General features: G+C 70.9%; 43 protein-coding genes. 18 read left to right on the top strand and 25 right to left on the bottom strand.

Annotated features, from left to right (window positions below):
* Positions 1-317: 317 nt before the first annotated feature.
* The gene (locus KILIM_RS14770) at positions 318-1,250 is read left to right on the top strand and encodes a hypothetical protein (protein WP_006593523.1); all 933 of its coding nucleotides are present in this window, start codon (positions 318-320) and stop codon (positions 1,248-1,250) included.
* Positions 1,251-1,267: 17 nt separating this feature from the next.
* Here KILIM_RS14770 and KILIM_RS14775 read toward each other — a convergent pair whose 3' ends face one another.
* The 5 genes from KILIM_RS14775 to pdhA all read right to left on the bottom strand — a co-directional run bounded on the left by KILIM_RS14775 (position 1,268) and on the right by pdhA (position 6,153).
* Entirely contained in the window at positions 1,268-1,714 is a 447-nt protein-coding gene (locus KILIM_RS14775) for a TA system VapC family ribonuclease toxin (protein WP_040563522.1), read from the bottom strand.
* On the bottom strand, positions 1,711-1,932 hold the full coding sequence (locus KILIM_RS14780) for a ribbon-helix-helix protein, CopG family (protein WP_006593525.1): 222 nt from the start codon (positions 1,930-1,932) through the stop codon (positions 1,711-1,713). Before KILIM_RS14780 ends, KILIM_RS14775 begins: the two co-directional genes overlap by 4 nt.
* A gap of 122 nt (positions 1,933-2,054) precedes the next feature.
* Positions 2,055-3,908, bottom strand: coding sequence for a dihydrolipoyl dehydrogenase family protein (locus tag KILIM_RS14785; RefSeq protein ID WP_040563523.1), 1,854 nt, complete (start codon positions 3,906-3,908; stop codon positions 2,055-2,057).
* 38 nt (positions 3,909-3,946) lie between these two features.
* Positions 3,947-4,927 (bottom strand): alpha-ketoacid dehydrogenase subunit beta, encoded by a 981-nt coding sequence (locus KILIM_RS14790; protein ID WP_006593527.1) that lies wholly within the window; start codon positions 4,925-4,927, stop codon positions 3,947-3,949.
* Complete coding sequence (pdhA, locus tag KILIM_RS14795; protein ID WP_006593528.1) at positions 4,924-6,153, bottom strand: pyruvate dehydrogenase (acetyl-transferring) E1 component subunit alpha; 1,230 nt, start codon at positions 6,151-6,153, stop codon at positions 4,924-4,926. The genes KILIM_RS14790 and pdhA overlap by 4 nt, the downstream gene beginning before the upstream one ends.
* A 303-nt stretch (positions 6,154-6,456) precedes the next feature.
* Here pdhA and KILIM_RS14800 point away from each other — a divergent pair, with 303 nt between their 5' ends.
* Positions 6,457-6,981 carry a hypothetical protein gene (locus tag KILIM_RS14800; RefSeq protein WP_006593529.1) on the top strand — a complete coding sequence of 175 codons (525 nt, stop codon included), beginning with the start codon at positions 6,457-6,459 and terminating at the stop codon, positions 6,979-6,981.
* Here KILIM_RS14800 and hisC read toward each other — a convergent pair.
* Entirely contained in the window at positions 6,957-8,072 is a 1,116-nt protein-coding gene (gene hisC / locus KILIM_RS14805) for a histidinol-phosphate transaminase (protein ID WP_040563524.1), read from the bottom strand. The genes KILIM_RS14800 and hisC overlap by 25 nt on opposite strands.
* An 80-nt stretch (positions 8,073-8,152) precedes the next feature.
* On the opposite strand from hisC, the gene KILIM_RS14810 reads away from it, so the two are divergent.
* Positions 8,153-8,554, top strand: a complete 402-nt coding sequence (locus KILIM_RS14810) for a phage holin family protein (RefSeq protein WP_006593531.1) — start codon at positions 8,153-8,155, stop codon at positions 8,552-8,554.
* 27 nt (positions 8,555-8,581) lie between these two features.
* Here KILIM_RS14810 and pheA read toward each other — a convergent pair whose 3' ends face one another.
* From pheA to KILIM_RS14835, 5 genes are all read right to left on the bottom strand, one after another.
* A complete protein-coding gene (gene pheA / locus KILIM_RS14815; protein WP_006593532.1) occupies positions 8,582-9,532 on the bottom strand; it encodes a prephenate dehydratase in 951 nt (316 codons plus the stop codon).
* Positions 9,529-10,461, bottom strand: coding sequence for a DUF5926 family protein (locus KILIM_RS14820; protein WP_006593533.1), 933 nt, complete (start codon positions 10,459-10,461; stop codon positions 9,529-9,531). The genes pheA and KILIM_RS14820 overlap by 4 nt, the downstream gene beginning before the upstream one ends.
* A 107-nt stretch (positions 10,462-10,568) precedes the next feature.
* Positions 10,569-11,138, bottom strand: coding sequence for an ATP-binding protein (locus KILIM_RS14825; RefSeq protein WP_006593534.1), 570 nt, complete (start codon positions 11,136-11,138; stop codon positions 10,569-10,571).
* A gap of 170 nt (positions 11,139-11,308) precedes the next feature.
* Positions 11,309-11,905 carry a class I SAM-dependent DNA methyltransferase gene (locus tag KILIM_RS14830; RefSeq protein WP_006593535.1) on the bottom strand — a complete coding sequence of 199 codons (597 nt, stop codon included), beginning with the start codon at positions 11,903-11,905 and terminating at the stop codon, positions 11,309-11,311.
* A 181-nt stretch (positions 11,906-12,086) separates the two neighbouring features.
* Positions 12,087-15,731, bottom strand: coding sequence for a proline dehydrogenase family protein (locus KILIM_RS14835; protein WP_083876191.1), 3,645 nt, complete (start codon positions 15,729-15,731; stop codon positions 12,087-12,089).
* 154 nt (positions 15,732-15,885) lie between these two features.
* Between KILIM_RS14835 and KILIM_RS14840 the strand changes: the two genes are divergently transcribed.
* Both KILIM_RS14840 and KILIM_RS14845 read left to right on the top strand, forming a co-directional pair.
* A complete protein-coding gene (locus KILIM_RS14840) occupies positions 15,886-16,626 on the top strand; it encodes an AraC family transcriptional regulator (protein ID WP_255247668.1) in 741 nt (246 codons plus the stop codon).
* A gap of 157 nt (positions 16,627-16,783) precedes the next feature.
* Complete coding sequence (locus tag KILIM_RS14845) at positions 16,784-17,206, top strand: zinc finger domain-containing protein (RefSeq protein WP_006593538.1); 423 nt, start codon at positions 16,784-16,786, stop codon at positions 17,204-17,206.
* A 10-nt stretch (positions 17,207-17,216) separates the two neighbouring features.
* Here the strand turns inward: KILIM_RS14845 and KILIM_RS14850 are convergent, their stop codons facing one another.
* The 3 genes from KILIM_RS14850 to putP form a co-directional block, all read right to left on the bottom strand.
* Entirely contained in the window at positions 17,217-19,682 is a 2,466-nt protein-coding gene (locus KILIM_RS14850) for a glycoside hydrolase family 31 protein (RefSeq protein WP_006593539.1), read from the bottom strand.
* A gap of 97 nt (positions 19,683-19,779) precedes the next feature.
* Positions 19,780-20,031, bottom strand: coding sequence for a helix-turn-helix domain-containing protein (locus tag KILIM_RS14855; protein ID WP_006593540.1), 252 nt, complete (start codon positions 20,029-20,031; stop codon positions 19,780-19,782).
* A 134-nt stretch (positions 20,032-20,165) separates the two neighbouring features.
* Complete coding sequence (gene putP, locus KILIM_RS14860; RefSeq protein ID WP_006593541.1) at positions 20,166-21,677, bottom strand: sodium/proline symporter PutP; 1,512 nt, start codon at positions 21,675-21,677, stop codon at positions 20,166-20,168.
* 130 nt (positions 21,678-21,807) lie between these two features.
* Here putP and KILIM_RS14865 point away from each other — a divergent pair, with 130 nt between their 5' ends.
* Positions 21,808-22,686 carry a DedA family protein gene (locus KILIM_RS14865; protein ID WP_040563525.1) on the top strand — a complete coding sequence of 293 codons (879 nt, stop codon included), beginning with the start codon at positions 21,808-21,810 and terminating at the stop codon, positions 22,684-22,686.
* Between the two features lie 104 nt (positions 22,687-22,790).
* On the opposite strand, the gene KILIM_RS14870 is transcribed toward KILIM_RS14865, so the two are convergent.
* Positions 22,791-23,954 (bottom strand): alpha/beta hydrolase, encoded by a 1,164-nt coding sequence (locus KILIM_RS14870; protein ID WP_006593543.1) that lies wholly within the window; start codon positions 23,952-23,954, stop codon positions 22,791-22,793.
* A gap of 256 nt (positions 23,955-24,210) precedes the next feature.
* Between KILIM_RS14870 and KILIM_RS14875 the strand changes: the two genes are divergently transcribed.
* Together KILIM_RS14875 and KILIM_RS14880 are read left to right on the top strand one after the other, a co-directional pair.
* The gene (locus KILIM_RS14875; protein WP_006593544.1) at positions 24,211-25,467 is read left to right on the top strand and encodes a DUF4921 family protein; all 1,257 of its coding nucleotides are present in this window, start codon (positions 24,211-24,213) and stop codon (positions 25,465-25,467) included.
* Between the two features lie 58 nt (positions 25,468-25,525).
* Positions 25,526-26,830: an aspartate aminotransferase family protein gene (locus KILIM_RS14880; protein WP_006593545.1), complete on the top strand. Its 1,305-nt coding sequence runs from the start codon at positions 25,526-25,528 to the stop codon at positions 26,828-26,830.
* A gap of 114 nt (positions 26,831-26,944) precedes the next feature.
* Here the strand turns inward: KILIM_RS14880 and KILIM_RS14885 are convergent, their stop codons facing one another.
* Entirely contained in the window at positions 26,945-28,423 is a 1,479-nt protein-coding gene (locus KILIM_RS14885) for an amidase (RefSeq protein WP_006593546.1), read from the bottom strand.
* A 90-nt stretch (positions 28,424-28,513) separates the two neighbouring features.
* Between KILIM_RS14885 and KILIM_RS14890 the strand changes: the two genes are divergently transcribed.
* Positions 28,514-29,164, top strand: coding sequence for a DUF421 domain-containing protein (locus KILIM_RS14890; protein ID WP_006593547.1), 651 nt, complete (start codon positions 28,514-28,516; stop codon positions 29,162-29,164).
* Between the two features lie 32 nt (positions 29,165-29,196).
* Here KILIM_RS14890 and KILIM_RS14895 read toward each other — a convergent pair whose 3' ends face one another.
* From KILIM_RS14895 to fgd, 6 genes are all read right to left on the bottom strand, one after another.
* Entirely contained in the window at positions 29,197-29,793 is a 597-nt protein-coding gene (locus tag KILIM_RS14895; RefSeq protein ID WP_006593548.1) for a PadR family transcriptional regulator, read from the bottom strand.
* Positions 29,794-29,806: 13 nt separating this feature from the next.
* A complete protein-coding gene (locus KILIM_RS14900) occupies positions 29,807-32,869 on the bottom strand; it encodes an FtsX-like permease family protein (protein WP_006593549.1) in 3,063 nt (1,020 codons plus the stop codon).
* Entirely contained in the window at positions 32,866-33,486 is a 621-nt protein-coding gene (locus KILIM_RS14905; protein WP_006593550.1) for an ABC transporter ATP-binding protein, read from the bottom strand. The genes KILIM_RS14900 and KILIM_RS14905 overlap by 4 nt, the downstream gene beginning before the upstream one ends.
* Positions 33,487-33,580: 94 nt before the next feature.
* Positions 33,581-34,117 carry an FtsX-like permease family protein gene (locus KILIM_RS14910; protein ID WP_157551739.1) on the bottom strand — a complete coding sequence of 179 codons (537 nt, stop codon included), beginning with the start codon at positions 34,115-34,117 and terminating at the stop codon, positions 33,581-33,583.
* 79 nt (positions 34,118-34,196) lie between these two features.
* The gene (locus KILIM_RS14915; protein WP_006593552.1) at positions 34,197-34,805 is read right to left on the bottom strand and encodes a hypothetical protein; all 609 of its coding nucleotides are present in this window, start codon (positions 34,803-34,805) and stop codon (positions 34,197-34,199) included.
* A gap of 67 nt (positions 34,806-34,872) precedes the next feature.
* Positions 34,873-35,892, bottom strand: coding sequence for a glucose-6-phosphate dehydrogenase (coenzyme-F420) (fgd, locus tag KILIM_RS14920; protein ID WP_006593553.1), 1,020 nt, complete (start codon positions 35,890-35,892; stop codon positions 34,873-34,875).
* A 136-nt stretch (positions 35,893-36,028) separates the two neighbouring features.
* On the opposite strand from fgd, the gene KILIM_RS14925 reads away from it, so the two are divergent.
* A complete protein-coding gene (locus tag KILIM_RS14925; protein WP_006593554.1) occupies positions 36,029-37,411 on the top strand; it encodes an MFS transporter in 1,383 nt (460 codons plus the stop codon).
* 183 nt (positions 37,412-37,594) lie between these two features.
* A complete protein-coding gene (locus KILIM_RS14930) occupies positions 37,595-38,149 on the top strand; it encodes a GNAT family N-acetyltransferase (RefSeq protein ID WP_006593555.1) in 555 nt (184 codons plus the stop codon).
* 181 nt (positions 38,150-38,330) lie between these two features.
* Here the strand turns inward: KILIM_RS14930 and KILIM_RS14935 are convergent, their stop codons facing one another.
* Positions 38,331-38,768 carry a DUF4870 domain-containing protein gene (locus KILIM_RS14935; protein WP_006593556.1) on the bottom strand — a complete coding sequence of 146 codons (438 nt, stop codon included), beginning with the start codon at positions 38,766-38,768 and terminating at the stop codon, positions 38,331-38,333.
* 271 nt (positions 38,769-39,039) lie between these two features.
* Between KILIM_RS14935 and KILIM_RS14940 the strand changes: the two genes are divergently transcribed.
* Positions 39,040-40,476 (top strand): MFS transporter, encoded by a 1,437-nt coding sequence (locus KILIM_RS14940; protein ID WP_051988810.1) that lies wholly within the window; start codon positions 39,040-39,042, stop codon positions 40,474-40,476.
* Here KILIM_RS14940 and KILIM_RS14945 read toward each other — a convergent pair.
* Complete coding sequence (locus tag KILIM_RS14945; protein WP_006593558.1) at positions 40,427-40,843, bottom strand: hypothetical protein; 417 nt, start codon at positions 40,841-40,843, stop codon at positions 40,427-40,429. The two genes, KILIM_RS14940 and KILIM_RS14945, sit on opposite strands and share 50 nt — an antisense overlap.
* Before the next feature lie 314 nt (positions 40,844-41,157).
* Between KILIM_RS14945 and KILIM_RS14950 the strand changes: the two genes are divergently transcribed.
* From KILIM_RS14950 to KILIM_RS25370, 6 genes are all read left to right on the top strand, one after another.
* On the top strand, positions 41,158-43,890 hold the full coding sequence (locus KILIM_RS14950; RefSeq protein ID WP_006593559.1) for a carboxylate--amine ligase/circularly permuted type 2 ATP-grasp protein: 2,733 nt from the start codon (positions 41,158-41,160) through the stop codon (positions 43,888-43,890).
* On the top strand, positions 43,890-45,785 hold the full coding sequence (locus tag KILIM_RS14955) for an N-acetylglutaminylglutamine amidotransferase (protein WP_006593560.1): 1,896 nt from the start codon (positions 43,890-43,892) through the stop codon (positions 45,783-45,785). Before KILIM_RS14950 ends, KILIM_RS14955 begins: the two co-directional genes overlap by 1 nt.
* Entirely contained in the window at positions 45,782-47,770 is a 1,989-nt protein-coding gene (locus KILIM_RS14960) for a S9 family peptidase (RefSeq protein ID WP_006593561.1), read from the top strand. The genes KILIM_RS14955 and KILIM_RS14960 overlap by 4 nt, the downstream gene beginning before the upstream one ends.
* Positions 47,771-48,007: 237 nt before the next feature.
* Positions 48,008-48,280, top strand: a complete 273-nt coding sequence (locus tag KILIM_RS14965) for a DUF2277 domain-containing protein (RefSeq protein ID WP_006593562.1) — start codon at positions 48,008-48,010, stop codon at positions 48,278-48,280.
* Positions 48,281-48,437: 157 nt separating this feature from the next.
* On the top strand, positions 48,438-48,830 hold the full coding sequence (locus KILIM_RS25365) for an AAA family ATPase (RefSeq protein WP_006593563.1): 393 nt from the start codon (positions 48,438-48,440) through the stop codon (positions 48,828-48,830).
* 79 nt (positions 48,831-48,909) lie between these two features.
* On the top strand, positions 48,910-49,167 hold the full coding sequence (locus KILIM_RS25370) for an AAA family ATPase (protein WP_006593564.1): 258 nt from the start codon (positions 48,910-48,912) through the stop codon (positions 49,165-49,167).
* A 106-nt stretch (positions 49,168-49,273) separates the two neighbouring features.
* On the opposite strand, the gene KILIM_RS14975 is transcribed toward KILIM_RS25370, so the two are convergent.
* Positions 49,274-50,866, bottom strand: a 1,593-nt coding sequence (locus KILIM_RS14975) for an amino acid permease (protein WP_006593565.1), incomplete at its 5' end; no start/stop codon positions are given.

Genomic DNA, 50,866 nt, shown 5'->3' on the forward strand with positions numbered 1-50,866 from the left:
CCAACCACGCCAGCCTGCCGCAGAGGGCCACGGCGGCGCACTGACCGAGTCAGCGATGCTGCCCGAACGCAAGGTGCTGGCCGGCGACCAACGCGCGCTCGTCACCTGACCTGCGACGATCCTTGCCCCCTGAGCCCGAGCTCGGCCAGCGGGCAGCTCGCCCGCGCCACACACAGCCGACTACGGCCGCGGGCAGACACTCATGGGCAGGGAGCTGGCGCACGAGTCATGCGGACATCCACGCAGGACACTTGGCGGCAACGACCCGGCAGACAACGACCCGGCAGACAACGAACAACCAGGCGGACAATGACCGGGTGGACAATGACCGGGTGGACGACGCGCAGGTAGACGTGGAGACGTTCCGGGCGCTGGCGCGGTCGTCACGGGTGCTGTGGCGGTCGGTGCAGTTGACGTGGCGGCCCTTCAGCGGCCATCCGCGCGAACGGGCGTGGGTCCGCCGGCCCGATGCCTACCGCGTGGAGACCCTTGACGGCCAACTCCTGAGGGCTGGACGCAACGAGCCGCCGGCCGTCGGAATCGGCGAATGGGTCGTCGTGGGATGGGAGCCGGACCGGCGCGCTGTGCCGCGACGCTCCTTCTCCGGAGCTGTACCCGCCGTGCTCTTCGGAGCCAGCGACGACGGACGGGAGATCGCGCCCAGCTCCGCCGCCGAGGCCCTGGCGGCCGTAGCACCAGCCCCCGCGCCTCGACTCCGCAACGACGGCCTCGTCGCCTGGCTGCCCTTCGACCCCGGGAACGACACCGTGCCCATGTACAGCAACTACCGGTGGGTCGCCATGCTCGACCCCATCGAACTCGCCGACGGCGACTGGTTCGCCGCAGCGCAGGCCCGCGGCGAATCGACCGACGACCACGACCCCAACGATCCAGACCCGCCCCCCGGCGCCATCACCGAAGTCCGCGCCGTCGAACACCACGGCCGACCAGCACTCGAGGCCGCCATCACACCCGACGTGTCGTACCTGCCCCGCTGCGGCTGCTGCCCCCTCCTCGACGGAGCCGTCGCCTTCGCCGCCGAATGGCACGACCGCGGCCCCTGGCCCGACGACACACCCGACGGCACGACGTTCGCCGTGCGCATCGACCGGCAAACCGGCATCTGCGTCAGCGTCGAAACCCTCGACGGCGACCCCGCCCACCACGACCGCGGCCGCCTCGACGTGCACATCGAGGCCGTCGACGACGACCTACCCGACGGGTTCTTCCCCGACCACCCACTCCGTTGAGGAGCCACCTGCGGGAATCAGGTGATGACCTCTACAAGGTGGCGATACGCCGGGTGCGCGCCCTCGATCCCCTCATCAAAGGTCGCGAGACGCCCGTCGTGGCTCGCGGCCAACGACAACAGATGGGCGTCCGTCACCTGGCGATAACCGCGCAGCGAGTCGACAATCCCGTCCTCGGCGACGAAACGCACGTCGTCAGCCCAGAACGTGTGGCCGCGAACTCTCGACATTCGCCGTAGCGCTTCTACCGCGCGACCCGGGGTTGTCACGAGCGGTAAGGCCCCGCGATTGCTGGATACCCGGACGAAGCCGCACTCCGTGACCGGCGTCGTCGCCCACCCACGAGAGGAATGCTGCGCGAACCAGCGGTGGGCCCGGGTGTGGAAGACGTGGCTCGGCCACCCGAGGGCCACCAACACATTGACGTCGAGCAGTGCAGCCCCACGGCGCGGCGATGCACTCACTCGTCGTCCAGAGCAGCCCGAACCTGCTCGGCCCCGAACATCGGGGCATCGGCCGGAACGTCGAAAACGGGAAAACCGTCGCGGTCAACAACCTCAACGGGCTTCAACCCGCGCCGCAGCAGGCGGGTCACGACCGCCCCGATCGACGTGCCATCGGCTGCCGCGATGGCACGCACCTCCTCCAGCACGTCGTCATCAATCGACAAAGTGGTGCGCATGACATCATGCTATCCGCAGGACAACCACCCTCGATAGACACACTTCGCGGCGAGATGCAGGGTTCAAACTCTGCATCTCGCCGCGTAGTCGTGCTTTCGGCAGTTGGGGGCCGGGCGGGCGGTCAGCCCCAAACGAGGCCCTTGGCGGGGTCGTTGAGGATGGCGGCGATGTCGGCCAGGAACCGCGAACCCAGGTCGCCGTCGATGAGGCGGTGGTCGAAGCTCAGGCCGAGCTGGGTGACCCAGCGGGGCTCGATCGACTCCACCCCGTCGCGCTCCACGACCCACGGCATCCGGCGGACCGCGCCGAACGCGAGGATCGCCGACTCCCCCGGGTTGATGATCGGGGTGCCCGTGTCGACGCCGAACACGCCGACGTTCGTGATCGTGATCGTGCCGCCCGACATGTCCGCCGGCTGCGTGCGACCCGCCCGGGCCGTCGCGACGAGCTCGCCCATCGCGTCGGCCAGTTCGCGCAGCGTCATCGCATCCGCGTCCTTGATGTTCGGCACGATCAGGCCCCGCGGGGTCGCCGCCGCGATGCCGAGGTTGACGTAGTTCTTCTGCACGATCGTCGCGCCGTCGCCCTCGGTCACCCAGCTCGCGTTGACGCCCGGGTTACGTCGCGACGCCAGCAGCAGCGCCTTGGCCACCAGCAGCAGCGGCGTCACCTTCACGTCGCGGAACTCGCGGTCCGACTTCAGCCGCTCCACCAGCTCCATCGTCGCGCTCACGTCGATCGTCACGAACTCCGTGACGTGCGGCGCGTTGAACGCCGACCCGCTCATCGCGGCCGCCGTCATCTTGCGGACGCCCTTGACCGGGATGCGCACCTCGCGCTCCGCCTGCGCCCGGCTCGGAGCCGGAGCCCCAGCCCCCGTACCAGTGGGTGCCGAGGCCTGCTCGGCGCCCTGCGCCGAACCGCCCGACAAGAACGCGTCGACATCCTCGCGGCTGATGATGCCGTCCGCGCCCGACCCCGGCACCTGCGCCAAGTCGACGCCACGGTCCTTCGCGTACTTACGCACTGGCGGCTTGGCCAACGGCCGCCCCGCCGACGACACCGGCACGCCACCCTCGGTCCGAGCCGGAGCGGGAGCAGCGGCCGGAGCGGGAGCAGCGGCCGGAGCGGGAGCAGCGGCCGGAGCGGGAGCAGCGGCCGGAGCGGGAGCAGCGGCCGGAGCAGGTGCGGCGGCCGGAGCAGGTGCGGCGGCCGGAGCAGGTGCGGCGGGAGCGGGAGGGGGTGCAGCAGGAGCGGCCGGTGCCCCGCCCTTGCGCCGGCGGCGAGTCGTCGATCCGCCGATCGCGCCGTAGCCCACGAGGTTCGGCGTACGACCCTCCGGCTCTTCGGCGGCGCCACCCCAACCGTCCGCGGTGCCACTCGAGCCTGCAGCGGGAGCGGCCCCCGCCACGACGATCGTGATGATCGGCGCCCCGACTGCGACCTCCTCGCCCTCGGCCACCAGCAACTCGCCGACCGTCCCCTCCCAGGGAATCGGCAACTCCACCAACGACTTACTCGTCTCGATCTCCACCACGACGTCGTTGACCTTCACGGCGTCGCCGGCCTTGACCTTCCAGGAGACGATCTCCGCCTCGGTCAGGCCCTCACCGGGGTCCGGCAGGTTGAACGTCTTGACCGAGCCGCCAGCAGAGCCGTCACCGGCCGCGGGTGCCGCTGCCGGCGCAGCCGCCGCCGGCGCTGCGGCAGGAGCGGGCGCGGCGGGCTCGCTCCCGGCGACCTGGATGGTGATGATGGGCGCCCCGACAGCCACCTCCTCACCCTCGGCAACCAGCAGCTCGCCGACCGTCCCCTCCCAGGGAATCGGCAACTCCACCAACGACTTGCTCGTCTCGATCTCTACGACGATGTCGTTGACCTTCACGGCGTCTCCGGGCTTGACCTTCCAGGAGACGATCTCCGCCTCCGTCAGGCCCTCGCCGGGGTCGGGCAGGTTGAACGTCTTCACAGCCATGTCCACTCCGTCTCTTCGCCAGTCCGTGGGCGGGCGGGTCAGTACGCGAGGGCGCGGTCGACGCCGTCGAGCACCCGGTCAAGGTCGGGGAGGAACTCTTCCTCGAGCTTGCTGGCCGGATAGGGAATCGAGTAGCCCGCGACGCGCAGCACCGGAGCCTCGAGGTGGTAGAAGCAGTCGTTCATCACCTGCGCCGCGATCTCGGCGCCGAAGCCCATGAAGCTCGACGCCTCGTGCACGACGACGAGCCGGCCCGTCTTGCGCACCGACGCGAACAGCGTCGCCGTGTCCAGCGGGTTGAGCCCGCGCAGGTCAATGACCTCCAGCGAGATGCCGTCGCCGGCCGCAGCCTCGGCGGCCTGAAGGCACGTCTTGACCATCGGGCCCCAGCAGGCGAGCGTCACGTGGCTGCCCTCTCGGGCCACGACCGCCTCGTACAGCGACCGCGGGGCGGAGGCGGCGCTCTCGTCGACCTCCATCCGCTCGTGGTAGCGCCGCTTGGGCTCGAAGAACATCACCGGGTCGTCGGTCTCGATGGCCTGCTGGATCATCCAGTAGGAGTCCTCGGCGTTGGAGCAGGAGACGATCTTCAGGCCCGCGCTGTGCAGGAAGTACGCCTCGTTCGACTCGCTGTGGTGCTCGACCGCGCCGATGCCGCCACCGCAGGGCACCCGGATGACCATCGGCAGCTTCGTGTGGCCCAGCGAGCGGGCGTACATCTTGGCGACCTGGCTGGTGATGTGATCGAAGGCGGGGTAGATGAACCCATCGAACTGGATCTCCACGACCGGCCGGTAGCCGCGCAGCGCCAGGCCGATCGCGGTGCCGACGATGCCGGACTCCGCGAGCGGGGCGTCGATGACGCGGTCCTCGCCGAAGTCCTTCTGCAGCCCCTCGGTGACGCGGAAGACGCCGCCGAGTCGGCCGACGTCCTCACCCATGACGAGCACCTTGGGGTCGTTCTCCATCGCGCGCCGCAGTCCGGCGGTGATGCCCTTGGCCAGCGTCAAGCGGGTCATCGGCCGGCCTCCTCGTCCTCGAAGCCGGCATGGTAGGCAAAGAACTCTTCGCGTTCGCGCTCCAGGCCGGGGTGCGCCTCGACGTAGACGTTGTCGAAGAGCTGCTCGCGCGGCGGGTTCGGCATCTCCTGGCACTCCTTGCGGATCCGTGCCGCGAGCGCGTCGGCCTCGCGGTCGACCTCGTCGAAGAACTCCTGCTTGGTCTGGTGCAGGCTCAGCAGGAACGTCTTGAGCCGCTCCAGCGGGTCCCGCTCGCGCCACAGGTCGACCTCCGCGGAGTCCCGGTACTTCGTCGGGTCGTCGGAGGTCGTGTGCGCGCCCATCCGGTACGTGTAGGCCTCGATGAGGAAGGGGCCCTGACCGCTGCGGGCCTGCTCCAGCGCGTGCTGCCCGACCGCGTAGCAGGCCAGCACGTCGTTGCCGTCGACCCGCACGCCTGGGAAACCGAAGCCGCGTGCCCGCTGGTACAGCGGGATGCGGGTCTGCCGCTCGTTCGGCTCGCTGATGGCCCACTGGTTGTTCTGACAGAAGAAGACGATCGGGCACTGGTTGACGGCCGCGAAGACGAACGACTCGTTGATGTCGCCCTGGCTCGTCGCGCCGTCACCGAAGAACGTGACGACCGCGCTGTCGCGCTCCGGGTCGCCGGTGCCGTAGTCGCCGTCGCGCTGGATGCCCATCGCGTAACCGACCGCGTGCAACGCCTGGTTACCGATGACGATCGTGTAGAGGTGGAAGTTCTTGTCGTTGGGGTCCCAGCCGCCGTTGTTGACGCCGCGGAACATGCCGAGCAGGTTGACCGGGTCGACGTCGCGGCACCAGGCCACACCGTGCTCGCGGTAGCTGGGGAAGGCATAGTCCTGAGGTCGCATCGCGCGGCCGATGCCGACCTGGGCGGCCTCCTGGCCGAGCAGACCCGGCCACAGGCCCAACTCACCTTGGCGCTGCAGCGCGGTGGCCTCGATATCGAAGCGGCGGATGAGGGCCATGTCGCGGTAGAGCCGCTGCCCGTCCTCCTCCGTCAGTGCGTCGACATACGGGTCGTAGGGCAGGTTGACCTCGTTGCGGATGCGTTGCCCGTCTTTGTCGATGAATCGGATCGTCTCCGGCCCCCCGTCGAGCCTGATCTTCGGCTCTCCGATGACGCTCTCGTGGTGTTCGACCCCGAAAGCGTCGGCGGCTTTGCGGGCCACGCCCTCTTGAGTCTCGACTTCGTTGTCGCTCACGAACTCTCCTTCGCTGGTCCGCACGCCACCGGGATCCGTCCGAGGCGGTGCGTCTGGTCGAACCCGACGCCCCAACCCTCCAGTGATGACCGGCGACGGGGCGCCATGACCCGTCCCCGGACGATGCCGTGGGGCCGCTCGGCATCGTTGCCGGCACAGCCCTGCCCACGCCGGCCGGGACGAACGATGGCCGGTGCAGGCGAGGCGGGTGGCGTTCAGACACGTTACCCCGGGAAGCGCGCCAAGGTCAGCCCTCGCACCCGGAGCCTTTGAGGTGGGCCCTGCAGTGACGATAGGAACGCCGTGAAGTCACGCGCCCGCAGCCACACCGATGCCCTGTCCAGCCCTTCGCGGCTCGTGGGGACGCTGGCGTTCAAGGTGATCGCACTCGTCGTTGCGGCCAGCGTCGCGATCCTGCTGTGGCAGTTCGCGCTGCGGATCGCGGGATACGCCATCGCCAACGGCGGCAAGCCGACGACGAGCGCAACAGTCGTCGAGTGCTCCCGCACGCTGGGCGTCAGCGGGGCCTGCGTCGTGGAGTTCACCGCCGCCGACGGCGGCCGAGAAAGCGCCGAACTGTCGACCCCAGGCCTGTTCTCCCTCTCCCCCGGCAACGAGGTGGAGGTCGTGGCGTTGGAGCCGGGCAAGGCCGGGATGGGCGGGTGGTCGCCGCTGTTCGACGCCGGCCTGCTCGTGCTGCTCGCCGTCGCGTTCACCACGTACGCGATCGGCTGGTGGCGCCGCGTGCTCGAGCACGACGCCCCCGGCTACAACGGCGGCGACCCCGACCCCTCCGATCCGTTCTACGAGGAGCCGGGCCGCCGCTGACCGGAGCGCTGGAAGTCTTCGCAGACCTTCAGCAGGGTGTCGTTGGCGTCGGGCTCACCGATGGAGCAGCGCACGCCGTCACCGGCGAACGGGCGGACCGAGACCCCGGCGGCGTCGGCGATCTGCGCGAACGCCGCGGCCTCCTCCCCCAGCGGCAGCCAGACGAAGTTGCCCTGCGTGACGGGCAGCGTCCAGCCCTGCTGCGCCAACGCCATGACGACCCGCTCCCGCTCGGAGCACAGCTCCTTGACGCGCACGAGCAGTTCGTCGCGGGCAGCCAGGCTGGCGAGGGCTGCGTGCTGAGCCAGGTCGGTGACAGCGAACGGCAACCCGGTCTTACCCAACTCGGCGGCCACCGGCGGGTGGGCGACCGCGTACCCGACCCGCAGCCCGGCCAGGCCGTACGCCTTGGAGAAGGTACGCAGCAGCACCAGGTTGGGGTAGCGCTGGTAGACGTGCAGGCTGTCGACCTTGTCGTCGGCGGTGTCGAACTCGATATAGGCCTCGTCGAAGACGACAAGCACGTCGCCGGGCACCTTGGCCATGAAGTCCTCGAACTCGGGCCCGGTGACGGCGGCACCGGTCGGGTTGTTCGGCGAGCAGACGAGCACGAGGCGGGTCTTGTCGTTGATCGAGGCGGCCATCTTCGGCAGGTCGTGGCGCCCGTCGGCCGTCAGCGGCACCTGCACACTGCGTCCCCCGGCCACCGCGACGGCGATCGGGTACATCTCGAAGCTGCGCCAGGCGTAGACGACCTCGGTCCCCTCCTCCACCACGGCCGTGAAGATCTGGTCGAGCACGCCGACGCTGCCGGGCCCGGGCACGATCTCGTCGGCGGTGACGCCCACCTGCTCGGCGATCCGCTCGCGCAGCGCGTGCATGCCCGCGTCGGGGTACCGGTTGACGGCCTGCGCGGCGTCGGTGATGGCCTGCACGACCGACGGCAGCGGCGGGTACGGATTCTCGTTGCTGCTCAGCTTGAATTGCCGCAGGCCCTCCACCGGCGTCGGCGGCTTACCCGGCTTGTACGCCGGCACCCTCGCCAGGGCGGCGCGGAACTCAACGGGACTGGACGTCGAGGATTGAGACATGGCCTCGACTCTACGCACTCGCAGCCGGGGCGCAGCCGGAGTCGGGCACACGGACAGGCACGCATGGAAGGATGCCGGGCATGGCCAATATCGCTCTGCGCATCGGTGTCAACGCGGTCGCCCTGTGGCTCACCGCGCTCGTCGTTCCCGGCATCCGCCTCGGCGAGTCCGCCACGAGCACCGGCAACCAGATCGTCACGATCCTGCTGGTCGCGGCCGTCTTCGGGGTCGTCAACGCGTTCATGAAGCCGGTCGTGACGTTCTTCTCGATTCCGTTCATCGTGCTGACGCTCGGCCTGTTCCTCATCGTCGTCAACGCCGCGATGCTCGTCATCACCGCCTGGCTCGCCGGCGTGCTCGGCCTCGACTTCTCCGTTGACAACTTCTTCTGGAGCGCGATCCTCGGCTCCCTGGTGCTCTCGTTCGTCTCCTGGGTGCTGGCCACGCTCGTGCCCGAGCGGCCCACCAACCAACTGCGCTGAACCGACGGCGCTGAACAAGCCGTCGGATCACTCCTCGAGGGCGGCCAGCCAGGCCTCCGCCTCCTCGTACGAGCGCCCCGAGTGCGCCGGCGAAACGGCCACGGGTGCGCCGTCGGCCCGCGGGTAACTGCCCAGGAAGCGGACCTGCGCGCACACCCGATGCAGCCCCTTGAGTGCCTCGGCCACCCGCGCGTCGTGCAGGTGACCGTCCAGGTCGAGGGAGAAGCAGTACTGGCCCAGGGACTCCCCGGTGGGCCGGGACTCCAGGCGCGACAGGTTGATGCCGCGGACGGCGAACTGCTCCAGGAGGCCGAGCAACCCACCGGGGTAGTCGATCTTCTGGAAGAGCACGACGCTCGTCTTGTCGGCGCCGGTCGCCGCCGGCATCCGGCCGGGGCGCGCGACGAGGACGAAGCGGGTCACCGCGTCCTTGTTGTCGCCGATGTCGTCGGCGAGCACCTCCAGCCCGTGGTCGCGAGCGACCATCTCGTGGCAGATCGCCGCCTGGTAGGCCGTGGCGTCGTGCCAGGCGTGCGCGCCACCGGCCAGGTCGACGGCGGAGGCAGCGGTCGAGGTCGCCGGCACGTACCGGCACGCCGAGTAGTTGGCGGCGATGAAGCCGCGCACCTGCGCCCACGCGTGCGGGTGCGTGCTGATCGCGCCGATGTCTTGGGCCCTCGTGCCCGGTCGCACCGCCAGCACGAACGTGATCGGCACGATCATCTCCGCGACGACCCGCAGCGGCTCGCCGTGCGCCAGGGAGTCGAGCGTGGCCGGCACCCCACCCTCCACGGAGTTCTCGATCGGCACGACGGCGGCGTCGATCTCGCCGGCGCGCAGCGCGGCCAGGGCCGTGTCGACGGAGGTGTACGGCAGCACCTGCGCCTGCTCCGCCTCCGGGCGTTGGCGCAGCGCGACCTCGCTGAAGGTGCCCCGGGGGCCCAAGAATCCGATGCGGTGCACGATGAGCCCCGTCACCGGAGGGTGAGTTGCCGGCTGAGCAGGCCCGCGCGGGCCCGGCGTTCCTGCGGGTTGAGCGGCTCGGTGACCCCCAGCGCCGCGGCGTACCGCTGGGCGAGGTCGGCCATCGGCTGCTCGTAGGCCTGCGCGTCGAACTCCGGGTCGGTGTCCCAGACCGGCGCCAGCACCCCGTCGGCGCGGAACGCCCCGAGAAAGCGGGTGTTCTGCCCCAGGCCGTCGGTGCCGGCCAGGGTGCCCGCGGCGTGCAGCCGCGCCAGTGCCGCCGTGGCCGCGTCCTCGTCGTCGGGCAACACCCAGCGGATGTGGGTGCGCTCGCCGACCCGGCACCAGTAGGCCGAGTCGGTGCTCGCGAGCTTGACGGTGGGGATGATGGCCTCGTTGGCCTCGCGCAGGGAGTCGCGGGCGTCGGCCTCCAGCGTGACGTCCGGGGCGATCCAGTAGTCGAAGCCCTCGTGCACCTGCGCGTCGAACGGGGTGTCGACGTCCAGCAGGTGCTGCAGGCGGGGGGTGTCCATGGTCGGCGTCGCGACGGTGGTGACCGGCTCGCCCGGGTTGCCGGCCAGCAGCGCCAGCACCACCAGGGCCAGGTCGCGGCTGACGTCGCCGCGGGTCGGCACGGACTGCAGCGCCACGAACCGCTCGCCGTCACCCCGGTGCAGGCCCAGCCAGCCGGCGGGCAGGGCGGTCGTGACGGTGAGGCGCTCCGGCAGCTCGGCGGGCACCTCAAGGCCGGCGCCCTGGGCCCAGTCCGCGAAGTCGGCCCGCAGGCGCACCGTGCCGGTCGCCGCCGGCACGATCTCGCGCATGGCCACCCAGTCCGTCTCGGAGGGCAGCCCCTCGAAGGGCCGCGCCACGTACGGCGCCGGCACCGCCTTCGGTGCGGACTGTTCAGCGTTCTTGCGCGCGCGGCGCGAGGCCTTACCCATGGCTCAGCAGCCTAAAGGTCCGCTCCGCGAGCCCCGAATCGACACTCACCAGGCCGTGCCGCAGGGCCCCAGATCCGGCACGAGGTCGGGCCCAGATCTTGCCTGGTTCAGCCGGCTCGACGGCGGGAGGGTCCGCCGAGGGCCGCCCACACGGTGCGCCCGTTGGACTCATCGAGCACACCCCACTCGTGGGCCATGCTGCGCACGATCCGCAGCCCGCGGCCGTGCACGGCCAGCGGAGAGGTCCGCAGCGGACGCGGCTCGGTCTCGCTGCCGCCGTCGCGCACCTCGACCTCTACCGCACCCCCCTTGACCTTCCAGCGCAGGCGCACACACCCGTCGGCCAAGGGCCGGGCGTGCCGGACCGCGTTGGCCACGAGCTCGGCCACGACCGATTCGGCCTCTTCGATGACCGTGGTGCTCACGCCCCGGTCGGTGAGGTCACGCACCAGCGTCGAGCGCGATTCGCGCACGGACACGAGGGTGTGGGTCAGGCGGATGCTGCGGGTCCCGTCGCCCGGGTCCGGCAGCCGCGCCGGGCGGGCATTGCGGGCGGCGGATGGCCGCGGGGCTGAACTGCCGTGCGGGGCGCGGTACTCAGTGGCCTCAACAGCGCCGTCCGTACAGGCGTCGGAGCCACCGTCAAGCGTCGCGGTCGATCCCCGATCGAAGGTCATTGTTTGCCTCTCGTCGTCCTTGACGTCCCCCGCTGAACTCCCTGGCCAGGAGCCCTTCAGGGTCTTTGACGTGAACCGGACAGTAGTCGAGAATATTCAACCTGTACACCCCTTGCCCACAGACTTTCCTCATGGACATCTGTGCAGGTCAGCGACATTTGGTCAAAAATTCAACGGCCTACGGTCGTCGGCACGTCGCGCGACCACATCGTGAGAGTGAATTCGACATCGCGATGGGCCAGAAGTCGTCCGAAACCCGCACGCAGCATCCGCATATCGAGTTCTCGGTGACAATCCAAGCCCGAGTCGAGGGCCTCCTCAGGGCGCGCACTCCAGTGCACGGCCAGCACGTCGCCCGCCGGTGCGCACGCGTCGACCAGCGCCTGAGCGCACTCCTGACGCTGCTGCGGCGCCAGGTAATACAGCACCTCCGAGAGCACCACCAGGTCGGCGTGCCCGACCACCGACGCCGGGACCGCGGGCAGGGCCGACACCTCCGCCTCCACTTGCGCAAACTCACGACAACGGGCGCTGGTCAACTGCACCGCCGCGGGGCTGACGTCAGTGGCGACCAGCCGGGCGCAGCGAGGCGCAAGCCGGGCCGCCAGGTCGCCGGTGCCGCACCCGGCGTCCCAGGCCAGCCCGTAGCGCTCCCGCCGCAGGCAGGCCAGCACGACCTCGATCTTGCGGCGCTCGTACCAGTCCGTCGCCACCCGCCACGGATCCGGGTCGCCGGAATACAGCCGTTCAAAATCGACGGTGGTCACCCTGGCATTGTCGCGCGCCCACCACCGCTGCGGACAGGCGCTGCGGACAGGCGCTGCGAACAGGCGCTGCGAACAGGCGCTGCGAACAGGCCTGGCGCACAGCAGCGGGGGCGCCGGCAGAACCGACGCCCCCGCTCCTATCGCTGCAACCCGCTCAATGACCCTGTCGCGCCCGGCCCGCTCAGTGCCGGGTGCTCATGTGCCCGAAACGGTGCCGGGTGCGGCTGATCGCCTGCTCGCGCACGACGGTCAGCAACTCGCGCCGACCCGTGGCCAGCACCTCCTGGGCCAGCAGGGTGATCCCGCCGCCGGCGGCCTCCTCCTCGAGGGCGGCCGCCAGGCGCGGGTTCGACCCGATCAGTCGCACGCGGCCGGTGACGTCGCCGCGCTCGACCCGCACGAGGAAGTCCTCGTCGGTCTCCGCGCGGTCCACGTACGCCGCGAGCGCCCGCAGCCCCGCCGACACCTCCTCGCCGCGCCCGTCCAGCGCCTTGAGCTCCGCACTGGTCGCGGGGTCGAGGCTGATCCGCACGGGCGCCCCGGCGGCCAGGCCGGCGAGCACGACCCGCAGGGTGTGCGCGATCCGCGCTTCCGGGGTGGTGCGCACCCACACGTGCGGGTGCGGGCGGTACCGAAAGACGTTGGTCTCCACCACGAGGTTGGAGTCGTCGTGCTCGCGGCCCAGCTCGGTCTGCCAGACGTGGGCGTCGCTGCCGGCGGCGGCGCGCAGCCACGAGCGCTCCTCGCGCTCGGCGACGAGCGGCAGCACCGCGCGCAGAAACTCGCGGGCCGCGCCGCTGGGCTCGCCCAGTCGGGTGGGCAGGCCCGCAGCCCTCCAGGTGCCGAGCTGCGCGACGTAGTTCGGTCCGCCGGCCTTGGCGCCCGGGCCGACCGCCGAGGCCTTCCAGCCGCCGAAGCTCTGCCGCTGCACGATCGCGCCGGTGATGTGCCGGTTGACGTAGGCGTTGCCGACCTCGACCTGATCGGTCCACGTGTCGATCTCGCCCTCGTCGAGGGAGTGCAGGCCGCCGGTCAGGCCGAAGGCCGTGGCGTTCTGCAATTCGATGGCCTGCTCCAGGGAGTCGGCGCGCATCAGGCCGAGCACCGGCCCGAAGACCTCGGTGAGGTGGAAGAACGAACCGGGGGCCACGCCATCCTTCAGGCCGGGCGACCACAGCCGGCCGCTGTCGTCCAGCTGCCGCGGCTCGACCAGCCACGTCTCGCCCGGCTCCAGCGTGGTCAACGCACGCAAGAGTTTGCCGTGCGGGGGCTCGATGACCGGGCCCATCGTCGCGCCGATGTCGCTGGGCCAGCCGACCCGCAGCGAGCTCACCGCGTCGACGAGCTGCCGGCGGAAGCGGTCGGAGCTGCCGACGGAACCCACGAGGATCGCCAGCGAGGCGGCCGAGCACTTCTGGCCCGCGTGCCCGAAGGCCGACTTCACCAGGTCCGCGACGGCGAGGTCGAGGTCGGCGGCGGGGGTGACGATGAGGGCGTTCTTGCCGGAGGTCTCGCCGTACACGCGCGCCCCACCGACCGCCGGGTCGCGCTGCGCGCGCCAGCCGCCGAAGAGGGTCGCAGTGTCGGTGGCGCCGGTGAGGATCACCGTGTCGACGTCCGCGTGGGAGACGAGCGCCTTGCCGGCTTCGTTCTCGGCGACCCGCACGACCTGCAGTACGTCGCGGGAGACACCCGCGGCGTCGAGGGCCTCGAAGACGGCCTCTGCGGCAATCTCCACGCACCCGGGAGTCGGCGGCGCCGGCTTGATGACGACGGCGCTGCCGGCGGCCAGGCCGGCCAGCACCCCGCCGATCGGGATGGCGATCGGGAAGTTCCACGGCGGCGTGACGAGCACGAGCCGGCCGGGGGTGAACGTCGCGCCGTCGCTGTGGAGGCTCGCACCGGCGCCCAGCTCGAGGGCGCGGTCGGCGTAGTAGGTCGCGAAGTCGATCGCCTCGGAGACCTCGGGGTCGGTCTGCTCGACCGTCTTGCCACCCTCGGCGGCGGCGACGGTGATCATCTCGCCGCGGCGGCGGGCCATGCCGCGGGCGGCCTCCCGCAGGATCTGCGCGCGGCGGGTGGCGGGCAGCGCTGCCCACTGTTCGCTGGCGGCGACGCCCCGGGCGACGACCTCCTCGACCTGCTCCACCTGGTCCAGGTCGGGGCTGGTCAGCGGGGCCGGGTCGGCGGCCAGGTGCTGCAGCGCCCACGCGCGGGTCGCCGGCAGCGAGGCGTCGGAGTCGGCCTCGTTCTCGAAGGAGTCGCCGATGGCGGGGCGCTCGTGGCTGCGCCGGGGGCCGGCGGCGGTGGTGTCGATCGCCGCGACCGACGCGCGGAAACGACCCTCCTGATCGCGCATGGCCGGGCTGGCCGGGTCGGCCACGCCGTCGGTGCCGGAGAAGATGGCGTGCAGGTAGTTCTCCGACTGGGCGTTCTCCTCCAGGCGGCGGATGAGGTAGGAGACGGCGACGTCGAAGTCCTTGGGCGCCACGACCGGGGTGTACAGCAGCACCGTGCCGACGTCGGCCTTGACCGCGCGGGCCTGCGCCGGGGCCATGCCCTGCAGCATCTCGATGTCGAGGGAGTCGGTGACGCCGCGGTCGGCGGCCAGCAGGTGGGCGGCGGCCACGTCGTAGAGGTTGTGGCTGGCGACGCCGAGGCGCACCGCCCCGGCCAGCTCCGGGCGCAGCGCGCGCTCGACGCAGCGCAGGTAGTTGGCGTCGACGTCGGCCTTGGTGGTGTACGGCGCCTGCTCCCAGCCGTGCACCGCGGCCTCGACCTTCTCCATCGCCAGGTTGGCGCCCTTGACGAGGCGGATCTTGATGCCGGCCCCACCGGCGGCGCGGCGCCGCTGCGCGAACTCGATGAGCTCCTCCATCGCCGGCAGCGCGTCGGGCAGGTAGGCCTGCAGCACGATGCCCGCCTCGAGGTCCTTGAACTCGTCCTCGGCCAGCAGCCGCTGGAACAGATCCATGGTCAGGTCGAGGTCGCGGTACTCCTCCATGTCGAGGTTGACGAAGGCGTGCGGCGACTTCGCCTTGGCGATGCGGTACAGCGGGCGCAGCCGGTCCAGGCACTTACGCACCGTGCCCTCGTGGTCCCACGTCGTGATCTGGGAGACCAGGGAGGAGATCTTGATGGAGACGTAGTCGACGTCCGGGCGGGCCAGCAGGTCGCCGACGCGCTGGGTGCGGGAGGCGGCCTCCTGCTCACCCAGGACCGCCTCGCCGAGCAGGTTGACGTTGAGGCGGAAGCCCTCCGCGCGGGCCTTGGCCAGGTGCTTGCCCAGCGCCGGGTCGTGGGAGTCGACAACGAGGTGGCCGATGATCTGCCGCAGTCGCTTGCGGGCCAGCGGCACGACGACCGGGGGCGCCAGCGGCGCGACGAAGGCGCCCAGCTGCAGCATCGAGCGGTCGACGAGGCCGAGGAAGCCGGCGGCGTTGCCGGTCGTCAGGTTGGCCAGCTCACGCGCCGCGACCCCGGAGTCCTCGGGGCGGGCTACGCGGTCGACGAAGCGGACCGCCAGGTCGAGCCCGGCGTCGTCGCGCACCAGCGCCGCGAGCTGACCGGTGGTGGCGCGCTCGGAGCGGGTCTGGCCCTCCTCCGTGGCCCGGGCCCAGGCGTCGGCCAGGCGCACCGAATCCTCCACGATGGGCGCGAACGCGGCCGAGCCGGTCTTGCCAGTGGTCTTGCTGGTGGTCTTGGTGGTGGAGCGGGCGGCTGCAGAGCCGGGTGCGACGTCGGCGGCTCCGACGGCAGGGGTGAAGGTGGGGGCGTCGGGCGTGGCGCCCTCGGCGAGGGCGGAAGAGTTGGGGCGCTCGGTCATTGGCACAGTATTCAGCGGATTCGGGCGCCCGGTCTTGTCGAATCGGCGCGTTCGCGGCGCGGAAGTCGACCAAGCAACCCACAGGCAGCCGCTAGCTGCGAAATACGCTGTTCGACAGGTCGTCTTCCGATGTTCGACCGGGGAGTGGGTGCGCGTGGACGATCCGTTCGAGGGGTTGACGCCCCCGGTGGCGGCCGCGCTACCGCAAGCGATGTTGGCGCTGGTCAACGAGCTGACGACGACGATGTTCTGCCTCAAGGACGCCCAGAGTCGGTATGTCGCCGTCAACGCGACCTTCGTGCAGCGCACCAACGTACGCTCGCAACGCCAGGTGCTGGGCCGCACGGCCACGGAGCTCTTCGTCCCCGAGCTCGCCGAGCGCTACGAGGAGCAGGACGGTCAGGTGTTGGCGACCGGCCGGCCGCTGCGCAACGAGTTGGAGTTGATCCGCCCGCCGGGCGGCGTCGCCCGCTGGTACCTCACGGCCAAGCACCCACTCGTCCACGAGGGCGCAACCGTGGGGCTGGTGTCGATCTCGCAGGACCTCGGCAACGACGACGTGCGCGACGTCGACATGGTGGCGCTCGGCCGGGTCCTGGAGTTCATCGAGGATCACCTCGACGGGCCGATCCGGGTGCCGCAGCTGGCTCAGGTCGCCGGTTGGGGCGCCGACGCCTTGGAGCGCCGGGTGCGCCGGGCGTTTCACCGCTCCCCCGGCCAACTGGTGCTGACCGCCCGCATCGACCGGGCCCGCACTCTCCTGACCCGCAGCGATGCCCCGCTGGCGCAGATCGCCCTCGACGTCGGCTTCTACGACCAGGCCGCGTTCTCGCGCACGTTCGCCCGGCTCACCGGGCAGACCCCCAGCCAGTTCCGCCGTGCCGGCCGAACTTGACGAAATCCTTACAGGATTGACCGAGATTTGACTGATCTCACACCGCCGCGCAACCGATGGGTGGATATGAAGGGGTGGTGGGGCGCGATGCTGCGCCCCGTCATCGGGGGTTCGGGGAGGCCGTTGGAGTGTGACCGATCAACCGGAAGGACGAGCCATGACTGCCACCGCTGAGGGAGGGCACGCCCGGATCGCCCTGGGACCGCACGACTTAGCCCGTCGGGTGCCGTGCACGATCTGTCGCGCTCAGACCGGCGATCCGTGCCGCGACCCCGACGACTCCGTGCGTAACGACCCGCACCACTCCCGCTGGATCCGCTACCAGCACCTCATGCGGCAGCGCCCGTTCACGGCGGTCGTGCGCGAGGACGTGGACTCCCTACGCGTCGGCGACGTGCTGCTGTGCGTCGCGACCGCCGAGCCGCGCACCCTGCGCGTGCTGGCCGACGGCATGGGCCCGCACGAGGGGCCCGAGTTCATCGACGCCCGCATCGTGGAGTTCCGCGCCTTCGTCGAGGAGTCCTCCCGCTTGACCCCCCGGCGGCCCACCCGACGCCCCCAGTTCGGCGCCTCCGCGTAGAGTCGCCGCGCTACTGCGCGAGGACGATCTCGGTAAGGGCGGCGCGGATCGGCTCGGGCAGGTTCAGGGCGCCGAGTTCGAGGAGGCCGGAGCGGGGGTCGTCGGGACGGGTCAGGGCGGCGTGGGCGCGGCGTTTGTCCTCGAACGCGATCTGCGCCTGATCGAGCAGGTCGAACACGCGCCCGGGCACGTCGTTGCCGGCGGGGTTCATGTCCCCGTCGAGGGTGACCAGTGCCCGCTGCCCCGGCTCCACCGGGCCGACGCTCACCGCGACCCCATCGCGGCCGGCCGGGCGCACGTGACCGCGCCGCATCCGGCCCCCGACCGCGACCGATGCCCCGGTGACGTTCGCCGCCCCCAACACCACGACCTCCCATTCGCGCACCGCGGGGATCGCCGCGAACGGGTCGACCGGCTCGCCCTCGGAGTCCACCTCGGATTCGGCGGACCGCTCGGCCTCGCACGGCCCGATGACGAGGCTGCGGCCGTCGAAGCGCAGCGGGGTGCGCACCCAGGCATCGTCGTCGCGGTCCTCGAGCAGGTCGAACTCGCCGACTCCGCCCTCGGGGGTGCCCGCGACGACGAGCACCTGCAGGTGCGTGGGGTTCTCGACGCTGACCGCCTCGTCGTCGCTGGCGCCGGCCAGCGGCAGGATCGTGCCGCGGCGGGCCAGCAGCGGCAGGTCGTCGAGGGTGCGGTGCATGCGGATGCGCCGCCCGCCGCGCGCCGCGGCATACGAGAGCCCCGTCGGCAGGTCGTACCAGCGCCCCTCCGGGAGCCACACGTCGACGGCGGCCATGCCCAGCTCGAGGTCGGTGGGGGCGGTGATCGGCGCGACGAGCAGCTGGGTGCCGAAAGCGAATTGGTTCGGCACCTCGTACGCGCCGTCGGCCCAGGGGTGCTCGTGGTATATCGGGCGCACGAGCGGCTGGCCGTGGGTGTGGGCGCGGCGGTTCATCGTGTGCAGATAGGGCACGAGGCGGTGCCGTAGCCGCAGGTAGTCGCCCATGACGCGGGCGGCCTCGCGGCCGAACCGCCACGGCTCCTTGCTGTTGAACGCATCGGAGGTCGAGTGCAGCCGCAGGATCGGGGAGAACACCCCCAGCTGCACCCAGCGGGTCGCCAGCTCGTCGTCCTTGACGCCGAACAGGTGCCCTCCGATGTCGTGGCTCCACCAGCCGTAACCGATATTGCTGGCCGTGGCCGTGAACCGCGGCTGGAACGCCAGCGAGGCCCAACTGACGACCGTGTCGCCGGAGAACCCGATCGGGTAGCGGTGCGAACCGGGTCCGGCGTAACGGCTGAACGTCATCGGCCGCCCGACGCGCGCCCCCTCCCGCGCGGAGTCGAGGTAGTGCACGTGGTTGAGCATCCACAGCGGGTCGAGCCCCGGTAGCGCGCTGAACGGGCCCTGCTGCCAGTCGAGCCACCAGAAGTCGACGCCCTCGGCCTCCATCGGGTGCAGCACGGCCTGCAGGTAGGCGTGCAGAAAGTCGGGGTCGGCGGCGTCGAACGCGATGGGCTCGCCGGTCGATGGGTCGCGGCCGAGGGCGAGCGCGGCGGCGGTATAGCGGTCCTCGTGGGCGCGGATGCCGTCGGCGGGGTGGATGTTGAGGGTCGTCCGCAGCCCGCGCTCGCGCAGGTGCCGCAGGAAGGCCCGCGGATCGGGAAACAGCTCGCGGTTCCAACTGAAGCCGGTCCAGCCGCTGCCGAGGGCGGGGTCGATGTCGACGCGGTGCCAGTCCATGTCGACGACCGCGACGCTGAACGGGAGGCGCTGGGCGGCAAAGGCGTCCATGAGGCCCTCGTACTCGTCGGCGCTGTACCGGTGGAAGCGGCTCCACCAGTTGCCGAGCGCGAACCGCGGCAGCACCGGAGTCGGACCGGTCAGGGCGTAGAAGTCGCGCAGGGCACCCGCGTAGTCGCGGCCGTGGGCGAAGACGTAGACATCGACGCGCCCGGGCTCGCGGGCCGCGACCCAGCCGTCGTCGGTGAGCAGCAGGGAGGCGGAGTCGTCGAGCACCGCGACCCCGTACCGGCTGAGGATGCCCGGCTCGAGGGCGCACTCGCCGTCGACCATGTCGAGGGTGCGCGCGGTGCCACCGAGGTTCCCCTCCGGGGGCTGCCCGTACCCCCAGGTGCTGTGGTAGTTGCTGACACCGCCCTTGACCTGCACCGACAGGCCGTGGGTGGCAAACGGCCCGCCGTCGTAGGTCAGCCGCAGCGCGGCGGTGTCGAGCACGAGCGCCTCGCGGCCGTCGGGCCGGGCGGTGCGGCGCACGTCGAAGGCGGCCGGCTCGGTGTCGCGAAAGAGCGCGACCTGCGAGGCGCGATCCTCGAACGCCCCGTCCGGGGAGTACTCCAGGCGGATCAGCGCGGGCGTCAGCACGGTGATCCGCGCGGGGCCGGCGTGCACGATGTTGTCCGCGTGGGCGCCGGGGCGAGTCGCCAGGCGCAGGTGATCGGGCAGGCTCACCCGTTCTGTTTAGCGCACCCGCCTCCCCGCCCGGTTTCGCGACACCCGTTGCGGCACTTGCTAATCCGGGGACAGTTCAGGCCTAGGATCTTGCCGCTCAGGAGACGGGGTCGTCATAGGAGGGGTCGCGGAACTCGGCGTTCAGGGTCACGTCGACCTCCCGGAGGGCGGCGAAGAGGCGCTCCATGAGCAGGCCGGGTTTGCCTTGCTCGAGCTCCCACAGCCACTTCTGGGTGACGCCGAGACGCGCGGCCAGCTCGCGCTGCGACCAGCCCTGGATCTCGCGGCCCTGCCGGATCGCGTCGCCCAGCTCCTCCGGTGAGCCGATCACTCCGCGAAACGTCGCCACCCGGGCCTCCCTGACGTCGATAACAACATCAGACGCAACTGACGTTGATTTCGTAGTCAGGATGCGCGACGTTGTTATCGACGTCAACGCTCGGAGGCCCGGGTGGGCGGGTTACTGCGTCGGATTCAGTGGGGTCAGGCGATGGGCTCGCGGTCGACGTGCTTGCCACTGACCCGCACGCTGGCGTCGAACTCCTCGCGGATGCGGCTGTCGGGCTTGTACGTGGCGATGCTCAGCCCGACGGCGACGGCGAGGTTGGCGAGGAAGCCGGGCAGGATCTCGTAGACGTTGAAGATGTCGCCCGGGCCATCGGAGAGCGACGCCCAGATCCACACGACGACCGCACCGGTCACCATTCCGGCGAACGCGCCGGCGGTCGTCAGGCGACGCCAGTACAGCGCCAGGAGGATGATCGGGCCAAACGAGGCGCCGAAGCCGGCCCAGGCGAAGGCGACCAGGCCCAGGATCGTGTCGTTCTGGTTCCACGCCATCGCGGCGGCGACGAGGCTGACGGTCAGCACCGCCATCCGGCCCATCATCACGTAGCTGGAGTCCGACCGCGGGGTCTTGGACATCGCCTTGTAGAGGTCCTCGACGAGAGCCGAGGAGGTGACGAGCAGCTGCGAAGACACGGTGCTCATGATCGCGGCGAGCACCGCGGCCAGCATGAAGCCGGCGACCAGCGGGTGGAACAGCGCCTGCCCGAGGCGCAGGTAGATCGTCTCGGGGTCGCTGATCGTCATCTCCGGGTGGGACTGCACGTAGGCGATGCCGACGAGGGCGGTCATGACGGCGCCGACGACGGAGAAGAGCATCCACGCGATGCCAATCCGCCGCCCGGCGGTGGCCTCCTGTGGGCTGCGCAGCGCCATGAACCGCACGATGATGTGCGGCTGACCGAAGTAGCCCAGGCCCCACGCCAGCGACGAGACGACACCGATGAACGTCGCCCCGTTCACCATCGAGAAGTGCTGCGGGTCGACCTCGCGGATGAGGCGCACCATCTCGCCGGGACCACCGACCGCGACGAGTCCGAGCGTCGGAACGGCAATGAGGGCGGAGACCATCATGATGCCCTGCACGAGGTCGGTGTAGCTCACGGCGAGGAAGCCGCCGAAGAGCGTGTAGGCCACGGTGACGCTGGCGACGAAGACCATGCCCAGGTGGTAGTCCCAGCCGAACGAGCCTTGGAAGAAGACGCCGCCGGCGACCATGCCGGAGCTGACGTAGAACGTGAAGAACACGAGGATGATCGCGCCGGAGGCGATGCGCAGCGCCCGGGAGCGGTCGTGCAGCCGGTTCTCCAGAAAGCTGGGGACGGTGATCGAGTTGTTCGCGATCTCGGTGTAGGCGCGCAGCCGGGGCGCCACCACCTTCCAGTTGACCCACGCGCCGACGGTCAGGCCGACGGCGATCCAGCCCTCGACCAGGCCCGCGGCATAGACGGCGCCCGGCAGGCCCATGAGCAGCCAGCCGGACATGTCCGAGGCGCCCGCCGAGAGCGCAGCCACCGACGGGCTCAGGTCGCGCCCGCCGAGCATGTAGTCGTCGAGGTCGGTGGTGCGGTGGTAGCTCCACCAGCCGATGGCCAGCATGGCCAACATGTAGACGAGCATCGCAAGGATCTGATACCCGGTAGGACTCACGGATTCTCCTGAGGTGAGGGGTGCGACATCGTCGGCGCACCTGTGTGAAGGCTGGGCGAAGACTACCGCTCAGGGTGGGCGGTTCAGCACGCGCTTTGGGCGACCGGGCCACCCGGCCTACTGTGCTGTAGTGAGCACGAGCGACCAGCCCGACCGGACCGACGACCTCCACGGCGTTGACGACAACCGCCCAGCGCCGGTCGCAGGGTCCGTGCCTGGTGCCGAGCCCGCTACGGCCTCACCCGATTCGACGGGTGATTCGGCGGCCGAATCCGCGCGCCCGAGCGACGACACAGCCGACTCCGTGGACTCCGGGGAATCCGCCGACGGCGATGCGGAGCGGCTGCCGTGGCCCGCGGGGTACGAGTTCGGCAAGCAGGACGGCATCTGCGCCTCGCTGATCGGCCTCATGACGATCTACGGGTTGGCGATGATTCCGCTGCGGCCGGTGATCCTGGGGCTGGCGCCGATCGTGCTCGTCTCGTTGACCGGTTCGATGCTCGGGCTCGTCATGTGCGGTGCGCTGGGCTCGACCGGATGGCCGTGGTGGCCGGCGGCGCTGATCATCGGCACCTTGAGCGCCATCAAGTTCGACTTCGTGTGGTGGTGGGCCGGCAAGCTGTGGGGCGACCACTTCATCGCCAGCATCGCCGGCCAGACCGAACGCGCCCGCCGCCGCGCCAAGCGCGCGGAAAACCTCACCCGCCGCTACGACATCCTGGCCCTCGGCTTGGGGCACGTGCCCTACCTGCCGGTGCCCCGCTCCATCGTGTGCGCGGTGCTCGGCGCGGCCGGTTCGAGCATCAAGCGGCTGTTCATCATCAACACGATCTTCTCTGCCATCGTCGCCAGCGCCTTCCTGTATCTGGGGTGGCAGATCGGCGAGCCCGCGGTGGCCGTGCTCGAGGAGTTCGGCAAGTACATGTGGTACGTCTCCATCGTGCTGCTCGTCGTCGTGTTCTACATCGCCTTCCGCAGCGCCAAGAAGAGCGCGGCCGCCAAGGCCTGAGCGTGCCCGCCGAGTTGTCATTTTTCCGCTCCAGTTGTCGCAAAGAAACGACTTCTGGAGGGGAAAAGTGACGACTCGGCGGGCGCCCGCTGGCTGATCACGGGTCAGGTCGGGGCGAAGCCGGGCGAGCTCGAGCCGAGCCAGGCCAGCGCCTCCGGCACGTGCGGCACCCAGACGTCGGCGTTGTGCGCGCCCTCCGGCAGGATCGTCGCGGTGACCGACATCGGCGCGCGGGCGTTGCGCTGCGCCTCCATGGTCGAGGGGTAGGCCAACTTGTCTTGCCGCGCAGTCAGCGTCCACACGGCGACCGGTGGCCCATGGTGCTTGACGTACTCGACCAGGTCGTAGCGCCACGCCTCCGGGCTGTGCGCCGGGAACGGCACGTACGTCTCGAACGTGGGGCGCCAGTAGCCGCCGAACGAGATCGCGGTTGCGAACACCGAGGGATGCAGGGTGGCGGCCATGTTCGCGCACCAGCCACCGGCGCTCAGGCCCAGCGCGCTCCACGAGGTGCGGCCGGGCGCGGCGCGGAAGGTCGAGTACACCCAGCCGGGAACGTCCTGCGTCAGCCAGGTCTCCATCTTGGAGCCGCCGGGCACGCCCCGCACGGCGTTGACGCACTCGTTGTCCTGCCCGCCGGGCGCCCAGTGCGGCACCACGACGATCGCCTCGCGCATGCGGTGCGCAGCCACCTCGGCGGCGATGGCCTGGTCGATGCCGACCACGCGAAAGAAGGCGTACGGCGCCGGTCGGATGCCGTGGAACGCCTCGATGACCGGGTACTCGCGGTGCGCGGCGGCCGGCGTCGTGTACGACGGCGGGAACCACACAGTGACCGTGCCGGTCACCCCGCTGGCCGTGCCGTGCACGGTGAAGTCCTGGTAGCCGCCCACGGTCGTCGGAGTCAAGGACAGCTGCTGGTCGGGGCGGTCGCGCCGCCCGGTGATGTAGCTCGCGGAGCGCAGCTTCGCCTCGGTCGCCTTCTTCGCGGACTGACCGCCCTCGTAGGCGGCACCCGGGCCGGATCCGGCACCGGGCATCAGGTCGGCAACGGTCATGTACCAGCCGTACTCGGCGTTGACCGGGGCCAGCACGTTGAGCACGCCGAGCCCCGTGAGGACGACGATCGTGGCCAGGCGCCGCAGGATCGCGACGATCCCGGGCCCGGCGGCGCGCGGCCAGCGCCACACCGCCCAGACGATCGCCGCCGCCAGCAACGCCCGCAGCACCCAGATGAACGGCTCGCTGGTCACCGACAGCGACATCATGATTGCCCTACCCCCTGTTGTCCCTGCATCCCCTGAACCCCGCATCCCCCGAACGCCTGCAGCCCTAGCAGCAGCCGCCACGCGGTGTCCGGCATCCCATCCTCAGCTGAGCACCTTGAGCGGGCCCTGAACGTGGGGCGATCTCTCAGCCGATGTTCGGTTTCGCGAACCCGGCGCCCGCCCGGCCGACACCCACGCCGCGGGGTGGCGACGTCGATCGCCGGTCGGGGGCGACCGACCTCAATAGGCTGCGCCCATGAGCGCGCCCGCGGCCGGTGAGGTCGACCCGCATCTGCACCGGCTGCCCGACGGCACCGTCAAGCAGATCAATCCGTTCACCGGAACCCAGGTCTGGACGGTGCCCGGCCGCGGCAACCGACCACTGACCAACCAGGCCGCCCCGCATCAGCGCCTCGATCCGGCGCGGGCGGAGCGGCACTGCGCGTTCTGCCCCGAGCGGATGAACGAGACTCCGCCGGAGCGCATCCGGCGCATCCGCACCGACGACGGCTGGCGCGACCTGCGCAACGTGCCTGCGGGTCAACTCGGTACGACGCAGGCGGAGTTTCGGGTCATCCCGAACCTGTTCGAGATCGTCTCGCTGCGGTACTGGTACGAGAACCACGGCTACGAGCTGCCGGAGGCCGAGTTGGCGCGCCGGCGGGCCTACCTGGCCGATCCGCAGGGGCGGGCGCACGTTCTGGGGCTGGTCGGCGCGCACCGGCCCGCGGACCTGCTGACCGCCGGCGACGAGGCGATCGTGGCGGACTCGATCTTCGGCGGCTTTCACGACGTCATCGTCGCCCGCCGACACCACGTCGATGGCGCGACCTGCGACGACGAGCTGGCCTCGGCCTCCACGCTGAGCGCCGACGAACACGAGCAGTACGTCGACTTCACGCTGGCGGGCATCCGCGACCTGTTCGCGGCGAACGAGCGGATCGTCAACGTCGTGGCCTTTCAGAACTGGCTGCGGCCGGCGGGAGCCTCGTTCGATCACCTGCACAAGCAGCTCGTCGGGCTTGATGAGTTGGGGCGGTGGCGCTCCGACGAGGTCGTGGCGCTGCGCGCGGACCCCGACCTGTTCACGCGGTACGGGCTGGACTTCGCGGAGCGCAACGGGCTCGTCGTGGCGAGCGCCGAGCACGCGGTGGCGTTCGCCGGCTTCGGGCACCGGTATCCGACGCTGGAGGTGTGGACGCGGCGCCTCGACGCGGACCCGTGGAATCTGACTCCGGAGGAGCTGGCCGACGTTTCCGCGCTGCTGCACGCGTGCCACGCCGCGGGCGGGCCGGGCGTGCCGTGCAACGAGGAGTGGCACTACCGGCCGCCGAGCGTCGCGCAGCCGATGCCGCTGCGGGTGCTGCTGAAGTGGCGTATCTCGACCCCGGCCGGGTTCGAGGGCGGGTCGCGGATCTACGTCAACACCATCGACCCGTGGACGCTGGCGGATCGGGCGCGGGCCACCCTCGCCACGGCCGACGGGTTGTCGGCACGGGTGCACCTGGCGTAGAAACGAGCCGGAGGGCCAGCCACCCAATCAACCAACGCCGAAAGTGAGCTGATGACCGGTGAGTGAGCAGACGAACGCGGACGTCATCCAGGCCGACAACAGCCGGGTGCTGCACTCCTGGTCGGCGCAGGCGCACCTCGACCCGTTCACGGTGGCCGGGGGCTCCGGCTGCGAGCTGTGGGACTACGAGGGCAACCGCTACCTGGACTTCTCCAGCCAATTGGTGTTCACCAACATCGGGCACGGGCACCCGAAGGTCGTCGAGGCGATCGCGGCGCAGGCCCGGCAGCTGCCGACGATCGCGCCGGCCACGGCGAACGCGGCCCGGGCGCGGGCGGCCGAGCTCGTGCTGCAGCGGGCGCCGGAGGGGTTCTCGAAGGTCTTCTTCACCAACGGCGGCGCCGACGCCAACGAGAACGCGATCCGGATGGCGCGCCTGGTCACCGGCCGCGACAAGATCGTCAGCCGCTACCGCAGCTACCACGGCAACACCGGCGCCGCGATCGTCGCGACCGGTGACTGGCGGCGCATCGACAACGAGTACGCGCGCGGGCACGTGCACGTGTTCGGCCCCTACCTGTACCGCACACAGTTCTGGGCGACGAGCCTCGAGGAGGAGTCGGAGCGGGCGCTGCAGCACCTGGAGGCTGTGATCCAGGCCGAGGGGCCGTCGACGGTGGCGGCCATTCTGCTGGAGACCATCCCGGGCACGGCGGGGATCATGATGCCGCCGCCGGGCTACCTGCCGGGCGTGGGCGCGATCGCCGACAAGTACGACCTCGTGCTCATCCTCGATGAGGTGATGGCCGGCTTCGGGCGCACGGGTCAGTGGCTGGCGCTGGACGCCTTCGACGTGCGGCCCGACCTCATCACGTTCGCCAAGGGATCGAACTCCGGGTACGTGCCGGTGGGAGGCGTGATGGTCGACGGGCCGATCGCGTCGGCGTTCGACGAGCGGGTGTTCCCCGGCGGGTTGACGTATTCGGGGCACCCGCTGGCGGCGGCCTCCATCGTGGCGAACCTCGAGGCGATGGCCGACGAGGATGTCGTAGGCAACGCCGACCGCATCGGCCGCGACAGCCTCGGCCCGGGACTGCACGCGCTGGCCGAGAAGCACGAGGTGATCGGTGAGGTGCGCGGCACGGGTGTCTTCTGGGCGCTGGAGTTGGTGACCTCCCGCGAGACCCGCGAGCCCGTGCCTGGGGCGACCATCGGCGCCATCAAGAACGCCTGCCGCGAGCGCGGCCTCATCGTCTTCCCCTCCGCCAACCGCATCCACATGGTGCCCCCCGCTGTGGTGACCGCGGAGCAGGTCGAGCGAGCCCTGGCGATCCTCGATGAGGTGCTGGCGGCCACCGCCTGACGCTCCGCCTTCCCCCAACTGGGTGGCTAGGCAGAGCGGGCAACATGCTGCCCGCTCTGCCTAGCGCCGCCGGGGGTTGGCGGCGAGGGTTGGCGGCTGCGCGGCCGCCTCTCCTCAGAGGTGCGGGCGGCGGTCGACGTGGCGGGTGGCGGCCTCGAAGGCTTGGGCGACGGCTAGCACGCGGACGTCGTCGCCGTGCGCGCCGATGATCTGGAGGCCGACGGGCAGCTCGGGGGTCCCGCTCCCGGTGGCGGTCGGGTCCGCCGGAGCGAAGCCGGCGGGGACGGAGATGGCCGGGCTGCCCATCGCCGAGACGATGCTGCACGAGCGCATCCAGTCGACGTAGCTGCTCATGGGCTGGCCGGCGATCTGCTCCGGATAGCGCTGGGTGAGGTCGAACGGCAACACCTGGGCGGTCGGCGCGAGGAGCACGTCGAAACGAGAAAACCAACGGGCCACCTGGGCGCGCAGCCGGGTGCGGGCGGCGGTGGCGTTCATGAGGTCGGTGCCGGTCAGCTCGACGCCGCGCTCGACGTTCCAGCCCACCTCCGGCTTCACCTCCTCGGGGTAACGGGCGACGAGTTCGCGCAGCGACAGGGCCATCGCCAGCGCGCGGTAGGTGTCGAAGACTTCGTCGGCCGTGCGCAGGTTCGGGCAGGCGTCGCTGACCTGCGCGCCCAGCCGATCGAACACCTCCCGGGCGGCGATGACGACCTGGGCGACCGGCTCCTGCACCGGCATGCCGAGGCCGAAGTCCACGGTGAAGCCGACCCGCAGGCCGTGCAGCGGCCGGGCGTCGGGGTCCGGGGTGGCGGTGATCAGCGGCGCGAACGCCTGCGCGTCGACCGGGCACGGCAGGGCGACCCGCGGGTCGGGGCCCGCGAGCACGCTCATCGCCAAAGCGATGTCGGCGACCTCGCGGGCCATCGGGCCGGAGATGGTCAGCCACGCCCACGCGTCCTTCGTGGGGGCGACCGGCACGATGCCAGCCGACGGCCGATAGCCGACGACATTGCAGAACGCCGCCGGATTGCGCAGCGACCCGCCGAGGTCACTGCCGTCGGCCAGCGCCTGGATGCCGGTGGCCAAGACCACCGCGGCCCCGCCGCTGCTGCCGCCGCAGCTCAGGTGCGGCGCATAGGGATTGCCGGTCGCGCCGAACAGCTCGTTGAAGGTGTGCGAGCCGGCCGCGAACTCCGGCACGTTGTTCTTGCCTGTGGAGTTGGCGCCCGCGGCGCGCAACCTGGCGATGATGAGGTCGTCGCTCGTGGGCACGACGTCGGTCAGGGCCGAGCCCATCGTCGAGCGGATGCCGGCCACGAGGTGGGTGTCTTTGTGGGTCATCGGCAGGCCGTGCAGAGGGGGCAGCTGCTCCGGCGGGGTCGTGGCGGCAAGCTCGTCGGCGGCCGCCGCGCGGGCCCGGGCGCCCTCCCGGTCTTCGATGACGACGGCGTTGACCTGCGGGTTGACCGCGTCGATGCGCTCGTGGTGGGCGGCCAGCGCCTCCCGGGCGCTCACCCGACGGGTGCGCAGGGCGGTGGCCAGGTCGCGGGCGCTCCAGCGCCACAGGTCCGGGGGCAGGTCAGCAGGCATGGTTGAGAACTTTAGGAGGTCGACGCCGCGCCTGCTATCGCCTGCGTGGTGATCTTCCGCGATCGCCCGTGCGTGACCGAGCATCGGGGGATGACGATCGCCTCCGTCCTCACCAGCACTGCCCTCACCAGTACGACGCTGAGCCACGGCGCGCTGCTCACCGACACCACCTTCTCCGATCTGTTCGACTTCGGGATCTCCCCGACGGAGAAGGTGATTCGCACGGTCCTCGTGTATCTGGGCATTCTGCTGATCATCCGCGTCTCCGGAAAACGGCTGTTGGCGCAGATGAACAGCTTCGACCTCGTCGTCGTGCTGCTGCTCAGCAACGTCGTGCAGAACGCGATCATCGGTAACGACAACTCGCTCTCCGGAGGGTTGCTCGGCGCGCTCGTGCTCGTCGCGGGCAACGCCGGGCTGGACCGGCTGAGCCATCGGTGGCCGCGGCTGAACCGGCTGCTGCAGGGCAAAGCCACTGACGTCGTCATCGACGGCCGCGTCGACGAGCGGGCGCTGCGCGATCTGGGCATGACCCGAGGCGAGTTGCGCACCGCCCTGCGGCATCAGGGGGCGGATGCCCTCAGCGAGGTGCGGTTGGCCTCCCTCGAGCCCGGCGGGTCCGTCGCGGTGGATCTACGGCCGCAGGACCAGAACGCGAGCCGCGGCGACCTCGACGACGCCGTGCGCGACCTGCGCGCCTACCTCGACGAGCGCCTGGCGCAGCCGCGGCGAGAGGCCTGAATCCTCCCACCGCGGCTGGTTGCCCCTGCCGCTCAGGCCCGCGCGGCGGCCGACCGTGCCAGAACGCGGGCCTCTACGTGGTCGAGCCAGCGGATCTCGGATTCGGCCGCGTAGACGAGGTTCTCGATGACGAGCAGCCGGCTCAACCCGCCTCCGGGGCCGACGCCGGGGCTGTGCCCGTTAGCGCTGCCGTTCGCTGCGCTCGGGTTGTCGAGCGCTGCGGAGGCGGTGGCTTTCTGCCGGGTGAGGGCGCGCAAGCGGGCCATGGTGGCGGTGCGTTGGGCGTGCACGAGGGCGGGCACGTCGACACCGGGCAGGGTGACGGCCAGCGCGAGCTTGATGGCCAGCTCGTTGCGGGGCGTGCCGTCGCTGCCCACCGGGTCGGCCCACCAGCCGTCGAGTTCGGCGCGGCCGGCGTCGGTGATGCGGTACCCGATGCGCCCCTCCTCGTCGGGCCCGCCGTCGGGGGCCACGAGCCCGTCGCGTTCGAGGCGACCCAGCGTCGTGTAGACCTGGCCGACGTTCAGCGGCCACGACCCCCCGGTGCGCTCCTCGAACTCCGCGCGCAGCTGAGCCCCGTACTTCGGGCCGTCGGACAACAGGGCGAGCAGCCCCTGACGTACAGACATGTCGTCCCCCTCCTCAGGCCAGTCGACGGGTCAGGTCGGGGCGGCCCCGCACGAACAGCGCGGCCAGCCCGGCTGCCAGCAGCGGCACGATCACGAGTGCCGCAGCGAAGGTCCACCACGGGACGATCGCGTAGCCCCACTCAAGATGGCTGCCCGTGGGGTCCGGTGCGCGCGTCATCACCCAGGCGAAGATCACCCCGGGCACGGCGCCTACCGCCAGGCCGAGCACTGTTCCGATGGAAGCGAGCATCCCGGCCTGCACCGCGGCCAGGCGACGACGGATCCCATCGGAGGCTCCCACGGCCGCCAACGTCGCCAGGTCGCGCCGGGATTCGCCCATCGACAGGGCCGTTGCGGTGAGCGTCGCCACGAGAGTCAGCAGTGCGACGCTGAGGAAGGCGACGAACAGCCAGGCTTGGATCGTTGACTGGTAGCCGCGCTCGACCGGGACCTCCGCGGAGCTGGCCAGGCCGAGGGCGGCGGCGAGCGCGGCTTGTTGCTCGGCGGTGATCGTGCCCGAGGGCTCCGCGACGAAGAAGGTGACGACCTCGGCCTGGGCGCCCAGCCGGGCGGCCGTCAGCGGGGTCATCAGCACTTCGTGGTCGTTGCCGGTGAGCACGGACTGAAACTGCTGCGTCATGGCCGGCACCTCGACGCGACCAGGCGCGCTGTGCCAGGTCGGCTCGTACGTCTCCGGGTCTTGGTCGATTTGCCCTTCGACGAACGTCAATGACCCGTCGGCGACAAGCCCAGGCGTGTTCGTGACGAGCCCGCCCCGCCGGAGGGTCTCTTGCGCCTGCGACGGCAGACCGTAGATCTCGGTGAGGTCTTCGGCCGACATCACGACGGTGTTGCCCCCGTAGTTGTCGTTGATCACCACCGACGCGCAACGGTCCTCGATCGCAGGGGGCCGCAGCCGCAGGTTCAGCGCCTGGGCAGGGGTGCAGCCGGTGGCCGCCACGAACGCGGGCGTGGTGCCACCCGACCAGACGCCGCCGTCACCGGGCTGCGGTTGCTCCGACCCTAGGATCGGTCGCCCGAGAGCGAGCACCCGGGCGCCAGGGATCGTCTGCTGCACGGTCTCGGTGAGCTGCTCGGGCGAGAGATTGCCCACCCCTGCGTAGAGCCGGGCCATGCCCTCTGGTGCCTGCGGTCGGTAGTCGCGGCGCATCGACTCGTCGGCCGTCAGCCCACCGATACCGAAGCCGGCCAACAGGATCGCCCCCGCCATGATCGCGGCCACCGTGGGCACCGCCCGGCCCCGCTGTCGGGAGGCATCCCGGGTGGCCATCCGCACGACGAGCGGCATTCCCCTCGAAAGCCGACCCAGCAGCGCGAGCAGCGATCCGACGAGCAGCAAGGCACCGATGACGACGGCGGCACCGGACAGGAAGATCAGCAGCACCAAGAGTGTCGCGTTGGGATCACGCAGCTGGAAGGCGTTGAGGACGGTGGCCCCCATGACGACCGTGCCCGCGACGAACAGCGCGATGCCGACCACAGGCAGACCGCGGTGCGGCGCGGGAGAGAGGACGTCGCCGCGCAAGGCGGCGACGACATCAAGTCTGGTCAGTCCGCGCGCGGGAATAAGCGCCGAGACGACCGCCGCGACAATCGCGAAGACGACGACGATCGACGTCTGCAGAGCCGGCACCTCGAACGGCCCCAGCACCATCGGACGCAGCCGGGCCAGGATCGGCAACGCCAGCGCGGCGAGCGCCACCCCGGCGACCAAGCCGACGATCGTCGCCCCGAACCCGAGCACGAGGGCCTGAGCCAGCAGCGTGCGGCGCAGCTGAGCGCGAGTGGCGCCATTGGCCGCAGCGAGGGCGAGCGAACGGCGCTGCCGCTGGGCGATGACCGCGAACGCCGGCCCGGCCAACAGGCAGCTCTCGATGAGCAGGGCCAGGCACAGCAGCACCAGGGCGATGAGGTCGATCGCCGGCGGCCCGAACTGCTGCGTCGGCTGGTCGGCGGGTACCTGGCTCGGATTCTCGACGACGTCGCGGGAGAGCAGCGCCAGCCCGTAGTTGTTGAGCTCTTGCACGCGCTGCCAGGTGATCGGCGCCGTGTCGGTCAGCAGGAACTGGGTGCCCTGCAGTGTCGTCGGGGCAGCCGTGACGAGCGCGATCGGCTGGGTGGCCGCGGCCGCGCGGGCGGTGCCGACGACGGTGCCCGTGACTCGCGGTGTCGCCTCGATGGGAGGCGGGGCGACCATGGTGGGCGTTGCCGGGGTCGCGGTGGGCGTGGGTTCCGGAGCCGGACTCGCTGTTCGGGTCGGGGCGGAGGTCTGGCCCGCAGTCGCCGTCGGCGTGGGTTGGCCCGAACTGATCGGTGCACTCAGATCCAGCGTGCCGCTGGCCGGCAGACCGAGCCGCTGGCCCCAGTCGGTCACCACGTACTCCCCCGGCCGGGTCGGCCAGCGGCCGTCGACGAGCTCGACCATGCCCCGCACGGCAGGGTCGGTGCCGTCGACGGCGAGCACCTGGATCGGCGTTAGCCGACGATCGATCTCGACGTCGGTGGTCTGCGAGCTCAGCGGCACCAGGCGACCACCGGTCACCCCCTGGATCGCGGTCATCGCCGAGGCGAGGGCTGCGTCTGGGGTCAGGCCGGGGATCGGCTCGGCTCGCCGGGGCGTGGGCGTTCCGTCGCCGCAGTTCAAGGGGGGTCCGTCCACCCCCCAGGAGCCGGGGATTAGTGCTGCTGCGGAGCCGTTCTCACACTGCACGACGGTCGCAATGCTCCACGGATCGCCGGAAACCGCGTAGTCGGCCTTGGAACCGCCGAGCAGCGCCTGCGCACTGCCCATCGTGGCCTGGAGCGCCTCGCGGACCGTGATGTTACGCGTCTCCAGCCCGGTCAGACCCCCGACGAGGATGAGGACGGGCAGGCCGACCATGACGGCGACGATGAGGCTGCGGCCCCGGTGTCGGCGAATGTCACGACGGGCCATACGCAGCGAGACACGCCAGCCGGCGAGCCAACGGGCGAAGGCGCCACCAGCCGGCCCTTCCGCGGGCCGCGGTCTGGGTTCGGGGTCGCTGACCCGCGGCTGCTCCTGGGTGGTGGTCACGTCCGCGGCTCCCCCACGAGCGCGGCGCCCGTCGCCGACGCGGAGACCGAGTCGGCGCTGTTCGCGGTCGCAGCAACCGGGCCACCGCTGCTGTCGACGATGAAGCCGTCGCGCAGGTAGACGACGCGGTCGGCCCAGGCGGCGTGCCGAGCCTCGTGCGTGACGAGCAGTCCGGCGACCCCGGCGTCGCAACGGCGTCGCAACAACTCGAGAATCCCCTCACCCGTCACCGAATCCAACGCGCCGGTCGGCTCGTCGGCCAGGATCAGCCTCCGGTCACCGACGACCGCACGAGCGATGGCCACCCGCTGCCGCTGCCCACCCGACATGTCATCGGGAAAGCGATCGGCGAGCTCACCGATGCCCATCTCATCGAGCGCCTTCGACGCCACGTCGCGCGCGGCACTCGGGCTCGCCCCGTCGAGCTCGAGCGGCAGGCCAACATTCTCCGCTGCGGTCAGTGAGCCGATGAGGTTGAAGTCTTGAAAGACGACGCCGACGTGGCGGCGGCGCAGGGCGGCCAGGGCCGCGGAGTCGAGTGTGCCGAGGTCGCGGCCTTCGATGACGACGCTCCCGGAGGTCGCCCGGTCGAGCGCCCCTACATACCGAGTATTCATCCTCGGTAAGTCATGTATACCGAGTATGTGGGCGAGGGCGCAAGTACCTCGCTCACGGTTGCATGCAAAGCCTTGTGAAGACATCTCGCCGTCCTCAGGCCAGCCGCCGAGTCAGGTCGGGGCGACCCTTGACGAAGAGCGCGGACAGCGCCGCCGCCAGCAGCGGCACGAGCACGAGCGCCGCCGCGAACAGCAACCACGGCACGACCACAAACCCCGGCCCAACCTGGCTGCTCGAGTAGGCAGGTCGGTGCGTCACCGCCCAGGCCCAGAGCGCACCGGGGACCGATCCCACCACCAGGCCGAGCACCGTCCCGATCAGCGCGAGCATCCCGGCCTGCGCGGCGGCCAGCCGACGCCGCACGCCCGCGGGGGCCCCGACCGCCGCCAGCGTCGCCAGGTCGCGGCGAGCCTCGCCCATCGACAGGGCAGTCGTGGTGCTCGTGGCGAGGAGCGTCAGCAGAGCGACGCTCAGGAAGGCGACGAACAGCCACGCCCGAAGCGGCGATTGATAGCCGCGCTCGACCGGGATGTCCGACGGGTGCACCCCCAGGCCGGCGGCGAGTGCAGCCTGTTGCTCGACAGTGATCGAGCCCGACGGTGCGACGACGAAGTAGCTGACGACCTGCACGTGAGCATCGAGCCGGGCCACAGTTTTGCGGCGTCATGAGGGTGCGTTTTGGCCGCACTCACGCGAGACCGGGATGGCCTCAGAGGTCGATGACGAAGTCGTCGCCCTCGCGACGGAAGCCGACGAGGCTCAGGTAGTGGTCCTGTTGGGAGTTGGCGGCCACGGTGATCCGCTTGATACCGGCCTGGCGGAAGATGCCAGCGCCGCGGGAGAACAGCCACGGCCCGATGCCGGAGTCGCGGTACTCGGCCAGCACGTAGTCGAACCGCATACGCAGCACGTCGCCCTCCTGCTCCCCCACGAGCAGCCCCGTAGGCACGCCCTCGCGCGTCACGAAGACCGCGAAATTGCCCGGAGGGCCGGTGACGCTGGTCGACCACGTCTTCTCGACATCCGCTGCATGGACGAGGAGGAAGTCGCGCAGAAAGGGGCTGTCCGGCTCGATGCGGACGGCGCGTAGATCTTTGTCACCCGAGAACTCCTTGCGCAGGAACCACAGGTTGAGGCCCAGCACGGCGATGTTGGTGATGATGACGGGGATGGCGTGCAGCAGCACCCCGTAGGTCGTCATCGTCAGCGCACCCAGCGTCGAGACGATGCGCAGCCGCACGATCGAGGTCATCGACAGCGACAGCACGATGAGCGCCGAGGCGACGTAACCGATGATGTCTATCTGCAGCGGGCTCAAGGGCCGTCCTTCCTGCTACTCACGACCCCACTGTGCCAAGGCCGGGACCGCCGACACGCCCTACGGCCTATCCCTCTTGTCCGAACTCACGCAAACCGGGCAGAACGTCCTCGGCGAACTGCGTCAGGAAGCGCTCCTGGTCGTGCCCGGGGCCGTGGACGACGAGGTGGGTGAAGCCGAGGTCGACATACTCGCGCATCGCCTCGATCGCCTCCGGGCCCGAGCTGGCGACGATCCAGCGCTTGGCCACCTGCTCGATCGGCAGTTCGTCGGCCGCCGCCTCCATCTGCGCCGGGTCGTGCAGCGAGTGCTTCTGCTCGGGCGACAGCGAGAGCGGCGCCCAAAAGCGGGTGTTCTCCAGCGCGCGCACCGGGTCGCGGTCGTAGGAGATCTTGATCTCGATCATCCGGTCGATGGAGCCGTGCGCGCGACCCTTCTTCTCCAGGCCCTCGGCGACGGCGGGCAGCAGCTTGTCCTCGTACAGCTCCCGACCCTTGCCGGAGGTGCAGATGAAGCCGTCGCCGTAGCGGCCCGCGTAGCGCGCGACCATCGGGCCACCCGCCGCGATGTAGACCGGGACCGGCTCGTCGGGGAGGTCGTAGATCGTCGCCTCCTCGGTGCGGTAGTACTCGCCGGCGAAGCTGAACCGCTCCCCGGCCCACAGGCCGCGCATCACCTCGACCGCCTCGCGCAGCCGAGCGAACCGCTCCTTGAACTCCGGCCAATCGCCCTCGACGGAGCCGACCGCCATCTCGTTGAGCGCCTCTCCCGTGCCGACGCCCAGCACGATCCGCCCGGGCGTCAGGCACGCCATCGTCGCGAACGCCTGCGCGATCACCGCCGGGTTGTAGCGGAACGTCGGCGTCATGACCGACGTGCCGAGCACGATCCGCTGGGTGCGCGCCGCGACGTGCGCGAGCCATGGAATGGATGCCGGGGCGTGCCCGCCCGTGTGCCGCCAGGGCTGGAAGTGGTCGGCGATGAACGCCGAGTCGAAGCCGAGCTCCTCGGCTCGGATCGCGAACCCCGCCAACTGCGCGGGGGCGAACTGCTCGCTGGAGGCCTTGTATCCGATGCGCACCGACATGAGCCCAAACTAAGCCGCCCGCCGCCGACGCGCCCGCACGGGCAGTGACCGGATTCTGGGCGGGGATTGACGGCGCCCGGCCACCGACCGCACAGTGGGTGTCGAAACGATTCGATTACTTCCTGGAAGGACCGCGGTGAGCACCACCCAAGCCCAGATCGTCGAGCGCGCGAAGGTCGCGACCTCCCTCGTCTTCGTCCTCGCCGGGGGCGCCTTCGCCACCTGGGCAAGCCGTATCCCCGACGTGCGCATCGCCCTCGACCTGACCCCCGGGCAGCTCGGCCTCCTGCTGCTCTGCGGCTCCGCGGGTTCCCTCGTCGGACTCCCCTTGGCCGGCTGGGTCGCCTCCCGGATCGGCACCCGCAACACCGTGCGACTCGGCGCGACGCTCACGACCTCCGGACTCGTCGGCACGGGCGTGGCCGCGGGCGTGCTGCACGACTTCTGGCTCACCGCCGCGTTCCTGTTCGTCGCCCTCGCCGGCATCGGCCAATGGGACGTCGCCATGAACATCGAGGGCGCCGCCGTCGAGCACCGCCTCGAGCGCAACATCATGCCCCGCTTCCACGCCGCGTTCTCGGCCGGCACCGTGGGCATGGCCCTCATCGGAGCCGGTCTGGTCGCCGCGCACGTGCCGATCGCCGTGCACTTCGCCATCGCCGCCGTGCTGCTGCTCGGTGCCGCCATCGTCGCGACCCGCGCCTTCCTCCCCCCGGAGATGGACGAGGCGCTCGCCGGCGCCGGCGCTGCCGCGGATGAGGCGTCCGCTCCCGTCCCCACGACAGCGGCCGCTGGAACCTCAGCCACCACCGCCACCGCTTCCGCCGCATCCGACGGTCACGCGCCCGCCAACTCCGTCGCCACCCCGGTGATCTCGGCCCGGGCCGCCTGGCTGGAGCCCCGCACGCTGCTCATCGGCCTCGTCATGCTCGTCGCCGCGTTCACCGAGGGCACCGCCAACGACTGGATCTCCGTCGCCTTCGTCGATGGCTACGACCTGCCGACGTGGGCCGGGGTGCTGGGCTTCGCAACCTTCCTGTCGTTCATGACGATCGGGCGGCTCATCGGCGCCAGCATGCTCGACCGATGGGGGCGCGTGCCGGTGCTGCGGGCCATGCTCATCGCGGCCGGCTTCGGCAGCCTCATGGTCGTCTTCGGCAACCCCGTCCTGGCCTACATCGGCGCGGCCATCTGGGGCTTCGGCGTCTCCCTCGGCTTCCCCGTGGGCATCAGTGCTGCCTCCGACGACCCGCGCAACGCGGCCGTCCGGGTCAGCGTCGTCTCCACGATCGCCTACGGCGCCTTCCTCATCGGCCCGCCCGCTCTCGGATTCCTCGGCGACCACTGGGGCATCCTGCGGGCGCTTGCCGTCGTCTCCGCGATGCTGATCCTGGCGCTACTGGCCCTCCCGGCCGTGCGTAAGCCCGAGCCGCAGGTGGCACGGATGACCGACGCGGCCGAGGCGGCCACGGCAACGCTGGATTCGGCCGACAACGACCGGCTGCGCGAGCGCACCTGAGCCGCGGACGGGCCGACTTCCGCGGGCGACCCGCGGCCGACCCCACCCCTCCGCTCGACGGTTGCGGTCGCTGCCGAGCGTTGTGGTTGCGACCGCACCCCTCGGCAGCGGGCGCACCTGTCGACTTCAGGTGGGCGGTCCGACCCCCCTGTCGCCGGCCCGCTGGCGGGCGATACTCGAGAGATGGACGACGACTCGGCACCGGGCAGCACACCTCAGGCCCGCGCGCGGCGGGCGATCGAGGCGGGTTACGTCGTGCGGCCGGCCGTGGTCGGGGATGCCGACGAGCTCGGCGCCATGCACGTGCAAGCGTGGCGGGAGTCCTACACGGGAATCATCGACCAGCAGGTGCTCGACGACATGGACCCCCAGCTACGGGCGCGGCGGTGGCGCGAATGGTTGGCCCAGCCGCAAAGCCCGACCCAGCTGTTCATCGGCTTCGACCCCGACGGCCGACTCGTCGGCATGGTCAGCGTGGGCCCCGCCCGCGATGAGGACTCCCCCACCGGTGAGGAGCTCTGGGCGATCAACGTGCTCGCGGCCGCCAAGGGCAGCGGACTCGCCGACGCGCTGCTGCTCACCGCCCTCGGCGACCGGCCCGCCTCCATGTGGGTGCTGCGCGACAACCCGCGCGCCCACGGGTTCTACGCCCGGTACGGCTTCGCGCCCGACGGCACGAGCAAGTACGACGAGCGACTCAAGGCCGACGAGGTGCGCCTGACCCGAGGCGCCAGCTGACCGCAGGCGGCTCGCCCCCCACCCGCGCCGACAGCGCGCTCGCCAACCGCTCCGCGACGGCTGCGGTCGCTGCCGACGGTTGCGGATGCGACGGCAACGGTCGGCAGGGAGCGCGACCCTCGACGTCTGCCTGGGGGTCCGGCGGGGGCGGCGCGGCGGGGCCAGGTCAGGTCAGGTGCGGTCAGGAGAGGATGCGGATCTGGAACGGGTACTTGTACACCTCGCCCTTGTTGGCTTTCACGGCGCCGATGATGTGGCACACGATCTGCGCGACGAACGAGATGATGAGCAGCGGAATGCCGACGACCGCGCCGATCACCGTGAGAATGCACAACCAACCGACGAGCGACATGATCCACATGCCGAGGTTGAAGTTGAACGCCCCGGCGGCGCACTGCTTCACGAACTGGCTCTTGTCCTTGTAGAGAAACCACACGATCAGCGGCCCGAGGAAGCTGAGCCAGCCGGCGCTGACGACCATCGCGACGAGAGTCGACAGGTGGGCGATGAGCGCCATCGAGCGCTCTTCGCTGGACACGAAGGCGGGCGAACCACCCATCTGTCCGGAGTTGTACGGGTAGCCGGACGGACCGGCCGGTGCTGGCGGGTACTGAGTCATCAAAGGTCCCCTTCACTTCGATCGGTGCGCCGACCTGCGGTGCTTGACTGCGGGTGCTTGGCACTGACTGGCAACCGCACAAACGACCCTAGTGCCGGGGCCGCGCCGACCGCACTCCACGAGAACCCGGAGACGACCCGGAGGCGACCCGGAGAAGAGCTGGCTGCGACCGCCGGGGACCGGCGGCAGACCGTCCCACCACCGTCCCACCACCGCACCTCCTGATCACGCCTCCTGAACACGCGCAGGCCGCCAGGTAACGTCACCGTCCATGGGCAGCCCCTCGACGTCGAGTAGCCCGGAGCGCCGCAACGGTTCGATCTGGACCGTGCCCGGTATGCGGACGCTCGCCATCCTGACGATGTTCGGCTTCACCGGATACGCGGCGCTGCTGCCCGTGGCGCCGATGTGGGTCGTCGAAGGGGGCGCGGGCACGTCGGGAGCGGGATTGGTCAACGGGGTGATGCTCGGTGCCACCGTCGCAACCCAGGGGTTCATCCTCATGCTGCTGCGACGGCTCGGCTGGCGGACGGTACTCATCCTGGGGATGGTGCTCATGGGGGTGCCGTCGCTGGCCACGGCGTTCAGCTCAGAACTGTGGTGGGTGCTGGCCTGTTCGGTGGTGCGGGGCATGGGATTCGGAGTGCTCACCGTGTGCGGCTCGGCTGCGGTCGCCGAGCTGGTCGAACCGTGGCGGCGTGGAGCCGGCATCGGCGCCTACGGTCTAGCAGTCGCGGTGCCGAACGTGCTGGCCCTGTCGTTGTCGCCCTGGCTGGCCGAAACGGTCGGGTTCTGGGCGGTCTTCGTCGTGGGTGCTGCGCCGCTGCTCGCGGTCCCGGTCGCCGCGCGGCTGGCCGCCGACATCGTTGCGGCGCAACGCTCGCAGTCGATCGCCGAGCATCCAGCCTCCGGAGTCGGCCCCGAGGCAGTGGCCTCGGCCACCGCGGGGTTCGCCCGCCCGCCGGACGAGCCCGACGACACGCCCGCCGACGACACACCGGCCGACGACTACGACAGGCGGCCACAGTCTCCGGTCGGTTCGTCGGCCGTGAACAACGGGGCAGCGTTCTGGATCGGTCTGCTCGTGCCGACCCTGATACTGCTCTCGGTGACGCTGGCGGGCGGCGGAGTGATGACGTTCCTGCCGCAGATGGTGCCGTCGGCCGGGCTCGTCCTGGCGGGTCTGCTGATGTTCACGGCGGTCGCTGCGCTGAGCCGTTGGGCCGTCGGCTCGCTCGCGGACCGACACGGCCCTACTCCCTTCGTCGCCCCGCTGCTCCTGGCCTCCGTCGTGGGACTCGGCCTCATCTCCTGGTCGGTGGCCGGGCTCGCCGCAGACCCCGCGTCGGGAGGTGGAGTCTGGGCGGCCACGGGATCGCTGAAGAGCGAGGGCGCGCTCGTCATCACCGCTCTGCTCGTCGGGGCCGGCGTGCTCGGCACGGGCTACGGGGCGCTGCAGAACCTCACTCTGGTGCTCGCGTTCCATCGCGTCCCGCGCCGGCGGATCGGCACGGCCAGTGCTGTGTGGAATGTCGGCTTCGACGCCGGCACCGCGGGCGGCTCCATCATCGTGGGCGCACTCGCCGCAGGCATGGCCTTCGCCGACACGATGCTCGTGCTCGCCGTCTTCTGCGCCGCCGCCGTTCCCCTGGCCTTCCTCACCCGTCGCCGAGAGTCAGGGGCAGACCGGCGGCGCGCCACGCGGTGATGCCGCCGTCGATGAGGACGATGCGGGGGCGCTCGGGGGCGAAGGCGGCGAAGGCGGCGGGCTCGACGATCGGCGCGTCGGCGTCGTCGACGAGCAGGTACAGCACCGCGCGGCCGGCCAGCGCGGCCAGGTCGACGCCGGGGCGAACCCGCAGGGCCAGGTCGGCGGGCAACTGCCCGGAGGAGGTGTCGGCCCGCAGGTCCAGGATCAGCGCGCGCTCGTAGAGGGCGTCTTGGTAGGCGCCGCGCACGGAGACCCGGTCGCGGTTGGAGGCGGGAGCGGGAGCGAACAGGTCGATCTGCCAGCGGGCGTGCGACCGGGTGCGGGTCAGCGTGGCGTCGAGGTCGAACGGGCGGGTGCTGCTCATCGGAGTCTGGGTCCTCTAGGACTGGGCCGCGAGCGGCGGCCGGGTTGGTTCGGGGCTGGTGATCAGGCCGTCCGACAACAACCAGTCGCAGCACGCGCACGAGCCACGGCGGTCAGCGGACCGGCCGTGTGCATTCGTGCGTGCGAGGACGTCATGCGTCGACTGTAGGGCCGACCGACACCTCATGTGAAGTAATGCGACTCCTAATCTCACATTATGGGTTTCGGTAACCCGAAATCCGGTCGACGAGGCGTGACAGAACGGAATCGGCGCCGTTACACCCGCGACACAGACCGCCCATACGGTGCAGCGTTATGACTCAGACCGCAGCCGATCCCGCGGCGGCTGCTCCGGACCGCACGAGCCGCCGCAAGCTGGGGGTCGAAGAGGAGTTCCACCTCGTCGACACGGCCACGCGCCGGCTCGCCCCCCGCGCACCCGAGCTCCTCGATCAACTGCAGGACGCCTGGGGCGCGACCTACGTCGCAGAGATGCAGCGGTGCGTCGTGGAGATGAACTCCGACGTCGTCGACGACCTCGACGGCTTGCGCTTCGAACTGATCCGACGGCGGGAGACGCTGGGCCAGGCGGCGTCGCAGCTCGGCCTGTCGACGGTCGCGGCCGGCACGGTGCCGCTGTCGCTGCCCGGCGAACTCGACCTCACGAGTGCCCCGCGGTACCGGCGGATGCTCGCCGATTACCAGTTGCTGGCCCGCGACCAGCTGATCTGCGGCACCCAGATCCACGTCGACGTTGCTGACCGCGACGAGGCCGTGGCCATCGGCCGCCGGATCGCCCCGCACCTGCCGACGCTGCTGGCCCTGAGCGCCAGCTCGCCCTACTCCCACGACGGCCGCGACACCGGCTACGCCAGTAGCCGCACCCTCGTCTGGCAACGCTGGCCCACGACGGGCCTGGCCACGCGCGCCAAGACCGCCGCCGACTACGACCGGCTCGTCAACGACCTCATCGCCACCGGCGTCATCACCGACCCGGGGATGATCTACTTCGACATCCGCCCCAGCCACCACGTCGACACCATCGAACTGCGGATCTGCGACAGCTGCCCGAGCGTCGACACCATCGTCCTCATCGCTGGCCTGTTCCGCGCACTCGTCGACCGGGAGGCGCAACACCGGCTCGAGGGGGTGCCGCCGCTGGACTTCGCCGCCTCCCTGGGTCGCGCGGCGATCTGGCGGGCCGCCCGCTCCGGGCTGGAGGAGGACCTCGTCGATGTCGAGGGCCGCACCCACCGGCGCGCGGCGGAGGTCGTGCACGCCCTCGTCGAATCGCTGCGACCGCAGCTGGACGCCAACGGCGACTGGGAGACGGTGAGCACCCTGACCGACTCCGTGCTGTTGGCCGGCAGTTCGGCCTCGCGGCAGCGGCGCGCCCACCGCCGCCGCGGCGATCTGAGCGACGTCGTCGACCTGCTCATCGCCGAGACCGCCGCCCGGCAGACCCTGACGGAGGCGACGCCGCGGGGGATGTTCGCGGGCTACGAGCCTCCGGTCGTCGCCGCCGGGTTGCCTCCGCGGCCGCACGGGCTGGACGAGGCCATCGACAGCGACGGCCGCGCCCGCCCGACATACACCGATCTCATGGCGACGCTGGAGCGGCTCGGCCCCTCGTCGCTGCGCCACCGCGAGGCCCGCATCGAAGACCTGCAGCGCGCCGACGGTGTCACGTTCAAGGTGACCGGCCAGCAGGGGTCGCGGGTGCTGCCGCTCGACCTCGTGCCACGCATCGTCGAGCCCGCCGACTGGGAGCACATCCGCGCTGGCGCCGTGCAGCGCTCGATCGCCCTCGACGCCTTCCTGCGCGACGTCTACGGCGATCAGCAGATCGTCGCCGACGGCGTCGTGCCCGCGGAGACCCTCGACCGGGCGCCCGGCTTCCGCTCCAGCGGCATGATCGCCGGTCGCGGGGTGCGCGCCCACATCAACGGCCTCGACCTGGTGCGCGATGGCAACGGCCGCTGGTGCGTCATCGAGGACAACCTGCGCATCCCCTCCGGCATCGCCTACGCGATCTGGAACCGCTCGCTCATCCACCGCTTCCTGCCCGAGATCGCCACCCCGGCGAACCTGCTCGACGTGGAGGTCGTGCCCGGCCTGCTGCACGAGACGCTGCTGGCGGCCTCCCCGCCGCGCGCCGCCGACACCCCCGGCATCGCCGTGCTGACCGAGGGAGTCGACAACTCCGCCTACGCCGAGCACCGACTGCTGGCCGAGCGGATGGGGGTCGCGCTCGTGACCCCGGAGGTGCTCAGCGTCGAGAACGCGCAGTTGTATGTCACGACCAACCGCGGCCGGACCCCGCTGCACGTGCTGTACGCGCGGATGGACGAGGACATGCTGCTCTCCTCCACTGGGGCCGACGGGCAGCCGCTGCGGGCCGGAGTCATCGAGGCGCTGCACCGGGGTACGTTGTGCATCGCCAACGCCTTCGGCAACGGGGTCGCCGACGACAAGGCCGTCTACGCCTACGTGCCCGCGATGATCGAGTACTACCTCGGTGAGCAGCCGATCCTGGCGAACGTGCCGACCTTCGTGTGCGCCGAACGCGAGCAACGCGACCACGTGCTGGCCCACCTGGAGTCGCTGGTCACCAAGCCGATCGACGGCTACGGCGGCTCGGGCGTGCTCATCGGCCCCGACGCCAGCGACGCCCAACTCGCCGAGCGACGCGAGGAGCTGGAGATGCACCCCGAACAGTTCATCGCCCAGGAGGTCGTGCAGCTCTCGACGCACCCGACGTTCGACGGCACGTCGTTTCGGCCCCACCACATCGACCTGCGCACCTTCGTGCACCTGCGCTCGCAGGGACGCGGGACGCAACCGGAGGGGGTCGTCATGCCGGCCGCGTTGACGCGCGTCGCGGCGGCGGGCAGCAAGATCGTCAACTCCTCGGCCGGCGGCGGCTGCAAGGACACCTGGGTGCTCGACGCGCCGGCGCACGCGAGCGGCTCCCTCGACGACCAGCGCGGGGTCGAGCAGCACGGGGTCGAGCAGCACGGGGTCGAGCAGCACGGGGTCGACGCCTGATGTGCGGCATCAGCGGCGAGGTGCGCTTCGACGGCACCCTGGCCGATACCGCCGCGGTAGCCGCTATGACCCGCACGCTGGCGCCGCGCGGCCCGGACGGCGCGGGGCTGTTCAGCCGAGGGCCGTTCGCGCTAGGCCACCGACGACTAGCGATCATCGACCTGTCGACCCGCGGATCGCAGCCGATGGTCGACCCGGAGCTCGGCCTCGCGCTGGTCTTCAACGGCTGCATCTACAACTACGAGGAGCTGCGTGAGCAGCTGCGCGCCGCCAGCTACCGGTTCTTCTCCGACGCCGACAGCGAGGTGGTCATCAAGGCGTATCACCACTGGGGCGCGGGGTGCTTCGAGCGCTTTCGCGGCATGTTCGCCGTCGGCATCATCGAGTTGGACTCGGGGGTCAGCGTGCTGGCCCGCGACCGCCTCGGCATCAAGCCGCTCTACCTGAGTCAGGGGCCCGGCCGGGTGCGCTTCGCCTCCTCGGTGCAGGCGTTGCTGGCGGCCGGCGAGGTGGACACCTCGATCGACCGCGTCGCGCTGCACCACTACCTCAGCTTTCACTCGGTGGTGCCGCCGCCGCACACGATCCTGACCGGTGTTCGCAAGCTGCCGCCTGCCACCGTCCGCGTGTATCAACCAGATGGCACATTCGCGGACCAGGTCTATTGGCGCCCGACGTTCGCCCGCGATCCGCAGCGCTCGGACTGGAGCGTTCGCGACTGGCAAGAGGCCCTGCTGGAGACGCTGCGCGGGGCGGTGCGACGACGAATGGTGGCCGACGTGCCGGTCGGGGTGCTGCTCTCCGGGGGGTTCGACTCCTCGGTCATCGTCGGTCTGCTCGCCCAGGAGGGGCAGCGCGACCTGGCGACCTTCAGCATCGGCTTCGACGCCGCGGGCGGCGAGAGCGGCGACGAGTACGTCGACTCCGACCTCGTGGCGCGCGAGTTCGGCACCGACCACCATCGTCTGCACGTCGACACGGCGGCCCTCGTGCCCGCGGTGCTGCCGACGGTCGCGGCCATGACCGAACCGATGATCTCCCACGACTGTGTGGCGTTCTACCTGCTGAGCCAGACGGTTTCCCAACACGTCAAGGTCGTGCAGTCGGGCCAGGGCGCCGACGAGGTGCTCGCCGGATACAGCTGGTACCCGCCCCTGGCGGCCGTCGACCCGCAGACCGTTACCGAGCACTACGCCCGTGAGTTCTTCGACCGCACCCACGACGGCATCGCGGCGTTGGTCAACCCCGAATATGCCCTGAGCAACGACCCGAGCTACGCCTTCGTCGCCGAACACCAGCGCGCGACGCTGGCTGCCGCCAAAGGGCAGGCACGCGAGGCGCTGGACGCCGCCTTGAGCCTGGACACCCAGATCATGCTCGTCGACGACCCCGTCAAAAGGGTCGACGCGATGACGATGGCGTGGGGCCTGGAGGGGCGCGTCCCCTTTCTCGACCACGACTTCGTCGAGCTCGCCGCCGCCTGCCCACCCGCCCTCAAACTCGCCGGCGGCGGCAAGGGAGTGCTCAAGGAGGCCGCCCGAGGACTCGTGCCCGACGCGGTCATCGACCGCACGAAGGGCTACTTTCCCGTGCCCGGCATCCGACACCTCGAGGGTGAGCTGCTGCACCTCGTCCGCGACGCTCTCAGCGAGCCCGCCGCCCGGGACCGGGCGATCTTCCGGCCGGAGGCGACCGCGGCGCTGCTGGCGGAACCCAACGCGACCCGCACGACGCTCGACGGCAACGCCCTGTGGCAGGTCGCGCTGCTCGAACTGTGGCTGCAATCGCTGCCCACGCCGGGCACGCCAGCTGGCACCTCAGCTGTCACGTCGACTGCCACCGCTGCGGACCTCTCGGCGGCGGAGGCACCGAACACGTTTGAGGCCCCGCCGTGACGACGCCTGCACAGACACCCGCACAGACGACCCGCTCGGTCGCCCCCGGCCGAGCGCGGGGGCCGCACCCGACGTACGGCGCCGCGCTCTCTCCGGACGGCCGATCGCTGGCCTATATCGCCGTCGACGACGGCTACCCGCGGGCGGTTCAGCGGCCCGTGCCGATCGCCGGCGGGGTCGCCCTGAGCAAGGCCCGCGACGTGCGGCTGCCGGTCGACGGGCCGATCACCAAGATCGTCTTCTCGCCCGACGGGCGCTGGTTGGCCTGCCAGGTCGCACCCCTGGCCGGTGACCGCCAACAGGTGTGGGCCGTCACGACGGATCCGGCGGACCCGCGCGCGCTGTGGATCGACGGCGGCGAGGGCGGCAGTCGTGAGCTCGTCGGCTGGGACGGCACCCGCGTCGCCGTGACCGTCGAGGGCGAGGACGGCGTCGGCGAGGCGCGGCTCATCAACCCCACCGACGGGCACGTGCAGGTCGTCGACCGGCGCGACCAGGGCCGCCTCGTCGACGCCTGGGCCGGCACGGCGCTCGTGCGCGTCGGCCCCCGCTGCGACCGGCACCTCGTGCTGCTGCGCGGCGAACACGAGATCCGCCTCGGCGACCCGGACCCCGGCTCGTTGACCGACCCGGGGGTCATCCTCGACGACCACCGGCCGCGCCGGCTGCCCGACGGCAGCCGCTGGCCGCCCGCCACGGCCGTCCCTGATGCCACTGATGTCTCGGGTGCCTCTGATGTCTCTGACGCCTCTGGATCCGGCTCCCCCGCTGAGTTCGCGGGGTACCTGCGGGTGCTCGTGCGCACGGATCAGGGCGCGGACCGGCTGCGCCTGGACCAACTGACCCTCACCCCCAAGGGCGCCTGGCGGCGCGTGCTGGCGGCCCGGCCGGACGCGGATCTCGACGAGCTGGCCGTCGCGGCGGACACCTCGCGCGCGGCGCTGTTGTGGAACGTCGGCGGCGGCCACAGCGAGCTGCAGATCATGGAATTGAGCGACGGCACCCTGCACGACCCCATCGCGCTGCCGGCGCCGGTCGCCTCCGGGCTGAGCCTCAGCGCGGACGGGCGGGCGCTCGCCGTGACGGTCGAGGGGCCTGGGCGGCGGCGCGGGGTGGCCCTGACCTCGCTGGCGGCCTGGGGGCCCGGGGGGTCTCCGGTCAGCGATTCCGCTCGCTGGACCCTCGTCGACCCGGTCCCCGCGGACCCGCAGGCGGTGCAGCCGGCGCTCGAGCGGTTCCGCGCGCACGACGGGCTGGAGCTGTCCGGCTGGCTGTACCGCTCACCGAGCGCGCCGCCGGGCCCGGGCAGGGTGCTCGTGTACTTTCACGGCGGCCCCGAGGGGCAGTCGCGCCCGGAGTTCAGCGACGTCTTCGGGCCCCTGCTGGAGCGCGGCATCTCGGTCTTCGCACCGAACGTGCGCGGCTCGTCGGGTTTCGGTCGGGCCTACTGGCACGCCGACGACCACGAGCGCCGGTGGGACGGCATCCGCGACGCCGTGACCTGCGCCGACATGCTCATAGAGCGCGGCATCGCCGGTCCCGGGCAGTTGGCGGTCGCCGGGCGCTCGTACGGCGGCTACCTGACGAACGCCGTCCTCGCGTTCCACCCCGGTCACTTCGTGTGCGGGGTGGCCATCTGCGGCATGAGCGAGTTCGCCGCCTTCTTCCGCGAGACCGAGCCGTGGATCGGGCGGGCCTCCTACTCCAAGTACGGCCACCCGGAAGAGGACGCCGACCTGCTGGCCGAGCTGTCGCCGATCCACCGGGCGGCGGAGGTGTGCGTGCCGATGCTGTTCATCCACGGCGGCAACGACACCAACGTGCCCGTCGGCGAGTCACTGCGGATGGCGGCGGCCCTACGCGCTGCCGGCTCCGCCGCGGAGACCCTCGTCGTCCCCGGCGAGGGCCACGACTTCACCCGGCCCGCCAACCGCGCTCTGCTGGCCCGCCGCCTCGCCGACTTCGTCCACGCGCACCTGCCGTGACCTCCCCGCACGCCCCCACGCACCAACTGCCCCAGATCGGACAATCGCGACGGCGCCGAATTTGGGTTTGTGGTGAACTAAGTACGTGCCCCCGCGGTCGGCTCAACCCGCTCCGTCGTCGCCCCAGGTCACGGGCTCGGCCCGAAATGGGCGGATGGGGGCACGTACTTAGTTCACCACCGAAACAAACGTTTGCCGGTGCTGACGCCCCGAGCGGACTCGAATAATCTGTGCAGCATGTGCCGCAACATTCGTCAGCTCCACAACTTCGAGCCTCCGGCCACCCCTGTCGAGATCGAGGCGGCAGCGACGCAGTTCGTCCGCAAGGTCGGTGGGGGTCCGCCGTCGAAGGCGAACGAGGCCGCGTACGCGCGGGCCATCGACGAGGTCAGCGCGTCGGTGGCGCGCCTGCTTGAGGAGCTCGTGACGAGCGCCCCGCCCAAGGACCGCCAGATCGAGGCCGACAAGGCCCGCGCCCGCGCCGCCCAGCGCTACGGCCGCACCGCCTGACCAGCGCCGATCGCGCGGGCCGGGTTCGACGCACCGGGCGACCACTCGTCGGCGACCGGTGCGCCGCGCCCAACCGAAAGCACAGCGCCCAACCGAAAGCACAGTGCCCGACCGAACCGTGCCCGACTGAACCGCGCCATAAGCGAGAAGCCGCGCCATGACCGATGACCTGCCGTTCGCTCCACTGCCCGTGCGGCGCGTGGAAACCTCGCCGCACTTGGGCCCGCCGCCGCCCGACCGCTGGCCGGCCACCGTCCCCGCGGTCGCGCAGCTGCTGGGCGATGGGCTGGACCTCGGCCCCGCCACCGTGCTGGTCGGCGAGAACGGCACCGGCAAGTCGACTCTCGTCGAGGCCATCGCGATGGCCTTCGGTCTTAACGCCGAGGGGGGCTCGACCGGCGCGATGCACCGCACGTTCACCAGCGAATCGACCCTGCACGACCACCTGAGCTGCCGCCGCGGACCGGGCGCGCCCCGCTGGGGCTTCTTTCTGCGGGCCGAGACGATGCACTCGTTCTACACCTACCTCGACGAGGTCGGCATGGGGTGACGCGCTACACGAGTGCAGCCACGGCGAGTCCTTCCTCGCGCTCCTGGACAGCCCCCGCTATCTGCGCGAGGGCTTCTACGTGTTCGACGAGCCCGAGTCCGCGTTGTCGTTCACGGCCCAGCTGCGGCTACTCGCTCAGCTCATCGAGCTGGCGGAGTCCGGATCCCAGATCCTGCTCTCTACCCACTCCCCCGTGCTGGCCGCGCTGCCCGGCGCACGGCTGCTCGAACTGGGCGACTGGGGGTGGCGCGACACCACCTGGGACGAGCTGGAGGTCGTCGGCCACTACCGCAGTTTTCTCGACGCCCCGCAGCGCTACCTGCGGCACCTGCGCTGAGAGCCCGCGAACCCCGGAGCGCAGAAGGCTGCCCTCGCCAGCCGGCATCGACGCTGATGCGGGCGGCGGGGCAGCCTTCGGCAGGGGTTGTCTGGCAGGGGTTGTCTCAGGCTTCGACGGCCGGAGCGGCGTGGGTGAGGTGGTGCACCGGGATGTTGCTGAACCGCTCGCGCGCGCGGCCCACGGTGTCATCGCGCAGCCAGGCGGTGTCCGCGTCCGCGGAGGTGGCGATGACGATCGCGTCGGGGCCGAAGACGTTGGCGGCACTCTCCAGCGTCTCGAAGGCGTCGAAGTGCCCCACCTCGCCCTCGGCGCGATATCCCTGCGCGGTGAGGTCGGCGAGGATCGCGTCGAGGCGCCGCTGCGCCGCGGCCCGGGTGTCGTCGTAGATGAAGACGGCCCCGCTGGTCAGCGCCGTGCCGACGTCGACCGGGTTGGCGGGGACGCTCACGTAGAAGGCCGCATCGGGCTGCGCGTGAATGCGGTGGATCTCCCGCACGAGCCGTTCGGCGTCCACGTCGTCGTTCGCGAGCATGAGCACGCGGGTCGGCGTGATGTCGAAGCTGCCGGTCTTCGCGTTGTCGTCGTAGCCGTGCCGCGTGCGTACGACCACGAAGAACACGACGAGCAGCAGCGCCCACGAGGCCAGGCCGAGCGTGATCTGCGACTGCGCCTCGGGGTCGAAGGCCATCATGACCAGCACCGCGACCATCGCGACGATCGCGAAGCACGTCAGCCACGGGTAACCCCACATCTTGACGACGAGCTGCGACGCGGGGGTCTGCCGGCGCAGGATCAACTGGCTGATCGCGATGAGGATGTAGACGAAGATGATCACCGCACCGGAGCTGTTGAGCAGGAACATGAACACGGCCTCCGGAGAGATGTACGCCGCGATGACGCACAAGAAGCCGACGACGGTCGAGGCGAGGATCGCGTTGCGCGGCACCCCGGCCTTGGTGACCCGCAGCAGCGCGGCGGGCGCCTCGCGTCGACCGGCGAGCACGAACAGCATCCGGCTCGCGGTGTACAGGCCTGAGTTCAGGCACGAGAGCACGGCGGTCAGCACGACGGCGTTCATAACGTGGTCGGCGTACGGCAGACCGATGTGCTTGAACGCCGTGACGTACGGGGAGGCGCCCAGCTCGGTGTCGTTCCACGGCAGCATCACGACGAGCAGGAAGATCGAGCCGACGTAGAAGATGCCGATGCGCCAGACGACCGAGTTCACGGCCTTGGTGACACCGCGCACCGGGTCGTCGGACTCGGCGGCGGCTACCGTCGCGATCTCCGCACCGACCATCGAGAAGATGACGACGACGATGCCGGAGAAGAGCACGCCCGCCCCGTGCGGCATGAATCCGCCGTGCGCCGTGAGGTTGGAGAAGTCGAGGTGCCGCCCGGGCCAAATACCCAGCACGAAGACGGTCCCGATGAGCAGGAACAGGATGATCGTGACGACCTTGATGCCCGCGAACCAGTACTCGAATTCGCCGTAACTACTGACCGAGAACAGGTTGGTGGCCGTCATCATCGCCATGAGGGCGAATGCGAAGATCCACAGCGGCACCCCAGGCACCCAGTACTGCAGGAGTTTCGCGCCGGCCACCGCCTCGAAGCCCACAACGATGACCCAGAAGTACCAATACAGCCAAGCGACGGAGAAGCCCGCCCAGTTACCCAGTGCGCGCCGGGCGTA

It is taken from the genome of Kineosphaera limosa NBRC 100340, from assembly GCF_000298215.1.
Taxonomy (GTDB): domain Bacteria; phylum Actinomycetota; class Actinomycetes; order Actinomycetales; family Dermatophilaceae; genus Kineosphaera; species Kineosphaera limosa.

Bases quoted from the DNA above. Each gene is read 5' to 3' on its own strand.
- KILIM_RS14780 (WP_006593525.1), bottom strand. From the start codon at position 1,932: ATGCGCACCACTTTGTCGATTGATGACGACGTGCTGGAGGAGGTGCGT.
- KILIM_RS14785 (WP_040563523.1), bottom strand. From the start codon at position 3,908: ATGGCTGTGAAGACGTTCAACCTGCCCGACCCCGGCGAGGGCCTGACG.
- KILIM_RS14790 (WP_006593527.1), bottom strand. From the start codon at position 4,927: ATGACCCGCTTGACGCTGGCCAAGGGCATCACCGCCGGACTGCGGCGC.
- hisC (WP_040563524.1), bottom strand. From the start codon at position 8,072: ATGTCTCAATCCTCGACGTCCAGTCCCGTTGAGTTCCGCGCCGCCCTG.
- KILIM_RS14810 (WP_006593531.1), top strand. From the start codon at position 8,153: ATGGCCAATATCGCTCTGCGCATCGGTGTCAACGCGGTCGCCCTGTGG.
- KILIM_RS14820 (WP_006593533.1), bottom strand. From the start codon at position 10,461: ATGGGTAAGGCCTCGCGCCGCGCGCGCAAGAACGCTGAACAGTCCGCA.
- KILIM_RS14825 (WP_006593534.1), bottom strand. From the start codon at position 11,138: ATGACCTTCGATCGGGGATCGACCGCGACGCTTGACGGTGGCTCCGAC.
- KILIM_RS14835 (WP_083876191.1), bottom strand. From the start codon at position 15,731: ATGACCGAGCGCCCCAACTCTTCCGCCCTCGCCGAGGGCGCCACGCCC.
- KILIM_RS14845 (WP_006593538.1), top strand. From the start codon at position 16,784: ATGACTGCCACCGCTGAGGGAGGGCACGCCCGGATCGCCCTGGGACCG.
- KILIM_RS14870 (WP_006593543.1), bottom strand. From the start codon at position 23,954: ATGATGTCGCTGTCGGTGACCAGCGAGCCGTTCATCTGGGTGCTGCGG.
- KILIM_RS14875 (WP_006593544.1), top strand. From the start codon at position 24,211: ATGAGCGCGCCCGCGGCCGGTGAGGTCGACCCGCATCTGCACCGGCTG.
- KILIM_RS14885 (WP_006593546.1), bottom strand. From the start codon at position 28,423: ATGCCTGCTGACCTGCCCCCGGACCTGTGGCGCTGGAGCGCCCGCGAC.
- KILIM_RS14890 (WP_006593547.1), top strand. From the start codon at position 28,514: ATGACGATCGCCTCCGTCCTCACCAGCACTGCCCTCACCAGTACGACG.
- KILIM_RS14895 (WP_006593548.1), bottom strand. From the start codon at position 29,793: ATGTCTGTACGTCAGGGGCTGCTCGCCCTGTTGTCCGACGGCCCGAAG.
- KILIM_RS14905 (WP_006593550.1), bottom strand. From the start codon at position 33,486: ATGAATACTCGGTATGTAGGGGCGCTCGACCGGGCGACCTCCGGGAGC.
- fgd (WP_006593553.1), bottom strand. From the start codon at position 35,892: ATGTCGGTGCGCATCGGATACAAGGCCTCCAGCGAGCAGTTCGCCCCC.
- KILIM_RS14930 (WP_006593555.1), top strand. From the start codon at position 37,595: ATGGACGACGACTCGGCACCGGGCAGCACACCTCAGGCCCGCGCGCGG.
- KILIM_RS14935 (WP_006593556.1), bottom strand. From the start codon at position 38,768: ATGACTCAGTACCCGCCAGCACCGGCCGGTCCGTCCGGCTACCCGTAC.
- KILIM_RS14940 (WP_051988810.1), top strand. From the start codon at position 39,040: ATGGGCAGCCCCTCGACGTCGAGTAGCCCGGAGCGCCGCAACGGTTCG.
- KILIM_RS14945 (WP_006593558.1), bottom strand. From the start codon at position 40,843: ATGAGCAGCACCCGCCCGTTCGACCTCGACGCCACGCTGACCCGCACC.
- KILIM_RS14950 (WP_006593559.1), top strand. From the start codon at position 41,158: ATGACTCAGACCGCAGCCGATCCCGCGGCGGCTGCTCCGGACCGCACG.
- KILIM_RS14955 (WP_006593560.1), top strand. From the start codon at position 43,890: ATGTGCGGCATCAGCGGCGAGGTGCGCTTCGACGGCACCCTGGCCGAT.
- KILIM_RS14965 (WP_006593562.1), top strand. From the start codon at position 48,008: ATGTGCCGCAACATTCGTCAGCTCCACAACTTCGAGCCTCCGGCCACC.
- KILIM_RS25365 (WP_006593563.1), top strand. From the start codon at position 48,438: ATGACCGATGACCTGCCGTTCGCTCCACTGCCCGTGCGGCGCGTGGAA.